General features: G+C 52.9%; 53 protein-coding genes and 4 pseudogenes (1 of these 57 running past the window's edge). 37 read left to right on the forward strand and 20 right to left on the reverse strand.

Features of this window, described 5'->3' with window-relative positions; translation table 11 throughout:
• Positions 1–279 (forward strand): IS3 family transposase (locus EAH77_RS05870; RefSeq protein WP_140470888.1); only part of this gene is annotated, 279 nt, incomplete at its 5' end.
• Positions 280–309: 30 nt separating this feature from the next.
• Here the strand turns inward: EAH77_RS05870 and EAH77_RS05875 are convergent.
• Positions 310–732 carry a GNAT family N-acetyltransferase gene (locus EAH77_RS05875; protein WP_140470889.1) on the reverse strand — a complete coding sequence of 141 codons (423 nt, stop codon included), beginning with the start codon at positions 730–732 and terminating at the stop codon, positions 310–312.
• 45 nt (positions 733–777) lie between these two features.
• On the opposite strand from EAH77_RS05875, the gene EAH77_RS25105 reads away from it, so the two are divergent.
• Entirely contained in the window at positions 778–933 is a 156-nt protein-coding gene (locus EAH77_RS25105; protein WP_161985775.1) for a hypothetical protein, read from the forward strand.
• Here EAH77_RS25105 and EAH77_RS25475 read toward each other — a convergent pair.
• Both EAH77_RS25475 and EAH77_RS05885 read right to left on the reverse strand, forming a co-directional pair.
• A complete protein-coding gene (locus tag EAH77_RS25475) occupies positions 895–1,098 on the reverse strand; it encodes a DUF6434 domain-containing protein (protein ID WP_112198305.1) in 204 nt (67 codons plus the stop codon). The two genes, EAH77_RS25105 and EAH77_RS25475, sit on opposite strands and share 39 nt — an antisense overlap.
• A gap of 82 nt (positions 1,099–1,180) precedes the next feature.
• Positions 1,181–2,280: pseudogene (locus EAH77_RS05885) on the reverse strand (IS3 family transposase).
• 379 nt (positions 2,281–2,659) lie between these two features.
• Here EAH77_RS05885 and EAH77_RS05895 point away from each other — a divergent pair.
• On the forward strand, positions 2,660–3,223 hold the full coding sequence (locus tag EAH77_RS05895; protein WP_140470891.1) for a YagU family protein: 564 nt from the start codon (positions 2,660–2,662) through the stop codon (positions 3,221–3,223).
• Positions 3,224–3,355: 132 nt separating this feature from the next.
• On the opposite strand, the gene EAH77_RS25770 is transcribed toward EAH77_RS05895, so the two are convergent.
• Positions 3,356–3,547 carry a YetF domain-containing protein gene (locus EAH77_RS25770; RefSeq protein ID WP_431306754.1) on the reverse strand — a complete coding sequence of 64 codons (192 nt, stop codon included), beginning with the start codon at positions 3,545–3,547 and terminating at the stop codon, positions 3,356–3,358.
• 23 nt (positions 3,548–3,570) lie between these two features.
• Here EAH77_RS25770 and EAH77_RS05900 point away from each other — a divergent pair, with 23 nt between their 5' ends.
• The gene (locus EAH77_RS05900) at positions 3,571–4,566 is read left to right on the forward strand and encodes a LacI family DNA-binding transcriptional regulator (RefSeq protein WP_140470892.1); all 996 of its coding nucleotides are present in this window, start codon (positions 3,571–3,573) and stop codon (positions 4,564–4,566) included.
• A 2-nt stretch (positions 4,567–4,568) separates the two neighbouring features.
• On the opposite strand, the gene EAH77_RS05905 is transcribed toward EAH77_RS05900, so the two are convergent.
• The 3 genes from EAH77_RS05905 to EAH77_RS05915 all read right to left on the reverse strand — a co-directional run bounded on the left by EAH77_RS05905 (position 4,569) and on the right by EAH77_RS05915 (position 8,349).
• Positions 4,569–6,008, reverse strand: coding sequence for a glycoside hydrolase family 32 protein (locus tag EAH77_RS05905; protein WP_140470893.1), 1,440 nt, complete (start codon positions 6,006–6,008; stop codon positions 4,569–4,571).
• On the reverse strand, positions 6,005–7,255 hold the full coding sequence (locus EAH77_RS05910) for an MFS transporter (protein WP_140470894.1): 1,251 nt from the start codon (positions 7,253–7,255) through the stop codon (positions 6,005–6,007). The genes EAH77_RS05905 and EAH77_RS05910 overlap by 4 nt, the downstream gene beginning before the upstream one ends.
• Positions 7,256–7,485: 230 nt before the next feature.
• The gene (locus EAH77_RS05915; RefSeq protein WP_140470895.1) at positions 7,486–8,349 is read right to left on the reverse strand and encodes a hypothetical protein; all 864 of its coding nucleotides are present in this window, start codon (positions 8,347–8,349) and stop codon (positions 7,486–7,488) included.
• Between the two features lie 500 nt (positions 8,350–8,849).
• Between EAH77_RS05915 and EAH77_RS05920 the strand changes: the two genes are divergently transcribed.
• The 4 genes from EAH77_RS05920 to EAH77_RS05935 all read left to right on the forward strand — a co-directional run bounded on the left by EAH77_RS05920 (position 8,850) and on the right by EAH77_RS05935 (position 14,236).
• On the forward strand, positions 8,850–9,647 hold the full coding sequence (locus tag EAH77_RS05920; protein ID WP_140470896.1) for a fimbrial protein: 798 nt from the start codon (positions 8,850–8,852) through the stop codon (positions 9,645–9,647).
• 102 nt (positions 9,648–9,749) lie between these two features.
• Complete coding sequence (locus EAH77_RS05925) at positions 9,750–10,253, forward strand: CS1 type fimbrial major subunit (RefSeq protein WP_140470897.1); 504 nt, start codon at positions 9,750–9,752, stop codon at positions 10,251–10,253.
• Between the two features lie 77 nt (positions 10,254–10,330).
• On the forward strand, positions 10,331–13,069 hold the full coding sequence (locus EAH77_RS05930) for a TcfC E-set like domain-containing protein (protein ID WP_140470898.1): 2,739 nt from the start codon (positions 10,331–10,333) through the stop codon (positions 13,067–13,069).
• A 9-nt stretch (positions 13,070–13,078) separates the two neighbouring features.
• Entirely contained in the window at positions 13,079–14,236 is a 1,158-nt protein-coding gene (locus EAH77_RS05935; protein ID WP_140470899.1) for a CfaE/CblD family pilus tip adhesin, read from the forward strand.
• A gap of 246 nt (positions 14,237–14,482) precedes the next feature.
• On the opposite strand, the pseudogene EAH77_RS05940 reads toward EAH77_RS05935, so the two are convergent.
• A pseudogene (locus EAH77_RS05940) lies at positions 14,483–14,668 on the reverse strand (cytochrome c); the annotation flags it as partial.
• A gap of 59 nt (positions 14,669–14,727) precedes the next feature.
• The gene (locus tag EAH77_RS05945) at positions 14,728–15,489 is read right to left on the reverse strand and encodes a gluconate 2-dehydrogenase subunit 3 family protein (RefSeq protein ID WP_431306755.1); all 762 of its coding nucleotides are present in this window, start codon (positions 15,487–15,489) and stop codon (positions 14,728–14,730) included.
• Positions 15,490–15,707: 218 nt separating this feature from the next.
• Here EAH77_RS05945 and EAH77_RS05950 point away from each other — a divergent pair.
• Positions 15,708–16,227, forward strand: a pseudogene (locus EAH77_RS05950) (transposase family protein); the annotation flags it as partial.
• A 150-nt stretch (positions 16,228–16,377) separates the two neighbouring features.
• On the opposite strand, the gene EAH77_RS05955 reads toward EAH77_RS05950, so the two are convergent.
• The 4 genes from EAH77_RS05955 to EAH77_RS05970 form a co-directional block, all read right to left on the reverse strand.
• Positions 16,378–16,806: a putative zinc ribbon protein gene (locus tag EAH77_RS05955; protein WP_140470901.1), complete on the reverse strand. Its 429-nt coding sequence runs from the start codon at positions 16,804–16,806 to the stop codon at positions 16,378–16,380.
• Between the two features lie 122 nt (positions 16,807–16,928).
• A complete protein-coding gene (locus EAH77_RS05960; protein WP_140470902.1) occupies positions 16,929–17,561 on the reverse strand; it encodes a hypothetical protein in 633 nt (210 codons plus the stop codon).
• Positions 17,562–17,683: 122 nt separating this feature from the next.
• The gene (locus tag EAH77_RS05965; protein ID WP_140470903.1) at positions 17,684–18,082 is read right to left on the reverse strand and encodes a putative zinc ribbon protein; all 399 of its coding nucleotides are present in this window, start codon (positions 18,080–18,082) and stop codon (positions 17,684–17,686) included.
• Between the two features lie 118 nt (positions 18,083–18,200).
• Positions 18,201–18,407 carry a helix-turn-helix transcriptional regulator gene (locus EAH77_RS05970; protein ID WP_140470904.1) on the reverse strand — a complete coding sequence of 69 codons (207 nt, stop codon included), beginning with the start codon at positions 18,405–18,407 and terminating at the stop codon, positions 18,201–18,203.
• A gap of 321 nt (positions 18,408–18,728) precedes the next feature.
• Between EAH77_RS05970 and EAH77_RS05975 the strand changes: the two genes are divergently transcribed.
• On the forward strand, positions 18,729–19,049 hold the full coding sequence (locus EAH77_RS05975; protein WP_140470905.1) for a hypothetical protein: 321 nt from the start codon (positions 18,729–18,731) through the stop codon (positions 19,047–19,049).
• A gap of 52 nt (positions 19,050–19,101) precedes the next feature.
• Here the strand turns inward: EAH77_RS05975 and EAH77_RS05980 are convergent, their stop codons facing one another.
• Entirely contained in the window at positions 19,102–19,737 is a 636-nt protein-coding gene (locus tag EAH77_RS05980; RefSeq protein WP_140470906.1) for an inovirus Gp2 family protein, read from the reverse strand.
• Between the two features lie 930 nt (positions 19,738–20,667).
• Here EAH77_RS05980 and EAH77_RS05985 point away from each other — a divergent pair.
• The 16 genes and pseudogenes from EAH77_RS05985 to EAH77_RS06070 all read left to right on the forward strand — a co-directional run bounded on the left by EAH77_RS05985 (position 20,668) and on the right by EAH77_RS06070 (position 34,936).
• Entirely contained in the window at positions 20,668–21,657 is a 990-nt protein-coding gene (locus EAH77_RS05985) for a hypothetical protein (protein ID WP_140470907.1), read from the forward strand.
• Between the two features lie 81 nt (positions 21,658–21,738).
• Positions 21,739–22,347, forward strand: a complete 609-nt coding sequence (locus EAH77_RS05990; RefSeq protein ID WP_140470908.1) for an EcsC family protein — start codon at positions 21,739–21,741, stop codon at positions 22,345–22,347.
• A 35-nt stretch (positions 22,348–22,382) separates the two neighbouring features.
• On the forward strand, positions 22,383–23,204 hold the full coding sequence (locus tag EAH77_RS05995; RefSeq protein ID WP_140470909.1) for a DUF932 domain-containing protein: 822 nt from the start codon (positions 22,383–22,385) through the stop codon (positions 23,202–23,204).
• A gap of 110 nt (positions 23,205–23,314) precedes the next feature.
• A complete protein-coding gene (locus EAH77_RS06000) occupies positions 23,315–24,052 on the forward strand; it encodes a DUF3944 domain-containing protein (RefSeq protein ID WP_140470910.1) in 738 nt (245 codons plus the stop codon).
• A 32-nt stretch (positions 24,053–24,084) separates the two neighbouring features.
• A complete protein-coding gene (locus EAH77_RS06005) occupies positions 24,085–24,774 on the forward strand; it encodes a helix-turn-helix transcriptional regulator (protein WP_161985776.1) in 690 nt (229 codons plus the stop codon).
• Between the two features lie 10 nt (positions 24,775–24,784).
• Entirely contained in the window at positions 24,785–25,231 is a 447-nt protein-coding gene (locus tag EAH77_RS06010; protein WP_140470912.1) for a hypothetical protein, read from the forward strand.
• A gap of 294 nt (positions 25,232–25,525) precedes the next feature.
• The gene (locus EAH77_RS06015) at positions 25,526–25,975 is read left to right on the forward strand and encodes a JAB domain-containing protein (RefSeq protein ID WP_140470913.1); all 450 of its coding nucleotides are present in this window, start codon (positions 25,526–25,528) and stop codon (positions 25,973–25,975) included.
• Between the two features lie 12 nt (positions 25,976–25,987).
• Positions 25,988–26,296 (forward strand): TA system toxin CbtA family protein, encoded by a 309-nt coding sequence (locus tag EAH77_RS06020; RefSeq protein WP_140470914.1) that lies wholly within the window; start codon positions 25,988–25,990, stop codon positions 26,294–26,296.
• On the forward strand, positions 26,293–26,802 hold the full coding sequence (locus EAH77_RS06025) for a hypothetical protein (protein WP_140470915.1): 510 nt from the start codon (positions 26,293–26,295) through the stop codon (positions 26,800–26,802). Before EAH77_RS06020 ends, EAH77_RS06025 begins: the two co-directional genes overlap by 4 nt.
• 288 nt (positions 26,803–27,090) lie before the next feature.
• A complete protein-coding gene (gene rfaQ / locus EAH77_RS06030) occupies positions 27,091–28,263 on the forward strand; it encodes a putative lipopolysaccharide heptosyltransferase III (RefSeq protein WP_140470916.1) in 1,173 nt (390 codons plus the stop codon).
• The gene (locus EAH77_RS06035; RefSeq protein WP_140470917.1) at positions 28,260–29,486 is read left to right on the forward strand and encodes an O-antigen ligase family protein; all 1,227 of its coding nucleotides are present in this window, start codon (positions 28,260–28,262) and stop codon (positions 29,484–29,486) included. The genes rfaQ and EAH77_RS06035 overlap by 4 nt, the downstream gene beginning before the upstream one ends.
• A 139-nt stretch (positions 29,487–29,625) precedes the next feature.
• Positions 29,626–30,466: pseudogene (locus EAH77_RS06040) on the forward strand (DUF4942 domain-containing protein).
• Between the two features lie 637 nt (positions 30,467–31,103).
• Positions 31,104–31,364, forward strand: a complete 261-nt coding sequence (locus tag EAH77_RS06050) for a helix-turn-helix domain-containing protein (protein WP_140470918.1) — start codon at positions 31,104–31,106, stop codon at positions 31,362–31,364.
• A gap of 294 nt (positions 31,365–31,658) precedes the next feature.
• Positions 31,659–32,015, forward strand: coding sequence for a type II toxin-antitoxin system HicB family antitoxin (locus EAH77_RS06060; protein WP_140470919.1), 357 nt, complete (start codon positions 31,659–31,661; stop codon positions 32,013–32,015).
• A gap of 584 nt (positions 32,016–32,599) precedes the next feature.
• Entirely contained in the window at positions 32,600–33,631 is a 1,032-nt protein-coding gene (locus EAH77_RS06065) for a methyltransferase (RefSeq protein WP_140470920.1), read from the forward strand.
• A gap of 234 nt (positions 33,632–33,865) precedes the next feature.
• Positions 33,866–34,936: a YncE family protein gene (locus EAH77_RS06070; protein ID WP_140470921.1), complete on the forward strand. Its 1,071-nt coding sequence runs from the start codon at positions 33,866–33,868 to the stop codon at positions 34,934–34,936.
• A 65-nt stretch (positions 34,937–35,001) separates the two neighbouring features.
• Here the strand turns inward: EAH77_RS06070 and EAH77_RS06075 are convergent, their stop codons facing one another.
• Positions 35,002–37,284 carry a TonB-dependent siderophore receptor gene (locus tag EAH77_RS06075; RefSeq protein WP_140470922.1) on the reverse strand — a complete coding sequence of 761 codons (2,283 nt, stop codon included), beginning with the start codon at positions 37,282–37,284 and terminating at the stop codon, positions 35,002–35,004.
• Positions 37,285–37,563: 279 nt separating this feature from the next.
• Between EAH77_RS06075 and fes the strand changes: the two genes are divergently transcribed.
• The 3 genes from fes to EAH77_RS06090 are packed head-to-tail and all read left to right on the forward strand — an operon-like array spanning position 37,564 to position 43,079.
• Positions 37,564–38,907, forward strand: a complete 1,344-nt coding sequence (gene fes, locus EAH77_RS06080; RefSeq protein WP_140470923.1) for an enterochelin esterase — start codon at positions 37,564–37,566, stop codon at positions 38,905–38,907.
• The gene (locus EAH77_RS06085; RefSeq protein WP_140470924.1) at positions 38,894–39,136 is read left to right on the forward strand and encodes an MbtH family protein; all 243 of its coding nucleotides are present in this window, start codon (positions 38,894–38,896) and stop codon (positions 39,134–39,136) included. The genes fes and EAH77_RS06085 overlap by 14 nt, the downstream gene beginning before the upstream one ends.
• Positions 39,096–43,079 (forward strand): enterobactin synthase subunit F, encoded by a 3,984-nt coding sequence (locus tag EAH77_RS06090; protein ID WP_431306750.1) that lies wholly within the window; start codon positions 39,096–39,098, stop codon positions 43,077–43,079. Before EAH77_RS06085 ends, EAH77_RS06090 begins: the two co-directional genes overlap by 41 nt.
• A 4-nt stretch (positions 43,080–43,083) precedes the next feature.
• Here the strand turns inward: EAH77_RS06090 and EAH77_RS06095 are convergent, their stop codons facing one another.
• The 3 genes from EAH77_RS06095 to fepD are packed head-to-tail and all read right to left on the reverse strand — an operon-like array spanning position 43,084 to position 45,958.
• On the reverse strand, positions 43,084–43,902 hold the full coding sequence (locus tag EAH77_RS06095; protein ID WP_140470925.1) for an ATP-binding cassette domain-containing protein: 819 nt from the start codon (positions 43,900–43,902) through the stop codon (positions 43,084–43,086).
• Positions 43,899–44,930 (reverse strand): iron-enterobactin ABC transporter permease, encoded by a 1,032-nt coding sequence (gene fepG, locus EAH77_RS06100; RefSeq protein WP_140470926.1) that lies wholly within the window; start codon positions 44,928–44,930, stop codon positions 43,899–43,901. The genes EAH77_RS06095 and fepG overlap by 4 nt, the downstream gene beginning before the upstream one ends.
• Positions 44,930–45,958: a Fe(3+)-siderophore ABC transporter permease gene (fepD, locus tag EAH77_RS06105; protein WP_277752544.1), complete on the reverse strand. Its 1,029-nt coding sequence runs from the start codon at positions 45,956–45,958 to the stop codon at positions 44,930–44,932. The genes fepG and fepD overlap by 1 nt, the downstream gene beginning before the upstream one ends.
• 177 nt (positions 45,959–46,135) lie before the next feature.
• Between fepD and entS the strand changes: the two genes are divergently transcribed.
• Positions 46,136–47,404 (forward strand): enterobactin transporter EntS, encoded by a 1,269-nt coding sequence (gene entS / locus EAH77_RS06110; protein WP_140470927.1) that lies wholly within the window; start codon positions 46,136–46,138, stop codon positions 47,402–47,404.
• Here the strand turns inward: entS and fepB are convergent.
• Positions 47,391–48,359: a Fe2+-enterobactin ABC transporter substrate-binding protein gene (gene fepB / locus EAH77_RS06115; protein ID WP_140470928.1), complete on the reverse strand. Its 969-nt coding sequence runs from the start codon at positions 48,357–48,359 to the stop codon at positions 47,391–47,393. The two genes, entS and fepB, sit on opposite strands and share 14 nt — an antisense overlap.
• Positions 48,360–48,558: 199 nt before the next feature.
• On the opposite strand from fepB, the gene EAH77_RS06120 reads away from it, so the two are divergent.
• The 5 genes from EAH77_RS06120 to EAH77_RS06140 are packed head-to-tail and all read left to right on the forward strand — an operon-like array spanning position 48,559 to position 53,775.
• Positions 48,559–49,761: an isochorismate synthase gene (locus EAH77_RS06120; RefSeq protein WP_140470929.1), complete on the forward strand. Its 1,203-nt coding sequence runs from the start codon at positions 48,559–48,561 to the stop codon at positions 49,759–49,761.
• A 14-nt stretch (positions 49,762–49,775) separates the two neighbouring features.
• Positions 49,776–51,422, forward strand: coding sequence for a (2,3-dihydroxybenzoyl)adenylate synthase (locus EAH77_RS06125; RefSeq protein ID WP_140470930.1), 1,647 nt, complete (start codon positions 49,776–49,778; stop codon positions 51,420–51,422).
• A 3-nt stretch (positions 51,423–51,425) separates the two neighbouring features.
• Positions 51,426–52,283 carry an isochorismatase gene (locus EAH77_RS06130; RefSeq protein WP_140470931.1) on the forward strand — a complete coding sequence of 286 codons (858 nt, stop codon included), beginning with the start codon at positions 51,426–51,428 and terminating at the stop codon, positions 52,281–52,283.
• Positions 52,283–53,041, forward strand: a complete 759-nt coding sequence (dhbA, locus tag EAH77_RS06135; RefSeq protein ID WP_140470932.1) for a 2,3-dihydro-2,3-dihydroxybenzoate dehydrogenase — start codon at positions 52,283–52,285, stop codon at positions 53,039–53,041. The genes EAH77_RS06130 and dhbA overlap by 1 nt, the downstream gene beginning before the upstream one ends.
• A 17-nt stretch (positions 53,042–53,058) precedes the next feature.
• Positions 53,059–53,775: a 4'-phosphopantetheinyl transferase family protein gene (locus EAH77_RS06140; RefSeq protein ID WP_140470933.1), complete on the forward strand. Its 717-nt coding sequence runs from the start codon at positions 53,059–53,061 to the stop codon at positions 53,773–53,775.
• A gap of 115 nt (positions 53,776–53,890) precedes the next feature.
• On the opposite strand, the gene EAH77_RS06145 is transcribed toward EAH77_RS06140, so the two are convergent.
• A complete protein-coding gene (locus tag EAH77_RS06145) occupies positions 53,891–56,317 on the reverse strand; it encodes a TonB-dependent receptor domain-containing protein (RefSeq protein ID WP_140470934.1) in 2,427 nt (808 codons plus the stop codon).
• A gap of 330 nt (positions 56,318–56,647) precedes the next feature.
• Between EAH77_RS06145 and EAH77_RS06150 the strand changes: the two genes are divergently transcribed.
• A complete protein-coding gene (locus EAH77_RS06150; RefSeq protein WP_140471459.1) occupies positions 56,648–57,463 on the forward strand; it encodes a siderophore-interacting protein in 816 nt (271 codons plus the stop codon).
• Positions 57,464–57,557: 94 nt separating this feature from the next.
• Positions 57,558–57,671 carry the 5' end (the start) of a hypothetical protein gene (locus EAH77_RS06155; protein WP_140470935.1) on the forward strand. The gene runs 216 nt beyond the window's last position, so only the first 114 of its 330 coding nucleotides appear in the window; it begins with the start codon at positions 57,558–57,560; its stop codon lies beyond the right edge, outside the window.

The following is a 57,671-nucleotide window of genomic DNA, read 5'->3' on the forward strand; positions in this document are numbered from 1 at the left end:
AGCGAAAGATGTCAGCATTTTATGACAGCTCACAATTTAAAAAGCAGCATGAGTCGTCGGGGTAATTGCCATGACAACGCAGTGGCAGAAAGCTTTTTCCAGTTGCTAAAACGGGAACGCATAAAGAAACGGATCTATAAAAATAGGGAAGAAGCGAAGGCGGATATCTTCGATTATGTCGAGATGTTTTATAATGCTAAACGCCGCCACAGTGCCTGTGAGGATCAACCCCCTGCAGTTTATGAAAGTGCCTGGTTCATGAGGCACGGAACAGTCTAGGAAACTAGGGTCTATTCAATGAGGAGCAAATTAAATAAGGTTCTCCTTAGTCAAATAGTGCCTCTGCATACCAACTTTTGGACAATCCTTTAATGACATCTGCAGAACATAGCCTTGCTTTTCATAAAATGGGGCAGCTTGAAAACTGAATGTATCTACAAGCGCATGATTACACCCCATTTTTACCGCTTCCTGTTCGGCTTTTTTTATCATAATCCCACCTAATCCTTTACCTCTCGCATCATCGCTGACCCAAAGATAATCAATGCATAACCACAAGCCTTTCCTACTCGCTATAAGGCCGCCGATCATAACCCCAGCATCATTTCTGCAAAAAATGCCAAGTGGTTTGCGTGATCCTGTTTCAATAAATTTTGAGTTATAGTCTCTTAGGCCAGCTAAAAGTTCTTCAGTGTCGGTGCTAGTAACTTCATGAGTTATTGTAATATCCATATTCACCTTTTCTTTTTCGGAGGGGAGATTATTTCAAGATAAATAATGTTTATACAATCTATTCTTGCCTACTTCCCATTCAGTGGTATTGACCATATCCGCTTCTGGCACACAACGGCCAAACAGGAACAGGGCACCTATGAGCGAAATGCAGACCTGCAATTACTGTCTGCGTTTCCACTCATCGACTACATCACCTAAATTTTTTGGAACATCATTACGTATCCAGGCCATAAATTCTCGATTAAATCGAAAGTCGTCCCCACACTCCTTAATCATGAAACGACGGACGTTTTGAGTGTTTTTGTAGTTTTTATCAACATTCGTAGCACGTGTAAGCAATGAGCTATGCCAATCTATTTTCAATTTACAATCCCCCTGTAATGACTCATTTTTTAGCATTCGTTTCATACCCGTGATCCCTTCCCAATATTGATGCCAGGATAAATCAGAGATCCGGGTCGGTTTGCAGGCTTCGGACAAATTCTTCCGGAGTCTGGTTATTTAATGAGGAATGTGGCCGGTACTGGTTATATTCCTGCCGCCAGTGCTCGATCTTCTCCTGAGCATCTTCCAGTGACAGGAACCAGTGCACATTCAAACACTCATCGCGCAGGCTCCCGTTGAATGACTCGACCAGAGCATTATCTGTCGGTCTGCCGGGCCGTGAGAAGTCCATTGTCACCTTATTTTCGTATGCCCATCGGTCAAGCGCTTTAGAGATAAATTCGCTGCCATTATCGGTTTTCAGCAACTGCGGTAAAGGACGCCTGAGCGCTATGCTGTTCAGCATTTCTGCCACTTCTGTTGAACGCAGATTCTGCCCCACGCATATCCCCAGGCATTCGCGGGTGTAAAGGTCGATAACCGTCAGCAGGCGCAGTCGTCGCCCGTCAAACAGCGCGTCCGAGACAAAATTCATGCCCCAGACGTGATTCGGATACAGCCCCTGAGGCTGCGGCTGCCGGCGCTGCGCGGATTTATTGCGCCGTGGACGTTTGAGACGCAGTGACAGCCCCTGTTCGCTGTAAAGCCGGGAGATGCGTTTGTGGTTATCGCGCCAGCCTTCCCGCCTGAGCATCACGTGTACCCGGCGATATCCGTAGTGAATTCGCGTTTCGGTGATCTCGCGGATGCGCAGGCGCAGCGCACTGTCATCGGCAGCAACAGAACGATACCTGAACGAGCTGCGGCTGACCCGCAGCGCAAAACAGATTTGTCTTTCGCTGGCACCGTATCGGGCCTGTAAATCCCTGACCCATTCGCGCAGGCGTGCCAGCGTCAGCTCTTTTTTGCCAGCACGTCCTACAACATGGCCTTATCGAGGCTGAGGTCTGCAACCAGCCTCTTCAGCCGCAGATTTTCCTCTTCCAGTTACCGCATATGCTTCAGCTGCGAAGGAGAAATGCCGCCGTATTTTTTACGCCACGTATAGAAAGTGGCATCCGAAATGCCCAGCTTGCGACAGACGTCCGGCACTGACGTACCCAGTTCAGCCTGCTTCAGGGCAAAAACAATCTGCTCTTCGGTGAATCGTGACTTTTTCATCGGTACATCCTCCGTTCAGGGGAGTCATTATCATGCCGGAATTCTGTTTCTGAATGGAGCAGGATTTTGGGTCAGGGTCAGTGCTTTTTAATATGCAAAATATATGGCACGTAAACACCCAAATTAACCCGTAAAGGAGCCTGGGATCTTTTGCACGTAAATGCATAGGGATGGGAATGGATGAACTCAATAATTAAGGTTGGCGCGGCCTTTTGCGCACTGGCGCTGATAGGCGATTTAGTGACAGGCGTGCCCTTTTTGAGGAGCAAGTCAGGTTACCCCTCAATTATTTACAAACATCCTAAAACCTGATCAAGATCAACTGTGACAATCTGTAAAGTTTTACTCTTTACGGAAATTTATTTGCCACTGGGGATCTATGAAAATTAAAGACTTTTTCGCTATGACAGCACCGGGACGTCGCCGTTACGGTGTGGCTTTATTTGTCGGCATTATCGCAGGTGTGATGTCCGCATTCGTGAAATGGGGTGCAGAAGTGCCTTTGCCACCGCGTACTTTCTCAGGTGGCCGCGATGAATTTAACCCGCCGTTCCTGTTCCTGAGAGATTATTTGGGTATTGATCCGACTCAGGCTATTTACCATTTCTCTGAACACATCATTAATCCTGTCCATATTACCCACATCATTTTCTCTCTGGTTTTTGCGATAGGTTATTGCCTGGTGGCTGAGGTCTTCCCGAAAGTGAAATTATGGCAGGGCGCACTGGCGGGTATTATTGCCACCGTTTGTGTTCACTGGATCAGTTTCCCGCTGCTGGGGTTGACCCCGCCGTTATCCGGGCTTCCGCTGGATGAATATGTGTCAGAATTACTGGGACACATCTTCTGGTTCTGGGCGATTGAAATGATCCGTCGTGATCTGAGAAACCGTATTACGCACGAACCCGATGCCGAAGTCCCGATGGATGCACCGTTCCGTTAATACTTGAGATTTTCGAACGCGGCCCGCCTGATCAATCCGGCGGGCCTTTTTTTTGCAATCTCGTGTCAGGAAGATGCAGACTCTCCCTGAGTTACTCTCACCGGCACGCTTTGCCGTCGGCCATGACCAGCGTCATCTGCTCTTGCCAGAATCCAGCAGGAAAATATCACTGCCATTTTTGGTGCCTGCTGCCGCGATTTTATCGTGCAACCATGCTTCATCTTTTCGAATTGCGTCCAGCCCGGAATAGCGCACTCTGCCATCTTTGATCTGACAGGAATTAGGTTTACGCAGCGGAGGTTTTTTTGTGTAGGATCGGGTAATAAAATTTGCTCAACGGGAGAGTTATGGCTTCGCTGAAAGAAGTAGCGCAATTGGCATCTGTCTCGTTAATGACGGTGTCACGCGCCATTAACGAGCCGCAAAGGCTGAAGCCGGAAACTCTGGCGCGTGTACAACAAGCCATTGACCAACTTAACTATGTGCCCGATTTCTCTGCACGTAAAATGCGCGGAAAAAGCAGCAAAGTGTCCACACTCGGTGTCCTTGCGCTGGATACAGCAACGACGCCATTCTCCGTTGAATTGCTTCTTTCTATTGAACTTACTGCGCGCGAATTTGGCTGGAGCAGTTTTCTGGTCAGCATCACCTCGCAGGAAGACAGTGAACGCGCGGTGAGCCAGCTGCTTTCACAGCGTCCGGATGGCATCATTTTTACCACTATGGGGCTGCGCGAAGTGGAGATCCCGTCGCGCCTGGTGGATAAAAATCTGGTGCTGGCGAACTGTCTCAGCCGCGAACACGTGTTGCCGGGCTATATTCCTGATGATTTTAACGGGCAGTATCAGGCGATGAAAATGCTGATCCGTAAAGGCTACCGGCATCCACTGTGCTTTTATTTACCGGAATCGATTCCCGCCGGCGTTCGCCGTCGTGCCGGTGCAGAGCAGGCATGGCAAGAGGCCGGGCTTCCGGCGGAGCAGCTTCGTCAGTTTCATATGGAACCGGGGGATGAGCATTACCGAGATGTTGTGGCGATGCTGGAAGAATTTTTTACCGGCGGCAAGCCAGATTTGGATGTGCTGGTCTGCGGCAATGATCGCATCGCGTTTTTGGCATACCAGGTATTGCTGGCGAAAGGGATAGCGATACCGCAGCAGGTCGCTGTACTCGGGTATGACAATATGGTTGGCATCGGCGATCTGTTCCTGCCGCCGCTAACCACGGTGCAACTGCCGCACAGGGAAATCGGCCGTGAAGCGGTGCTGCATCTTATTGAGCGGCGTCCTAACCACGGCCTGATAACCATCGCTTCGCCCGTTCTTGAGCGCGCGTCTTTATGATTTTAACCTGCGCTCAGTCTCCAGGTGTCTCCCTGAAGAATTGTGGCCTGGCCCTTTTCAGCAAAAAGTGAAAGGGCACGCTCGCCTGGTTGCGGATAAATTCTGCTGCTGAGTGTGGCTTCTCCCTGGTTGACGAAAACTTCCACGGAAGAACTGTCAATAAAGATCTGCAGGTGTAACACATTATTCAGCGGCAGCGCGATGCTGCGGTTACCGCTGATTCCATGTTCCGGGAAATCTCTGCGCAGAGACAGCCTTTGCGCCTGAGTGTCTACGAATACCGATACACCGTCGCCGAGTTTTACGCCGAAGCATTCTGCGTCTGAGGCGCTGAGATCCCACTGTGTCAGGATCTCCTGCGTCTGTGCGTTTTCGACTACGCGTAACACGCTGTTTTTCAGCTCACACGGTGCGAGTGGGTGATGTTCACGGCGCAGCGTGCGGACTTCGTCCACCGGCGCCATGCACACTTTTCCATCGCGCACCGTCAGTTCGCGCGGTAACGTCATGCAGCCCGCCCAGCCTTCCGCTTTTGATGGCATCACCGACTCCCACATGTCCATCCATGCGATAACCACCCGACGTCCGTCGGCAGCGGTAAATGACTGTGGCGCGTAGAAATCATGGCCGTGATCCAGTTCGGTGAAACCTTCCTGCACCTCAAAATCCTGACCCGGACGCCATGTGCCACGCAGGCAGCCGCTCTGGAACAGGTTCTGATAATCATATCCTTGCGCCTGGATGCCCTGCGGCGAACACATCAGAATATGCTGATCGCCCAGCGGGAAGAAATCCGGACATTCCCACATGTATCCCGTGAGGTCGTCAGCTTTAGCAAGTACGCGATCGAGCGTCCAGTCGCGCAAGCTGTTGCCTTTGTACAGCAACACCTGGCCGCAATCGCTGGCATCCCGCGCGCCGATCACCATCCACCAGAAGCCGTTCTCGCGCCACACTTTGGGATCGCGAAAATGCATGATGTTGTCCGGCGGCGTGAGCACTTCGCCCTGTTTAGTGAAATGAATGCCGTCTTCACTGGTGGCGAGACATTGTACCTCACGGATGGCGCTGTCATTACCTTCACCGTTTAGCCACACGTGACCGGTGTAAATCAGGCAGAGTAAGCCATTGTCATCTACGGCGCTGCCGGAGAAACAGCCGTCGCGGTCAAACGCTTCGCCCGGCGCCAGCGCCACCGGCTGATGCTGCCAGTTCACCATGTCTTTGCTGGTGGCATGTCCCCAGTGCATCGGCCCCCAGTTTTCACTGAAAGGGTGGTGCTGATAGAACGCGTGATACAGCCCCTGATGATAAATCAGCCCGTTCGGATCATTCATCCATCCAGCCGGTGGTGCGAGATGAAAGTGTGGGTAGAACGTGTTACCGCGCGTGGCAGTGGCGTCGTGTAATGCCTGTTCTGCGCGTTCCAGTCGCTGTTTCATAAAATCTCACTCTTATTAAATAATACAGAAGGGGGGGTCCGGCTTTTTTCGCCGAGAAGCAGGAAACCGGAGATCAGGGTGAGCACCAGCACCAGCATCCCCATAATCATGTAGGTGTCTGCAAAGCCGATCAGGTCATAGCCGTGACCGGCCAGCGGCGATAACACACTGGCGCAAACCTGCGTGATGAACTGAAAACCGACCAGGTACAGCGTGGCCGAAAGACGCGGATCAAAGCGGGTAGTGATGTACTTAAACATGGCAATCAGCAGAATCGGCAGTTCTACGGCATGCAGTAACTTCATGCAGGAAATTGTCACAGCATCCGCCGCCAGGCCGGAGCCAAAGACGCGCAGTGCCATGATCAGGCCACTCAGCAATAACCCGTTTTTTGCACCGATTTTATTGACCACAAAGGGCGCGAGGAACATCCCACCGGCTTCAAGAAACACCTGGAAGGAGTTGAGAAAACCATACATCTCATTGCCGTTTCTGACATCCGAGAACAGCGAAGAGAAATACACCGGGAATTGCTGATCGTAAACGTTGTAGACACTGGCACCGGTCACAAACACGATGAGCGCCCAGAAACGCGGTAAGCGGAAGAGGGCAATGGCATCGGAAAGTTTCAGGTTACCGGGCTTACCGTATTCGAGCTGGTTAAGCGCATCCGTTTTCACTTCACGCAGACGCCATAACAGCAACAGGAAAATCACTGCAGAAGATGACGCCATCCAGAAGTTAAGGTTCGGATTGATATTAAACAGCATCCCGGCGAAGAAGGTAGCGGCAGCCCAGCCCAGTGATCCCCACATTCTGGCTTTGCCAAACTCAAACCCCAGAATCCGGCTGACCCGCTCTGTGTAAGACTCCAGTGCACCAATCCCGGCAAAAAATGTGGCACCGACATACAGTCCGCCAGCAGCGGCACCCAGTAAAATATTCACCTGCAACAGCGGAGCAAAGACAAAGATAAAGAAAGGCCCGCTTGCCAGTAACAGAAAGCCAATAGCCCAGAGCAGGTTTTTACGTAACCCCAGTTTATCCTGAATAAAACCGTACAAAGGCTGAGCGCAAAGGGCCGTCAGTGCGATGGCGGAAAAGAACAATCCTGTTTCCGTGCCCTTCAGCCCGACCTTTTGACTGAGCCAAAGTGAGATAAGCGAAAAGGCGGATGACCAGGTGTAGAAGAAGCAGAAAAGCAATCCGCTTAGCAATGTGTAGTGACTTCGGTGACTGTTTTTCATGTGCGTATCCGGGCATGTATCGAAGAGGTAGAACACATTGTTAACGTTAACTTCGGGTTTTTCACAGACTGCCAAATAGGGATTTATGATGTTAATCACAAGTGTTAACGTTAACATTTCCGGGGTGTGATCTGAAGCTCAAATTTCGCTGGTCAACTTTTATGTGGCCTACTGTGCGAACTGCTGGGTGCTGTCACCTGCTGGTGACGAGATAACGTAAGACAGCTGATTCAGCTGGCGGGAAGCGGGGCAATACCTGACAAACCGCGCAATCCATGCTCGACCATCGCCATGTAGACAGCAAAATAATTCAGCACCATTTGCATGAAGGTCAGATGCAAAACGATGGTGTTGTTGAGAGAATCCAGCGTCAGCAATCCATTGACTTCAGCGGCTTTCAGACAACGCTTGATGTGAGAACGGGAAACGCCGCATTTTAGCGAGGCTTTCAGGTAGTTGTACTCGATCACGGCCGTCTGCTGCCGGATGCTTTCGATGTACAAATCCATCAAAATCATGTGTCCGGCGTCTCTGAAAATGAACGCCTTACAGTCCGGCACCATATCGAATAAATAAACCTGATTGAGGGTGATTTCCGAGTATTTTTGAAAATATTCAGCAGTGAAATCTTCCATTTTCAGACAACGGGAAACATCGAAATCCTTATTAAGCATGCCGTAGGGGATCATCATGGTATTAATGAGTGCTCTGGTTTCATCCAGCGCTTTTGATGTTACCTGATAGTTTAACTTTCGTTTATCCTGCGGATTTTTTTTCACGTCCATACGCCCGCCAACCCGGATAAAGAGCAGGAAAGAGTCGATCGTATTGTCACTGATTAAGCCCGTTTTCTTACAAAAGTCCTTAACTTCACGAAGTGTCGGATTATCAGTAGTAAAAAACAGGGCCATAATCGCCGAGCCGATAATAAAACGGTTAGCTTTAAAAATAACTTTAAAATAGAGAGGTTTAGTCAGGTAAAGTCTGAACAGAAGTTTGTAATGTTTCTGCATGACTAACTCAATATCGTTGTGTGATTTTATCTCTTCTGCGCGGTGATAAATTAACTTTGTGAGTTCTTGTTTGCTCTTCATATTGCTGCTTCGTTTGCCTGGTTCTATATTACAAATTAAAAAATAACGCCATACTTCTTATGTATTAATTAATAGTCTGTTGAGCTTTGGTTAAGGGTTCTATATGGCGACATCGGACGTTACGTGTTTGGAGTTAAACTGATGAAGAGTCTGGATTGCCCTTCTCAGGGGCATCTTAACACTAAATTGACTATTTTGCGTAAACCATGATTTTATTTTATCCGGTTAAAATACTTTCTTAAGTAATAGGCTTTTTTCTATTGTGGTTATTTTGTGTAGCTATTTCATTAAGTTAGCGTAAGTTCTTTTTTGATAAGGTTTGGGTGACATTCTCTTTAAAAAAATTAACCACAAAAATGGACAGTGACTCAACAAAGCAAGTGTGAGAATTTTCTTAGCGCCAGGATATTCCCGTGGATTCATATGCCGGGTATACAGATGACGCTTCCAGGAGGGAGAATTATCGGCATTTTTTTAATGGAATTTTAAAAGGATTTATCATGGAAGAGTCACGTCATCAGATTACGCTGCAAGGCATTTCTTTTGGTCTTTTTTGTAAAGAGAAATTCGCCGAAATATTCTTTTTATTCCTGATATTAATGGTTTTTTTCGCCATTCCGTCTGCCTGTGCCAATATGAGCGTGTATCCTATGGAAGTGACGCTAAATATCCAGGGTGCAGCGCAGGTCCAGACCTTATCGCAAAGCGGTGAGGCGCAATTCATTAAAATCAGTATCAAGAGAATAGAACGCCCTGCGACGCCATTCGAAAAGGAAATAGCGGTTGAAGACGCTGTTTCACGCTCGCTGATTGCTACGCCGGATAAATTCGCGCTGGCATCGGGGTCGCAACGCATCATTCGTCTTATTTCATTACAGGCTCCTGAGAAAGAAACCGCCTGGCGTGTTTACTTTGAGGCTGTTGGTGCCCCTGATGAGACGAAAGATAAAAGGGGTCAGGACAATAAAATTACCAATCAGGTTGGTATCAATTTAGTCTGGGGCGTACTGGTTCATATTCCGCCGAAAAACTCTGTTTTATCCCTTAGCCCATTAGCCACGGGTGATGTAAAAAATACGGGTACAGTGCGAGTACTTATTCGCGAGGCAGGCATTTGCGCGCAAAAAAATAAGAGTGACAGTTGCCAGTGGAAAAAAGAACACGCCACGATATACCCGGATGAAACGTTGCGATTCAAAGCATGGACACCTGCAGAGTTAAATTCCGCCCATGAAATAAGAATTAAATATGTTGATCAGAGTACCAGAAATATTTCTGAGTACATTCTCGAAAAATAATCAGCATATTCAAAGGGAATAACAACCTGTTTGTTATGAAGCAGTTCATTACCAACGAGAAGGTCATTAAAGACCATTACATGGATTTTCATGGAGCTAAAAATGCAAAAATTAATTAAACCACTTTTCATCGCTGCTGCATTAACGGCTGCATTTAATGCACAGGCTGTGCAGAAAGATATTACTGTGAATGCCAACGTTGATTCGACGGTGGATATGACTCAGGCGGACGGTACTGCGCTGCCAGGCACCATTAATATGCAATATGTTCCAGGCCGTGGTTTGTCTACATATTCACTGGATACCAAAATCTGGTCGAACTCTTCTACCGCGAATATTAACGTTGCGCTGGTGAGTGCTGCTCAGTTAAACGAAACCGTCAGCGGTACCACTGTACCGTTGAAAGTAACATTGGGTGCGGATTTGAAACCGATCACCACCACCGCGACATCCCTGACTTACGCTTCCCTGTTTCCAGCGGGCACTGAGAATGGTTCTTCAGTATTGCCACTGAAAATTTCTCAGGCAACCCAGGGCGCTCTGGCAACAGGCACCTATTCCGGCGTTATCAGCTTGTTAATCACACAGGCAACGACACAGAGCTAATGTGCCGGAATTGAGTGATCAATTATTTGGGGGGGCAGTTAGCCCCCCTTATTATTCTTTTTCAGCAGGACGCTGTAATGAAGGTCAATGTTCGCGTTATTTTAATAGCCTCTTTCATTACCCTGATCCCCTCTCTTTTTGCCCGTGCGGCCACGCAGGTTCCGCCTGGTTTTGAATCGCTGGTCACCGGCCAGACGCTGTGGGTCAATCTTTCTGTCTATGGGCAATCGCTCGGCCTTTTTGAAGCCTCTGTTTCACTTGATACCGTCACCTTCTTAAAACCTGAAGACGTGGCGCAGGCAGTGATGGCGCATTATAAAAAGCGTCCGCAGCAACAGCACCTGTTAGATAGCCTGGTCCGGGAACCTTTAGCGCGGCACGGTAACCTGGCTTGCAGCAGTAACGGCGGCGCGGCTGGGTGTGACTATCTGGATACAGATTCGGTCGCGCTTATCTATGATGAAAACAACGCCAACGTTGCGCTGTTTCTCGGCCCGGAATTTATCCCGCTTGCCGCTGACAAAAGTTCACCTTATTACCAGCAGACGGCAGAGACGGAAGCGGCATTTATTCATCAGCAAAATCTTAACTTCGTGACCAACCGCGGCGACCAGACGTTATCCCTGCAGGGCGCGGGCGCGCTCGGGCTGACTCAAAACAGCTATGCCGGCATCGACTGGGATTATCTTGCGCAGAAATACCGTCAGCAAAATCATCAGGAAGTACGTTTTAATAACGTCTTCCTGCGCCGTGATGTGGGTAAACGCTATTACGTTCAGGCCGGACGTATGGACTCGCGGGATATTTTCAGCAATACCGGCGGTAATATTACCTTAAGTCAGTTGCCGCTGAGCACCATTGAAGGCGTGCGCGTCGGTTCCACACTTGCATGGATGAATACTTCGCTGGCAGCGCAGGGCACGCCGGTGACGGTATTTATCACCCGCCCGTCGCGCATCGATGCCTATCGCGACCAGCAACTGCTGGGCACTTTTTACCTGAATGCAGGGACACAAAATCTCGATACCACCGCGTTTCCCAACGGCAGCTATACCGTGACGTTACACGTGTACGAAGATAATCAACTCTCGCGTACCGAACAGGTTCCTTTCAGCCGGACAGGCAATGCGACCAGTCAGGATATTGAGTGGTTTGTGCAGGGCGGTGCAATACCCGATCGCGAGGTTCAGGGTAACAGTGCTGATTCGCCAAACGGAGCCGATCGCCGCGTGATGCAGGCAGGCATCAAAGTGCCGCTGACCCGTGAAGCCGCGCTGACCGGTGGCGTCGCCATGACCAACCGCAACCATTTTGTCGAAAGTGCACTCGACTGGAGTCACGGGTTCGATAATCCGCTGCTTGATGGCATTCTCGCCACCCGGTTCAGCTACCTGAAGGGCAGCGAAGGTTCACGCGGCAATATTCAGCAACTGTCGTATAACGACGGTTTCTCACTCAGTTTCTACCGCAGCGCACTTTATGCGCAGGATTGTTACAGCAACAACGGCGGGCAGTACGGTTTCAGCGGCTGCTATCAGAGCAGCAGCCTGATGTTAAGCGTGCCGGTTAAAAGTTGGTATGTGAATGCCGGTTACAGTGCCAGCGAGAACGAAGGCCGCAATGTGATACCCGCTGAGCCGGATGATAGCCACGTTGTCCCGGTCTGGACTCGCCGCAACACGTATAGCAAAACGCAGAAGACCACATGGCAGGCTGGCATCGGACGCGGATTCAACGTCAACGGTATCAACATCAATACCAGCGCCAACCTTTTTACGCGTACCAACAGCACCGGTGTGAAGCGTGATAACGGCGGATTCCTCTCCATTTCATTTTCGCGCGTCAGCACGCCGACGATTAACGCGCGCACTAACTACAGCTCTCTGGGTATGACTTATCAGACTGACCGCAGCAATAAAGATCAGGTTGGCTATAACGTGGCGCAAAACTGGTATTTCGACGCGCAGAATCAGAAGGAAATTGGCGTGAATCTTAATGGTAACCAGGAGAATACGCTCAATGCCTCGGTCTACGGCAAAACCGGTGGTGAATACGGCAGCGGCAGTCTGGCGTTCAGCTCGGCGTCTTCCGGGGCATCCGGCCAGCGCTTAAGCAGCAGCGGCAGCTATAACTCATCGATGGCTGTGGCGAGATCCGGCCTGTACTGGGGAAAATGGGGTAACGGGTTACCCGGCGCCGCCGTCGGGCTGAACGTCGAGAGCACCGATGACAGCCGTGATACGCGCGTGGATGTGTCCGTTGATGGGGCGGGCAGCGCCAGCCTTCGCGGTACGGGCCGCACGCTGTTCAGTGTTCCGGCCTATACACAAAGCAATATCAGTATCAACGATTCCATTGAATCTGACGCAGGTATGCGCAGTGAAATAACGCAGGGTGCCGGGCGCCGCACACTGTTCATCTCGCCGGGCAGAATGGTGGTCAATAAGGTGAATATCGTCTCGCGTTACACCTACCTGGGCCGGCTGATGATTAATCGCCAGACCCCTCTGGAGGGCGTTACGCCGTTGAATGTTACCAGTTGGTCTGGCCTGGGGCAGGGAGGATTCACTGCCGAAACCGATCACCGCATGAAGAATCTGTACATTGCGCGCGGGATGCAGATGTACCGCTGCGAAATGAAGGTGAAAAGCACCCATGATGTCGTGCGCTATGTCGGAGACAGTGACTGCAAAACGATCGATCTTGCGTCAGTGCCGCCCGACGTTCAGCACCAGGCAAAAATGCTGATCGCCACCCGCCGTTCAGATGAGACACCCCTGGCACGCGCGCAGCCTTCGCAGCAGGAACAACAATAGGGATTTTGTATGAAAAGTAGATTTCTCACGGGTCTGGTGCTGGTGTGTCTGATGGCCGCCGCGCAAGCGGCATCACTCACTCCGTCAGGGCGTAATACCAGTGTAGCTATAACCTTTGACCGAATGTCAGTGCCCGCGCAGTTGCCCATCTGGACCAACGAAAACGGTGGTTACGATACCAACGATGCCCCTAAGTGGGGGCGAAACACACTGGTTTGTCAGTCACGTACCAGCAATCAGTACGGCGCCTGCCTGACGTTCCCGGTCTGGCTGGAGGCGTCCCCTGCGCCTTATCCCGTACCGGTTTTATTTACCGAAAGCACCACCAAACAGACGTTGGAGGTCAATGTCTATATGACCAAACGAAGATCGCTGAACAATATAGTGGTGGCAACCAATCTGGTTCCGATGAATGCCTTTGGCGGCGCGGTTACGCCGAGGGGCGACGGGACGGATTATTCGGCGTATGTGCCCTCGTCCGAGCTGAGTAAATTTCCCTCCGCCGGAAGCTGGAGCGGAACGCTCAAAATGTCGCTGATGCAATGGCCCGCAACCTGTACCGGGAATTCGCAGAACGTGAATGTGGGCTGTACCAACGTGACCAAGCTAGGTGACTGGATCGCCAGCATGACGTTTAAGGTGACGGATTATGGCAATCAGCAAATCTATCTGCCCGAGTTTGGCAATGCGGCGGCGAATGTGGATCTCGGGTTGAAAATCTTTCCCGGCGCACGCGCCACTACCACCGTGAGCGGCAGTCGTTCACTGGATATGTGTCTGTACGATGGCAATAACTCGGACAGTAACCGCGTGAGCCTGATCTTTCAGGATGAAGGTTCCACTGCGCCCTCCAGAGCCACCGGGTTGTTTTCGTTATATCTCAACGGTGGGAATAAAAATCTGGCACAAGATCGTCTGGATTATTCGATTGAAGTGATTAATCCGCTGACCAGGGCTCGTCAGGTGGTGCAGAACGGCACCGAGGTCATCTGGAGCGGCACCAATAAAGGTGTGTTGCGCCGCGTGGTGTTGCCGGGACAGCGAAACTCCGTGCTGTGCGTTCCGGCACCGATGGAATTAATTACGCCGTCTTTCACCTTATCGTCTAAAACGGCAGGACGATATCGCGGCACTCTCAGGATTATTTACACCCCGACGACGCAATAATCGTGGCGAAATAACGCGAGCCGCTGTGTTAAAAAGAGAGAGAAACAAGGAATGACGCGTCTCAAAGATGCAGACCCTACCCGCCCCGTGATTAATGAATTCATTTCATAGCTCCTTGCGCATTTTGCTACCTAGTTCTGAAAAACAATTAGCGGTAACGTCAGTCATCAACAATCAAACTGCTACCTGTTCCGGAGAAAGTGAGATGAACGTTACCGCAGCGACTACGCTTTCACTGTTAAGGATATAGGTATAATCCCCAATGCCGGTCTGCTTGTCAGGCGTGATATTAGTGGAATAAATAGCACCCACCGGCGTGAGCATTTTCAGCCCCCCGGCAAAATTAGCGTCCCCCGCTGCCGTGTGGCATGCCGTACAATCACCAGCCTGAGCCAGGTAATGCCCCTTACTTATCGACGCGTCGGCAGCCATTGCAGACGCAGACACCAGGCCAGCAAACAGTAAAGAAGCTAACAATCCAGAATGCTTAATCATGTTTTCTCTTCCCTGTTAAACCTGAACCAGCGGACCGGGATTGGCCAGATAATGCGTACGAATGGCATTGGCCGCAAACAGTGTTGTTGCCGCCACGATCCCAGTCGGGTTATAAGCCAGATTCTGCGGGAAGCAGCAGGCTTACCGCCGTGCATGGGATCGGCGAGGTAACCCTCCTTGGTATTTTCCAGAAGTTGTTCAAAGAACAGCTTGCCGGACAAATTATCAAAGGTCAGCTTGCCGCCATCAAGGTCGTGCAGCATCGCATCCTGCTGCTCGTGACTGAGATCCGCAAACGGCTTCTGAAACTGCTGCTGACAGTGCTGATTAATGACTTTGATGCCCTGCCGATAGGTTTCGCGCGGGACAAGGCTGGATTGGTAACCCAGCTCAGGCACTGCCTTAGCAAATGGCGGATGCATGTACCACAGGTGGCCGTAGCCGTATGGCAGCTCCATCTGTTTGTCGATAAAGACGGGTACGCCTTCGCTGACGGCGCCGGGACCATTGCTGTCAGAGGGGATCAAACGATCGCAGGCGGCGAGAATAAAGCGCCATTCATCGTTATTAAAATAGATGGGAACGTAATGAGCAGAGACGCCCTGCGACTGAGACTCAGCCGCAGGGGCTGGGAGAGCCACAATGCTGCTCCCTCCGGCTGCGGCGAGAGGGAGCAATGACAGGGTTTTCTGCAAGAAGCGTCTACGGGAAGGCACCTGTGTTTCTGTTTTTTTTCCATGACGACATTTCCAATGCAAACGTGCCGGGAGAGGGTTTCGGCACAATAGCTTCTGATGTGATAGTTTCATTGCTACTTTTATGTGTTTATAAATCAACCGCTAAGTTTGTTATTCAAAAGTGAGATTCTAGCTAAATTTGTTAATTTAAATTTCATATATGATGTATTTTATGGGGTTTACCCTGTGTTGTGGCTAAGGGCATTATGATGGCAGTCTTGATTTTCTGACTGAGGAGCCTGCCATGGACTAGAGTTCCTCTAGTCCTTAACCTTTCAGTCCCGTGGCAGGTTCAATCCCTTTCCCTTGATGAAAAATCTGGTTCAGTGACGGTGATAGTCAGCATTGTTGAACACACACAACTGACCTGTCCTAACTGTGGAAAATCTTGCCCCATACATGATCACCGACGTCGTAAATGGCGTCACCTTGATACCTGTCAGTTCACCACGGTGGTTGAGGCTGATGTACCCCGCGTTAACTGCCCCCAGCACGGTTGCCAGACACTGCCGGTTACCTGGGCGGCGCAAGGCAGCCGTTACACTTTGTTGTTCGAAACCTTTGGTCTCTCATGGCTGAAAGTCAGCACAGTGGATGCTGTCAGAAAACAGCTCAAACTCAGCTGTGGAATGCTGTGGACGGCATCATGATGCGCGCAGTCAAACGAGGCTTAGCGCAGATAAAACAGCCTTTATCTGCCACTTCATCTCTCTGCGTAGATGAAGTGGCATTAAAAAAGGACACCAGTACGTCACCGTTAACCAGAGAGATTGTTGAAAAGATAATCGTTTTGATAGATCGATATTCTGATATCGATCGTTATCATCGATCGATGTACTGCAGCTAATGATAGTCACTGGTTGCGTGATATATCCCAGTCACTTTTCTGAGTGGATGTTTGAACCTGAGTTACTTTGCAAACTTTTCAGACAAGGTCAGCGTATTTCTGTTTTTCACTTCAGTGCAGTACAGGGTGTAACCGCAGCAGGGACAGTGTTTTAGTCCGAAGAATTCGTAATCACACATCACGCAGATAAAGTGCTTAGGTTGAGGATTTCCCAAATGAAAGGATTCTTGCAGGGCTGTTTCCCGAGCAACTGTGGAGAGTGGCGCGGGTCTGTGGGGTAAAAGCAAATAGGGGCATTCTTCTAAACGGTTGATGTCGCTATTTTCAAGGTCGTGTTCGAAAAATCGCCCTTCCGCATGCGTCATTCGAAAATGCAGGGGGTTTAAGCATCCCTCGCAGTAACAACGCAGCGATGCTGGGAGAGGATATAACTCTGCTTTGACCCACCTGCCATTATGGGTAACGCCACGCTTTATTTTCTTAAATTGCATAGATGCGCCTCTTGCCGCGCCCGGCGGTAGTCATTGGGCGGTTTTTCCGATGAATAAGAAGATTGCAATACGATTGGAAGTGTTAGGGCTCAGGCCACCCAGGATAGTGGGGAAGGGGGCACTCAAGGCGGGGTCTGACCCCACAAGTTGTAAAATGCGAAGAACACATATTCCTCAATCAGGTTATGCAGATTCGGTGTTTTCGCCAGGTGTGCGTTCAGTAGCAACACCCGGTGATTTACTTGTTCAACAGTGTGAAGAGAAGCCTCATGCTGCACTGGTGCCAGCAGAGCAAGGTATTCCGGATCGTTCGCCAGCAAGCCGTAAAAGTAAGCGAGCGCAAACCTCTCCAGATACCAGGGTTCATCGTAAAAATGTGAACTTCGCGCCAGCAAGTCATCGCTGAGCTCTGACCATCCCAGCCTTTGACATTCTGCTCGCAGCAATGAGAAGTAGAATTGCGGGCTCTGTATGAAATGTTCAGGCCGCTGGTGTCTAGCCGCTGCATCGTGCGAGACCAGATTATCTGACTTCTGCGTCTGTCTAAGAGTGAGCAGGTGAGCGATGAAAACCGGTGCGATAATCTGACAGGTGTGACGTCGCTGTTCAGTAAAACCACACTGATACACCCCAAGCCTGAGATAGGGCCTTAAGGCCTGCACCGGTTGTCCCGTTACGGCATCGACCACGCGATAGCTATCAAGTATGTGTTGATAGCACTTCTTTAAAGCCGTAATTGCATGAGCATTAGGCATCGTGATTTCTCTTTATTTTTTTGCTGAAAGAGGAGTTGGGTGACTTGAGCTTTTGATGGCCTGAGTAATGAATTTGCGTCAGGCCAGCGCAGTGAGAGCTACTGAAATACAGATAACTCATTTCAAGTGGCGGAGGCAGTTTCAATGCTGTAGATGCCTGTCTGGCAATGCGTACAGTATTTCTCTGCATGGTAGTCACTTCTGCATTTTGTGCAGTACCAGTCGCCTTTCTGGACCACGGGCTGTGCTTCTGGAACGAAGCGGCGTAAAGCGCTGACTCGGGCCATCTCTTCTGCATCGGCAGTGAGGTAGGGGCAGTCATGGAGTTTGTGAACTAATGTCGTCCGTGTCGTTTGTTGGATGTGTTCAAACCAAGGATTCTTTCCGTTCTCTGGCGTGTGGAGTTTCATGAGAGCCCTACACAGATGGCAACGGTATTGGTCGTTAGGGGCTAATTGCGCCTTTGTTGCAGCCATAAGCTGCCCATTGCTGTTGAAGGCAATAAATGATTTTGCGTGCATGTTTCTACTCCGGTGCGCCAACTTGCAGACGTGCGAAGTCCGTCCCTGTATGGGCAGATATCAGTGCGGCTGCAGTCGGCGGGATTAACTCAGGAAGGGAAGCTGAAGGGTCTCGTGCTTACGAGCGGGACTGGGAAATGCACTGCTGTACCCATTGTTCTACTTCGCTTTTTAGCCAGCGGGAGCTGCGGCCCAGTTTGATGGGCTTAGGGAATTTATCTTGCTGGATGAGTTTATAAAGCCATTTGTCGGTCATGCCGGTGTAGGTGGTAATCGCAGCCATGCTAATCATCGGATCATCGAACAGTTCAGTCGTGGTAGTCATGATGTTTTTCCTCTTCGGTGGGCTGTAGTGAAGAGCATGCGGGAACGCAATGTGTAGTAACCGGCATCTCTACATATAATGTCCATCCGGGTAAAAATTTACATTTGATACACAGGCCTGCTGTAAAACCTGCTGGTGTTAACTTAGATGCTTAGCTAATCGCTGCTGGGGGAGTCAGAGAGGGTTATAAAAATTAACAATGTGCATTCAAAGACATTCAAAATGAGAAGTTTGTCGTTTTTTTTGCCATTCTGGTGAGTTGAAATACCAAGCTGCGCCACCATGACATGCTCACACAGTAAACGACATGGAAATCCAGCAATGCATATTGATCTTCTCATTACCCGACTGAAGGCTGCCCTACCTAGCATTACTAATGAAGCGATGGCCCAGGAGTTCCTCAACAGCCTTTCTGAGTTCGACCAACTGGCGATTTTCTCAGCGTACAAAATCGGAAACGCCCATATCAGTTATCACCGTTTGATGCCTGAATATGAAAATGTAACCCGAAGCCTAGAGGGTTACATTCCTGTGGCGAACTTTGCCAAAATGCTCTACGAAAAGCGCCTTGTGATGAAAAACAGCATGGAAACGTTTATCCGCTGCACTGATGGCTCAGGCTTCAACCGCGACAATTTCTAAATCAAAAGCCGCCAATAGCGGCTTTACTATCTGTTCTCAGTCCTATCCCTTTTTAACGTCGTTGACTGCAGCCGAATGAACGTTCGACTCTGCTGTAGACTTTACTTCTTTCTTTGGCAAAGTATCTGAGTCGACACATTAGGCTGTTATGCACTTTCTCGAAGTCTGATGCGTTTATGTTTAGGTAATACAATGGGTTTTGAGGGAAATGGACGAGTGTGTGGTATTCAGATGCAGATTGCATTGCCAAGGCACTGCACCATGCTTCCTGGATCAGCGAGCCGAGGTTATCGCCTTCACGGGTAAAGTGTCCCAGGCTTGCAAACGTATCGTTATTGACGAACAGAACTGCATGGTAATGCGGTTTGCTATCTTGGCTTAGTTCTCGTACCCATGCGTAATGGAGACTTGATGAGTGAACTCGCAGGCCCTGCTTCTCTTTCCTTGTTTTGAGTGCCTGTATTTTTGCTTTAAGCGACTCAATGAAGCGAGACATCAGGCCCTGCTCAATATTAGGTAAACATTGCAGCGTATCGCCAATATCACGGTATTCTGGCAGGCGTAGTATTAGAGTAACGGCCATGGTTCGGCGATGTCTTTCTAGTGCTAGATGCGTAACGTCCGTAAGTTTGGAGAGATAGGTTTGATTGTAAGGGGGGTGACTATCGTTGGTGGCGTTATAATTCATGTGTGTTGCTCATTAAAATAGCTCATTTAAGATGAGTCAAGCATACCCAATAGCGGATGCTGCAGCAGTGTATGGGGAATACGCTTGATGTCTTTTTGTGGTGTGACGTTAATCTCTGAATGTATTTGCGTCACTCATTTCACACGATATTCGCAGGAAGTAAAAATCAACTCACACATATAGGGAAACCAAAGGCTCTCGTTACAATCCATCGCAGTGCTTTTGTATTTACATGGTTGGTGGCTAACTGAAAAAAGATGCTGAGTGTATTGCATTGAGTGTATATTACAAATCAGACAATTTAACGATTGAAAGTGCATATGAATTCTGATGATTTAAAGCGTTTTATTACATTTATTTACTCTGAAGTTATCAGTTTAACCATGGGTTCAGGGTCGCGTTATAATTACTTTAACAGTAATAACATATTGCTTTTACACAAGTATGATAGTCTTGACGTGCTTACTGAAAAGTTCATTGAGCCCGTTATCCATATCCATTATAAGGAATGCACCGCTAGCCTGACCACCAAGAAGGATTACTCATGAGAATGCGTTTCAGAAATACTTGGCAGTAAGGTGATCTTGTATTGATGATATTCTACTGAACTCAATAAATAGGGCTATCATGTGAAATATTACGTACATTAGTCGATGCCACATATAAAATTGAAGCAGGCCGATGAGCACTGTTTAATCATGAGCGGAGTTCTAGCAGATAACTACGCTATCGTTATTCCCTGGCCATATGAGGCATCATTTATAGCAATAAAGTTATAGGCACTTCTATTAATACGGTACTGTAAGCAATGATGGGGTCGTGTTTTGGTGAGGGTAAGGGAATGTTCACGCCTTGACCATAAATCACTTGATTTTCTGGCGGCCGGTGGGTACTTTGTACAACAACTTACATCTAATTTGTACGGTTTATATGAAAATAAAATTATATAAAAATGACTTTGAGTTTATTACAACAGACAAGTCAATGTCATCTAATTTAGTAAATATAAATAAATGTCTTGATAAAATATCAGTTTTGAAAACAAAATATAATCTTTATTTTTATAATAAAGATATTCTTGAAATGCATGATGCCTTATCAGAAATCAAAACGGGATTATTGTTATTAGATGAGTTTTCCACCGATAAAAATCATGATGACTACCTAAAAGAAATTACTCGCTTGCGGGGTATTTTATGGCCACTTATTGAGCAAAAAGAAAATATTTATAACTCCTTGTTATTACATTTTTTAAAATTAAAAGCAAAGCACAAAACCATCACGGCACTTAGATACTCTTTTTCATTAAAAGGAAATGATACGTTCATTACATCTTCAATAACACCCAGTTACATCACAAATACGGCTTTGAGTCTTAGTGGAATACTAAAGAATTTTCTTAACCGCTCAAGAAACAGAGTGGTGCAAAATAAAATTTGTGGTTATTTTTGGATGTGGATGAGAATGCCTAATGGATTACCTTACTTACATGTTAACTTTTATGTAAAGGAGCGAGGGTTTAATGCCAGGCTTCCGAATGATATTATCCAGCTTTGGTTGGAATGCTCACGTGCAAAGGGGGAAGGTATTTATTTTTCCATTAGCCATGATTTTGGCAATTCAGAAGTACATGCGGGTAAAACAATCTCAATTCAATCAAGGAGCCTTACGGGGCACAAAAACGGCCCTGCCGATATTATTGCCTGTGATTATAACTCCACAATAATGTCATCGATTCATAGTCAATATAAATTCGCAGCAGATCCAAGTGATGCTACGCAATTTCAAAAATACCTCGATGTGGTTTCTCGAGAAAATTATGCACTTAATCTCATTCCATCAATTGCTCTTCCTGTGCAATCTGGAAAAACGGGTAAGTTGCAAAAAATACATAGCTACGGTCTTTCCCAACTTAAATAAAAAAACTATAAACCTATATCACCTTCTCGAACCCAGCCACGGTAGATCACCGTGGCTTTTTTATTCGTGACAAGGTGATTTATGCATGATGATGACATTCCATTTAGTACCCTTTTCAGTTGGCTCGATAGCTTATACCTCCAGGCGATTAAAGGTGGGTTAGGCACTGATTCCGCAAAAGTACTGGCACACCACTATCTGACCGTGTTTACCGATACCCAACATGCTGCAGAAAACCTGGTCATTTGGGAATCTAGCAAAGCCGCAACCAGTGGATTCATTACCGGTCTGGGTGGTGTGGTGGCCTTACCCGTGTCGCTGCCCGTCGGCCTGACAGGTCTGCTCTTTATTCAGTTCCGCATGATTGCTGCTATCGCCATCCTTGGTGGTCATTCACCGGATGATATCCGCACACGTCATCTTATTTATCTATGCCTTGGTGGCAGCGTAGCAAAAGAGTTGCTGCATAACGCTGGTCTTCATCTTTTGAGACAGCTTTCGTCGGCAGCGCTGGAGACTGTGACTGAAAAGGCGGTCACGACATTGATGACGCGGATCACAACTGGCGTTGCTGCTGGCTCCGTTGCCCGTCTGCTTCCTTTGGTCGCGGGCATAATGAGTGGTGGCATGGACTGGGTGCTGGTTCGTTCATCAGGTGCACTAGCTTGCGAAGTTTTCCTCTCTGAATAACACCCCATCCTCTAAAACTCATACAAGGATAAACCATGACACGTCTCGCATCCCGCTTTGGGCGGGTGAATTCCGTTCGCCGTGACCGCCCGTTAACCCATGATGAACTGGCACAGTATGTGCCCAGCGTCTTCAGTGATAGCAAACATGAGTCCCGCAGCGAAAGGTATACCTGCATTCCGACCATATCCCTGCTGGAAAATCTGCAGTGTGAAGGTTTTCAGCCTTTTTATGCCTGCCAGACTCGTGTTCGTGACCCGGACAAACGCGAACATACCAAGCATCTACTCAGGCTCCGTCGGGAAGGCCAGATCACTGGTCAGCAGGTGCCGGAAATCATTTTGCTCAACAGCCATGACGGCTCGAGCAGTTACCAAATGCTGCCAGGGCTGTTTCGTGCAGTTTGCGCCAACGGACTGATTTGTGGAGATACCTTTGGTGAAGTGCGCGTGCCACATAAAGGTGACGTTGTTGGCCGGGTGATAGAGGGAGCGTATGAAGTTTTGAACGTGTTTCAACGCGTTGAAGAGCAACGCGAAGCCATGCAGTGCCTGAATCTGTCCGCACCGGCCCGTCAGGCCTTTGCTCATGCGGCTCTGAACTATCGCTACGGCGAAGAACACCATCCTGTCACCGAGTCTCAGCTCCTGACCGCCCGCCGCTGGGAAGACAGGCAGGATGACCTATGGACGACCTACCAGCGTGTACAGGAAAACCTGATAAAAGGTGGTTTGACAGGGATTTCCGCAAAAGGTAAGCGGGCACATACGCGAGCGGTAAAGGGTATCGATGGCGATATTAAGCTCAACCGTGCGTTATGGGTGATGGCCGAGCAGATGTTGCAACTCTCCTCATAACGCCTCCTTTTTGGCATTTTTTCAAAAAAATAAATCGACCGGCGGACATCACCTGTCCACCCGCTTCGTTACGTTACTCGGGCTAACTATCTGGCAACATGGAGAACGTAATGGCGATTTATCGCGCAGATCCTGATTTGTTTTTTCTCGCACAGTGTCATAACGATGACCTGGAACTTCTGGTTTCCTTGATGACGCACGACCCGAAAGATGGCTCGCTGCGTTGGTCAGAAACCTTAACCGGTTCGGATGACTACAAGCGCTATTACCCCAACCACCAGCAGTACTGGCAGGGCATTGTGGCGGAGGTACAGACCTTCGGTGCGAACAGCCTTGCCAGTGTACTGCGTCGGGGTAAAGGCGTGGCGTACCGCGAAGTCCTGTGCGATGCCTGCGATAAAATGAAGGTGAACTACAGCAAAAATGCCAGCACGGAAAATATCGAACTCAATATGCTGCTAAAAGTTCTGGAGAAAAGCTTGTCTGATATGTCACCTGATGAACTGAAAGAGTTTGCCAGCGGCATGGAGATTGAACTCACTAATCCGACGCCTGAACTTATCCTGATGGCAATACAGACAGCCATCAGGGCATCAGGCTTTGCCGCTTACAAAATGACAGTCGTTATTGTAAGCACTGTAGCGAAAGCACTGCTGGGGCGAGGGTTGCAGTTTGGTACCTACGTGCTGCTAACCCGCTCTATTAGCGTGTTAGCGGGGCCGGTCGGATGGGCGTTGAGCTCACTCTGGCTAGCCACCGATTTAGCTGGACCTGCTTATCGGGTCACCATTCCCGCCTGTTTGCTTATCGCTTACATGCGGCAGAAGGCGCTTTATCTCCCGGCATGACGCCTCTATTGAGCAACCAAGGAACGATGCTTATGTCTGAAGACAGCGTGTCCCACGACAGTTTGGCTGTCCGACTGACTCTGATTATCAGTCGGTTATTAATGGGAGAGTCGCTTTCCATTAGTGTTTTAGCAAAAGAGTTTAATGTCTCTACGCGCACACTGAGGAGGGATTTTAATCAGCGGTTAATCTATCTCGATATTGAACATCGGGAAGGTATTTACCGACTGGCGCAGTCTCTGCCTGGGCACCGAACGGACGGTGACATTATTCACTTTGCCAGAGTGACGCACATGGCGCAGTTTTTCCCTGGATTGGACAGCAAGCTATTGTCTATCTTGTTGAATAAAAATGAGGGGTCACCTTATGTAGTCTACCATGCACCGCCTAAAAATATGCCCACGCTCTTTGGCGGTTTTTATCGGATCACTCAAGCCATTATGGACAGTGTCATAATTAGTCTGAATGTACAGGGGGTTCAGTACCATCAGCTTGCGCCTTACCGACTTATTTATTACGAAGGATATTGGTATCTCGTTGGGGAATATAACCTCACCATTCAGGTTTTCTTATTATTCCACATTACCGATGTCACATTAAGTAGAAAGCGTTTCGTTAAGAAACCTACAATCACGGAACTAACAATGGAAGTGGATTTTATTATGTCTCTTCCTCACTTTCAATTTGTACGCAACTTGCTTTTTAATTTAAATAAAAAATAAGGAACCAAATATGAAGCGTTTAATTATCGCTGCCGTTATATGTGCAACTTCAGCCTCAGCATTTGCTTTTGGTAGTCGCGATCACTGGACTACGTCATATGAGCAAGGTACAGATCAGTATGTTATTACGGGTACCGGCAATTCCCGGCTCTATATCTCCTGCACCACTGAAGATAATATGTTTGTTCAATACACCGATGCAGCAGGCCGTCAGTTAAGTACCCTAGACCCAGGCGGTAAGTTGTACGGTGTCGTTGACAGAGACAACCTGATGACTATCAATGACTCAGCCTCTCCCCTCGGTGCTGCACAACTCAAACTCTTCTGGAAACGCCTGAGAGAAGGTCAACAGGTCACCATCAGTTCTGCGGGTATGCTGACAGGGAAATTTACTCTGAAGGATGCAGATAAGGTCTTGCCTGAGATAGCTAAGTCTAATTGTCATACAGGACTTTAATTAAGGGTATAAAGCAGATTGAATATCTGCTTTGTTGAATCATTGAAAACCCTAAAGGGAATATTAATACTTCGTATTAATAGCCATCATAAAACCTCCCTTCCTAAAGGTTTCCCTCCTTACGGATTGTTTACCATAGTATATGTCTCACCGAAGTAAATAAATACCGCATAACAACATGACTGACGCCCCTGCATGTAGGGGCGTCAGTCTTATGCCGTTTTTTAAAAACCCTTTTATCCCAACAAGCCGCCATCTCACGGGATAGCGGCTTTTCATTTATTGGAGTTAGCCATGCAATATCAAACCCACCAGCGCGTGATCCAGATGGCGCTGACCCTGCTTGAAAAACAGATGAAGCAGAAGCCCCTTGGTTTCAATTCAAGCGCGGAGACGTTGCAGTATCTGCGTTTGCAACTGGAGCAGCTCGAACGTGAGGTATTTATGGTGCTGTATCTGGATAACCAGCACCGGCTTATCACCAGTGAAATCAGCTCACAGGGCACCATCAATGCCACTTCGGTTTATCCGCGAGAAATTATTAAGGCCGCACTTTCTCATAATGCGGCTGCAGTGATACTGGCACACAACCATCCGTCTGGCATGGCTGAACCCAGTAATGCGGACCGGGCGGTGACAGAGCGCTTGATCGCAGCACTATCTCTGGTGGATATCAGGGTGCTGGATCATGTCGTCATCGGACACGGTGAATCCATATCTTTCGCCGAACGTGGCTGGCTATAAGGAAAGGAAAAGATGAATTCAGAACTTAACCCAGTGCCACCGGTAATAGCCTGGCAAACCTTGCTGACTTATCTGTTCCAGCAACATTATGGCCTGACGTTAAACGATACCCCGTTTTGTGAAAGTCGGGTCATCCAGGAGCATATCGATGCGGGGATATCGCTTGCGGATGCGGTGAATTTTCAGGTTGAGCGCTATGCGTTGATACGAACAGACCGCAGCGGTTTCTCATGGGAACAACCCTATCTGAACAGTGTTGATATTCTGCGTGCCCGACGAGCTACTGGCATATTTCTTCAAGCGAAGGAGGAAAGATCATGATCGACAATATTGTTGCCAGCTCTGGCGTTTATCATATCCAACAACTGCAGGAAGCCGAACCGGAGGTGTGGCTCGATTTATGTCGTGCTGCGACACAAGCTCAGCGGCAGATACGGATGGAGTCGCAGACTACCGGGCATTCTTGTCTGACTATCTGTGAACATTCAGGTAATACGCCGCTGCGTTTCGACGACAGTTTGATTGGACTGGGCGTCATTTCCTTCAACGGATGTCGCGCCCGTCAGCAGGCTGGGGATGCCTTTATTCTGACCCGTGGTATGCGGCAGATAACGGAGTATTGCTGTAATACCGATAACCAACCTTACAGCTTCCTGGTCAGGGTGATGCTGCTGCTGGCTAACCACTATTGTCCCGGTACGTGGCAGTTCATCACGGATATCCTGGAGTCTGACTGGATACACAGTGCTGGCTGGATCACTCAATATCTGAACATTACCCTCTCGCCGCTTAATCCCCCTTCCCAGATATACCCCTTCAGTGAGTAATGAATTGATCGTTTTAACCGATCGGTCTGATCTCATTGATCTGTACAACCAATTATCTTTTTGTTTCACCTGCCGATAAGATCGCCACGGGTTATTGAGTATCGCAAGTGCTTGTCTCGTCGACATTTTGCACTGGCTTACATCCCGCCGACACCAGGCAATATCACAGGGGAGGTCAGGTCAACCTGGCTTTCGCTGTTCACTTCAACGTCATGCAAATGACGTAAATCCTCATTATTTCGATTCCTGTCGGAAGGACTTTCTTTGCACATTTTTTGAGATGACGGAATGAATACCGAAAAGAAAATCAGCTACGAAATAACGTTTAATCACAACCTGCCAAACCGTGACCAGCCGATACGTATCCTGGTGATAAAACTCCGTCACTTTGGCGACGTATTACTGACCACGCCGCTAATCAATACGTTAATGGCCAATTATCCACACGCCCTGATTGACGTGCTGGTCTATGACGGCACCGAGGTGATGCTGGCAGGTAACAAAGGCGTCTATCTCACCTATACGGTCGACCGGTCGCTGAAAAAGCAGGGGCTAAAGAAACAGCTCCGTGGCGAGAAAGCACTGCTAAACAGTCTGGGGACCGGGCATTACGATCTGATACTCAATATGTCGGACCAATGGCGTGCGGCATTTTACTGCTACAAGCTCAAACCTACATTCAGCATTGGCTTTCGTTATCCCAGGCGTAATAACCGTTTATGGCTGTTCTGCCACTCGGCGCTGGTTGATACTGACCTGCAGCCATCGCGGCATACTGTGATCAACAACCTCAGTATTCTTGAGCCGCTCGCGTTACCCGTCATATGCAGTGACGTCACGATGTCATACCGACAAATGGATATTGATCACCTTGAATTACTCTGCCGAAAAATACCACTGACCGACTATATCGTTATCCAGCCAACGGCTCGGTGGGCTTTTAAAAACTGGTCGCTAACCTCTTATAGCCAACTGATTGACCACCTGATGCAGCGCGGGGAAAGGGTTGTGATAACGGGCGGACGTTCTGAGGAGGAAATCAGTAGCATCCGGCAAATTCTCAACGGATGTCTCTACCCTGAGGAGATTATCAATCTGGCGGGTAAGCTGGATATGCCTGAGCTGGCGGTGTTGATTGACCGTGCCAAACTGTTTATCGGCGTGGACTCTGCACCGATGCACATGGCTGCCGCGCTGCAAACGCCTTCTGTTGTACTGTTTGGCCCCAGCAATCTCAAACAGTGGCACCCCTGGCAGGCTCCTCACACCCTGATATGGGCGGGGAATTATCGTCCTCTGCCTTCCCCCGATGACATTAATACCGATACGCCCGAACGCTATCTCGATGCGATCCCGGTTGCCGATGTCATTACTGCCGTTGTGCGGCGTCTGGGTGCGGTTCAACACCCAGCTATAGCGAACAAATCTCACCACTTTTCATCTGAAATGAGTCAATCATGACCCTACCTGTACCCATTCTTGAATCTCAATCTGGACACTACCGCGTCGGCAGACTGTTTGGTTTGACGGCATTTTTATTGGGCGTGTCGTTACCGGTTTCGAACCCTCTGATGAATCTTGCCCTTGGGTTGGTTCTGCTTTGTGTTTTATGGCAGTGGGATCTACGAAACATGAAGGCGCTAATCAAGCACCCGCTGGTGTGGTTGCCAGCGCTGATGTTTACGCTGCTGGCATTCTCACTCTTTATACAGCCTCATGCCTATGGCGCTGAGATGGTGGGTAAGTACAAAAAGCTGCTATTTGTGCTGCCGCTGGCGCTGTTCTTCCTGCAGGTGCCAGCAACGATAAACAGATTCGTGAGCGGATTTCTACTGGCCAATGTGGTGATATTGCTGGTTAGCCTTGCTGTGGGTCTTTTCCATCTACCGATAGGCCATTTAAATCCTCTGAATCCCACCGTTTTTAAGCTGCACATCACCCAAAATTTCTTCATGGCGCTGGCAGCGCTGCTTTGGTTGTCGCGGGCTTTTTCTCATCGAGGAATGAAACGCTGGGGTTATGCTGCACTGGTCGGCGTTGCCAGCTATGTCGTCCTATTTTTGGTGCTGGGTAGAACCGGTTATGTCGCGCTGGTCGTCGGACTGGGCGTATGGCTACTCTTATCTTTGGGTCTACGCCAGCGTCTGGCCGTGATGGCTTTGGGGCTGGGAGTGATTTGCGTGCTGGCTTTCGTCCCTAACCGGGCGACGGAACGAGTCGCACTGGGGGTGGCAGAAATACATGACTGTCTGGTGGTAGCTGATGGTGATGCTTACGATTCCTGCAAAACATCGATGGGACAGCGTACGGCTTTCGTAGGGGAATCACTAAGGCTGATTAAGCACGCGCCGTGGTTGGGTAATGGGGCGGGGAGTTTTTGGTACGGTAATCCCGAAACAGGTTACCACGTCAACAATCCACACAATCAGTACCTGTTGGAGACGGTGCAGTCAGGCCTGGTGGGGCTTGCTCTGTTCTTACTCTGGATGCTGTATTGCTATCGCGAATCCTGGCGGCAGCCGGTACCGGTTCGCAATCTGATGGTCGCGATACTGAGTGCCTATATGGCCTGTCACTTATTCAACTCCTTCTTACTGGACTCCGCCGAAGGCCATCTGTTTATGGTGATTGCCGCCATGCTGGCTTCTAAATCCATAGGAGCAAAGGCGAATAATTACCCGTAAATATTGAAGAAAAATAAATCCATTTCATCGATCGAGGGGCTTCACGGCCTCTCGCTTTTTTATTGGTTGTCCTAAACGAACTCCATCCGGGCTGTCACCTTGGATTAGCTCGTTTGCTTACAGATACGGAAAACACATTATGCAGACAGAACCCGAAGTATTAACTGATCATGCTGAGCTCATCTGTTCGACCAATATTGAGCGCATCATTTCCGGGCGTAACGCAGCGCTGGCACAGACTGAAGCCCTTATCTGCCAGCTTGAAGGCATCTCGGCAGTCACCAGCAGCATTGGCGGTGGTGTTGCAAGAGACTGGGCCATGCGACAAGACTTCCGCTGCGGCTGCTGGCTGATGGAGAAAGCAGAAACGGCAATGAAAGTGATCACCCAAAATCTTGATCGCAGTATATGGCGAGATTTAATGCTGAAATCAGGGATGCTTAGCTTGATGGACGCCCAGGCCCGGGAGCAGTGGAACAAAAACCTTGAGGGGGATAATATTCCTGCCATCAGTGAAGCCAACATACTTAGTACCTTTGAGCAACTACATCACAGTAAACTGGAGGTATTTGAGCGGAGTATTATCAATGTTTTTAAAGGGCTGTCATGGGATTACAAAACTAACAGTCCGTGCAGTTTTGGAAAGAAGATCATCATCAACAATCTGGTGACTCACAATCGTTGGGGGCTACAGTCTGAACTGGGGCTGGCGTCGTGACCAACTGACGGATCTAGAGCGGATGCTCTTCCTGCTGGATGGCAAACCTATTCCTGACAACCGGGGGGGGGGTGTCACTACCCGACTGATGGATCATGTCAGTTTACAGAAAGCATCGCATATCTACGAGGACGACTACTTTAGTATTCGTTACTTTCATAAAGGCACGGGGCATATCACCTTTAAAAGACCGGACTTGGTTGATAAGATGAACTACATCGGGGCGAAACATTTCCCTTCCATACTGCCTTCTCGCACCTAAGTTCGAATCTCTGATTTGCTATGAAATGAGATTGAGGGTACAAATGAGGGTATAAAATTTATCAAATATAAATTAATTTATATTTATCATGTAAATAACACAATACATCGATTCCGGTAGTCGCACCATCTTCAATAAGATTCACCACTTACACTTCTGCCTTATTCCACTTTTTGATAGTTAAATTTCCCCTTTAAAAGCCTTAAACCCTGGTTTTTAGGATCTTCAAACCTTCCTGGAACCCATCTCGCAACTTCAACGACTTACTTGGTTAGTCCCTGAGATTTCCGATATAATCGGCACTGCTGCGGCCCAATCCGCAGCCGGGTTTCGCAGCCTGACTCTTTTAGGAGATACACCCTTTCGCCAGTGGCGTGGGGCGTGTCAAAGCCTTTGCTCACCTATGTAAAAGTAGCCTCAAGCTATATTTACATATCAATGGTGGCTCAGGCGGGGCAGCCTTCGGGCTGGCCGGTGTCCTAGAAGGCCGGTACTGCGAACTCCGTCTGGGCTACCACCAAAGAGTTTCGCAGCTCCCGTGGTAGTGGTAATGCTTACTTCTAGGAACGCGAAAAATGAAAACCTCTCACAATCCCACTTTCTTACCGTTCTGCCACTCCGTTACCGGAGGTGCGAAATGAAAACCAAACCCGACTGGCATCAGGCCGACATTATTGCGGCGTTACGCAAAAAGGGCACCACGCTGGCGGCAGTTTCCCGCACTGCCGGGCTGAGTTCTTCGACGCTGGCGAACGCGCTTTCACGCCCCTGGCCGAAAGGTGAAACTATTATTTGTCTGGCTATCGGCGTTGAGCCGCAAAAGGTCTGGCCGAGCCGCTATTATGACTCGCAGGGAAATTTGATCCCCCGCCCGCAGCGTGCACCGAATAAAGGCTAAATAAGATATTCAGGCGACGGAGAAGAACTCTGCCGCCTGTGAATTCCTTACATAAAGAGATCTTTTAGATTCAAATGAATACTGTGACGTCATGCATTGACGTCTGGGAATGGATGCCAATATTAGTTAAAAATCTGAACAGCAGGAATAAGAAAGCGCTCGCGGATATCTTTCATATGCCAGTTAAGTCGGACATTGACTGGAACGATGTGGAAAGATTGGTCAAGGCGCTTGGCGGGATAAAGGTGCTGTAGCAGATCTTCGTGAATGGTTAGATAAAATAGGGGTAAATCCATGAAAGCTAAAAACGCGAATACCATGACCATCGATGGCCATGAAGCGGTGATCACTTATCAGGCTGAAGGTCGCGCATTTCGTGGTAAGTTTTTAGGGTTCACCGGGCATTGCGATTTTGTTTCAACCAGTATTGATGGGCTGGAGAAAGAAGGGCGCATCTCACTGGCTGAATATATTGAAACGTGTCGGGAAGAAGGGATTGAACCGTTCGAAAAAGAAGAGAAAACGCGTTCTTTTACTCTTCGTTATCCTGAGTCGCTTGAGCCTGCGTTGAAAAGTGCCGCCGAGGCCCGTGAAGTGTCCCGCAACCAACTGATTGTTGATTTACTCCAGCAGGAATTACATCGCGCATAATATACAATCGCCCGCCACAACGGCGGGTTATTGAATACCCTCATTATCTTGCTTCTTCAATTAACTTAAAATTCACGCATTACTCTGTTAATTATATAAACCCCCCTTCATATATCCTTCTTAAAAAAATAGCCCACCAGACGACTTGATAGTGGTGAAGGTTTTTATCACTGCCCTAACTCTTATTTTTAGTCGTAAAATATGCACAATGTAAAATTAACAGTACAAAAAATAATTGGAAAGCCATTTCAAAACAGGTTCTTTTTAGATTTCATGATCATAGCCTGCATAACTGTGCTGGTCATTATTTAACGTTATTGCGGATTAATGGTATGTGCATTTTTGAACTAATTTTAGTTATAGGCTAATCAATGAGATGAAATAAAAAGACTGGCGTCTCTATTATTTCATGGAAAGAAATGATGACGGTAGTTTATCCAGTGTGTCGCTTAAGGCTATTTGATATTAGTAGGATCCCTAACCATTCTTCGGGAGGCAATAATTCAATCGAAACAGTTTGGATTATCTGTTTGACCATTACGGCTATCTATCTACTTGAATATTCATCTTGAGGTATAATTAGCATGGAAAGTAATATGTCTTTAATGTCAGAAAATGAAAAAGGTGCACTTTATTTAATAGAGCAGGCAATGGGATATTCTTATCAGGCGGCGCTGCGTGCGGCGGCGGTGTTAGGGGTTGCCGACCATCTGATAAAAGGGCCGAAAACGATCCAGGAACTTGCGAAGGATCTTGGCGTGGACTGGAAGCAGCTCAATCGCGTGATGCGGTTGCTGGCGACGCGCAATATTTTCCTCGAACTTGACGACGGGCGTTTTAGCCTTAACCCACCAGCCGAATATCTCTGTACCTCTAACCGCTATTCTCTGCGTTCGGCGGTGCTGATGCTGACCGATGAAACCTTCTGGCGTCCGCTGGGGAATCTGGCGGAATGCGTTCGCGGTCACTCTGCCTTCAAACAGCTGTTCGATATGTCTTTCTTCGAATACTGGTCACAGCGGGCGTCGCACGATCAGGGTTATGACTTCCATTCCGGCATGTCTTCCATGTCTGAAGTGGAAAATATGTTCCTGGTCAGAAGTTATGATTTCCCGAAAAACGCGACGGTGGTGGATGTGGCCGGGGGAATGGGCGGCTTGCTGCTCCAGGTTTTGCGCGCTAACCCCACGCTTCACGGCATATTATTCGATCAGCCGCACGTATTAAACCGCAACCGTCTGGCGGAGCTGGGTGATGATTCCCGCTGGGAATTGCAGGGCGGAAGCTTCTTTGAAGCGTGCCCGGAAGGCGATATTTACCTGCTTAAATACATTACTCATGACTGGTCAGACGAAAACTCCGCCAAGATATTGAGCAACTGCCGTAAGGCGATGCGTCCTGGCGGTAAGATACTCATCATGGATCCGGTTATCCCGGAAGGCAGCGTGCGTCACTCCGGCAAGGAAATGGATCTTCTGCTGATGGCGAGCTTCGACGGCGGCCGCGAACGCACCGAGTCTGAACTGAAGGAATTAGTGGATAACGCCGGTCTGAAAATTAACCGCATCATCGACAGTGGCTTCTTTGTCTCCATTATTGAAACCGTGGCGAAATAGCGACCGTCTGATACTCAATAACGGGTAATACTCTAAAAACACTGCGTGGGTGCAGTGTTTTTTATGTTTCCTCTCCATCCCAATTCCGCCTGATTTTCTCATTCATCATGGTCTTATGGATAACATTGAATTAGAATGATAACCATTATCATTATTGTTTGTGATTTATCCTGGTCACGGGCTAAGTAAAAACGCCTGCGGCTGCTGTTTTATTACCCCTGTCTGAGAGGATCTATGACACCTTTTACTTCCCCTTTAATCAAGAAGCGCATCCTGCCGCTGGCGTTGTTCATTTCCCTGGTGACCTCAGGTTCTGCCTGGGCGGAAAGCACCTTTACGGTTGACCGCAAGCCGGTCAGCAAAGGCGCTTATGAACTGGTGTATGACTCGCCGCAGGCGCTGTATGTGGCGACTTCGGGTAGCCGCAAGCTCGATAAGGGCGGCGTTCTGTATCGTCTGGATCCGGCCACGCTGAACATCACCCAGACCATTAAAAATGAGCTGAAACCCTTTGGTCTGGCGATGAATAAAAAAACCGGCACGCTATTCCTCGGCAACACCGTCAACAGCGCGATTACTGCCGTGGATGCGAAAAGCGGGAAAGAGAAGGGCTCACTGGTGCTGGATAAACGCCCGCGCACGGAAACCGAGCGCCCTCTGGCACCGCGTGAACTGGCGGTCGATGAGCGCACCAATACGGTCTACATGGGCGGACTGGGCGAGCAAAGCGTGGTGTGGGTGATTGATGGCGCAACGCTGCAACTGCGTAAAACCATCGAAGGTCTGGGAAAATATGCCACCGGGCTGGCGCTCGACAGCGCCGCGTCGCGTCTGTATGTCACCAACGCGGATAACGAATTTATCACCATCGATACCAAAACCGATGCGGTGCTTTCCCGCGTGAAACTGGATGCCGATGCTGATCACTTTTACCTGAACATCGCACTGGACCCGGCCACCCACCGCGCCTTTGTGACGGATTCCAAATCGCCGCAGTTACTGGTGGTGGATACCGCAAAGGGCAAAGTGCTGCAAAAAATTGACCTGCCGGTTTCGCTGGCGGTGCTGTTTAACCCAACCCGTCACGAAATTTACGTGACCCATCGTGAAGCGGGTAAAGTCAGCGTGATTGATGCCAAAACCTACAACGTTCTGCACACCATCGACACCCCGGTTCACCCGAACAGCCTGGCGCTGTCAGACGACGGCCAGTCGCTGTTTGTCAGCGTGAAGCAGGCCTCTTCGAAGAAGCAGGAAGCTTCAGCACCCGATGATGTGGTGCGTATCAAGTTCGTTAATCAGTAAATCAATGCAATAAAAAAGCCGCTGCGAAGTGATCCGCAGCGGCTTTTTTTGTCGCTTAACGCCGCTTAGAAGTGCGTATTCAGACTCATATAATAGGTGCGGCCCGGTTCGTTGTAGGTCGCGGCACCGGCGCCATACATATAGGCGTTGGTGACGGCGTTACCCACGGTCTGGGCGTTGCCTTCGCGGAACTGGCGTTTATCGAACAGGTTGTCGATACCGGTGGTCACGCTGACGTATTTATTCACCGCATAGGTGCCGCTCAGGCCGAACACTGCGTAAGGGCTGACTTCCTGTTTTTCGCTGCCGGTGATCGGTTCACCCTTGTAGTTGTATTTCTTCGGTTTCTGACGGCCATACCAGGTCATGGTGGATTGCAGGGAGAGGTCTTCCGTGGTCTGCCAGCTCAGCGTGGAGTTGATGGTGAACTTCGGAATTATCGACAAATAATCGCCGGTCTCTTTATTCTTGCTCTCAATCATGTAAGTGCCGTTGTTATTCCACGCGATGGTGTCAGTCACCGGCACATTCAGCGTGCCTTCCAGCCCCTGAACCACGGCTTTTGGTACGTTCTCCCATTTGTAAACATCAGACTTACCGTTGGTTGACGTCCCGCTCGGCAGATAACCGGCCTCAATTTTGTCGCGGTAATCGTTACGGAAGTAAGTCAGGCCCGCCAGATAGCCGCTGCGGTGGAACTCCAGCCCGATCTCTTTATTGATGCTGGTCTCGGCTTTCAGGTCATCGTTACCCAACAGATAACAGCCCCCGGCGCTGGCGGCGCAGCCCTGACCTTTACTGTACAGCACGTAGTTCGGGTTGGTCTGGTAGAGGCTTGGCGCTTTGTAGGCGCGGGCGATACCCATTTTCAGCGTGAAGTCGTCACCCAGTTCCTGAGACAGATTCAGGGACGGACTCCAGTTATCACCGACGATCGAGTGATGATCAAAACGCAGGCCCGGTGTCAGCATGGTGCTGTCGGTCAGCTCGATATTATCTTCACTAAACAGAGAGAAAATCTCCGCTGAAGAGTACGGGCTGCGGTTGGCGCTGTTGATACCGGTAATATTCCCGCCCAACATGGTTTGGGTATTGGAGGACGGATCCTTCATTTTCTGCTGATTCCACTCGGTGCCGAGGGTGGCGGTTTGCGGCACCAGCAACTCGAACGGCACACTCATCTCACTGTGCAACAGCACGTCATTGAGAGTCGTGGTGTTGAAGCCGGTATCCGCGAAAATCCCTTCGGTACCGCCCGCCAGCCCTTCATTCAGGCGCGTATTCTTGGTTTTTTCATACTGCACATAATGGGTGGTGCTGACGCCGTTGTCCCAGGCACCGCGATAGGTCATTGCATAGGCCTGGCGGTAAATGCGGTTGGTCTCGTCGCCGTACTGGCTTTTCACCAGATCACTGGTGTTGGTGTTTTGCGTATCACCGGCATACAGATTGCCCTGACGGCCACTGGAAGCTTCAAACTCCAGCGACTGCATCGGCGCGAACTCCCAGCGCAGCAGGCCATCGATATTTTTATCAATCACCCCTTCACGGCCTGCAGGCAAGGTATCGGCGTAGGTACCGGTGCGTAAAGACTGATGCCCCTGATTGATGTCCTGCGCGTCAGCCTGGGTTTTGCTGTAGCCACCAAACAGGCGGAAGCTGAACTGATCGCTAAGCGGGCCGGACAGACTGAAGTCAGTGCGTTTGGTGGAACCCTCCTGGTCATGCTGCGGCATGTTCATGTAGGTATTCCATGAGCCGTGCAGCTCTTTGCTGTCGCGTTTGGTGATGATGTTCACCACGCCACCCGCCGCGCCGTTGCCGTAACGGGCAGCGGCCGGGCCACGGATCACCTCGATGCGCTCGATCATTTCCGGCGGTACCCAGGCGGTGTCGCCACGGGTATCGCGTTCGCCGCGCCAGCCCTGACGCACCGAGTTGCGGCTGCTGACCGGCATACCATCAATCAGCACCAGCGTGTTTTCTGGTCCCATGCCGCGAATATCAATCTGGCGGTTGTTACCGCGCTGGCCGCTGGTGGAGTTGCCGGTCAGGTTAACGCCGGGCATGGTACGGATGAGTTCATTGATATCACGGGCCGGAGGCCGTTTTTTGATCTCGTCAGCCGTAATGGTCGAAACGCCCGGTGCCTGCAGGTTCTGCTGGGCGGCGGTGACCATGATGGTATCGCCATCGGGGGCTTTGGTTTCACTGCCGTCTGCCTGGTTTGAAGAGGATTCAGCCGACGTGTTGAGGGTAGCTGCACTGAGTGGTGTTGAGAATGCGGTGGCCCCGAGGCCCAATCCTAAAAGCGTCGCTAAAGAGTAGCGGGACAATGTGTTGTTCATTTTCGTTCCTGGTCCGGTTTCCATCCCTGAACCGCTGGTCTGCATAGGCAGCATAAAGAGAGAGCAACGCCAGCAGCGGGATGGCCGGTTGTCATATGGTGTGTAGTCGAAACCTGCCCAACCCTATGGGCAGACACACACTATTGCAAATGAAAACAATTATCAATACCATTCTCCTTATCGTCTGTCGCAATTTTAAAAAATAACCTGATGATGTAACTCGTTATAAATAATGAGGTTATTTTTTTGTTAAATAAAGCAACCACAGAGTGAGTAGGGATGTTGAAAATGGAACCAGAGTCAGAAAGTGGCACACTGCTGTCCAGCAAACATGCAGGCAGTAATGACTGGTGGCTGAATATCGCCAGACGTGGAACGCCATGGATTGAACCCTCAGGGCAGGGAAACTGGAAGGTCACTTTCTTCTGGCGTGACCCGCAAGGCAGCGAATTTACCTCGGTATATCAACGTGTGTGGATCAACATTACGGGTAAAACCGACCACCATCAGCCCCGTCCTCCACAGAGCCTGCAACGCCTTAGCGGCACCGATGTCTGGTTCTGGCAGACCGAAATGGAAGCGGGTTGGCGCGGCAGTTACAGCTTTATGCCCGCCAGCGAAAATCGGCCTTTTGCGCCGCCGTCAGACGACTCCCACGCCAATATGCTGGCGCTGCGCCGCTGGTGGGCTGAGCGTTTTTCCGCCTCGACTCACGACATTCTCAATGCCCACCGCAGCTGGTCCGGCGGGCGCGGGCACCGCGTGTGCGGTGTACATATGCCGGACGCACCGCCGCAACCGGCCTGGCAGGATTTCGACACCTTCGCCACCGGCTGTGGGCGCTGTATGCCTGCGCCACCCACCAGGCTGCAAAAACACCTTTGGCACAGCCCACGCCTGGGGAATAGCCGCACGGTCTGGGTGTACACCACCGGCGAAGATGACCCGGCTTCGCGCCCGCTGGCGATTTTGCTCGACGGCCAGTTCTGGTCGCAGCAGATGCCGGTCTGGGAACCGCTGCATCAGCTGACGGAGCAGGGAAAACTGCCCGAAGCGGTCTATTTGCTGATTGACGTGATCGACACTGAACACCGCAGCCGTGAACTGACCTGCAACGCCGACTTCTGGCTGGCGGTGCAGGAAGAACTGCTGCCGCAGCTGCGCAGCTGGGCGCCTTTCCATGATGCGCCTGACACCACCGTGGTCGCCGGGCAAAGTTTCGGTGGTCTTTCCTCGCTCTACGCCTGCCTGCACTGGCCGCAAACCTTTGGCTGCGCGCTCAGCCAGTCGGGTTCCTTCTGGTGGCCACAGCGCGGGCAGTCTGAGCAGGATTCCGGCTGGCTGCTGCGCCAGATTGAGCAGGGCGTCGGGCAGGCTTCGCCGCTGAAGATCTATCTGGAAGCGGGCGTGCATGAACGCTTGATCCACCGGGTGAATGGCGAACTGCGGGATCTGTTACGGGCGTCGCCGCATCAGGTGCATTACCGCGCGGTGGCCGGTGGGCACGATGCCCTGTGCTGGCGCGGCGGGCTGATGGACGGGCTGGAAATGCTGTGGTCGCCACACTTTGTTGCCACCACGCCGGTACGTGAAGCTGAAGGAGTTTGCGATGGAAAGTCTTAACCCGTTTGATGACGAAAACGCGGTCTGCTGCGTACTGATTAACGACGAACAGCAGTACAGCCTGTGGCCGGAAGCCCTCACCGCTCCGGCAGGCTGGCGTGTGGTTTTTGGTCCGTCAGCCCACCGTGATTGTAACCACTGGCTGGAAGAACACTGGCGCGATATGCGCCCGCACTCCCTGCGCCTGCATGATGCAGCCTCATTCGAACAGGAGTCTACCGGTGTCTGAAACCTCTTTTTTACCCGCTGCGACGCAGACCACTTCAGCCCTCGCGCTGGTGGCCGCGCAGCCTGGCATCTGGATGGCGGACCAGCTTTCGCCGCACGGCAATGCCTACACCGTCGCCCACTATATTGAGATTAACGACCCGCTGGATGCAGCACATATGGCGCAGGCCATTATTCAGGGGCTGAGCGAAGCCGACACGGTATCGATGCGCTTTGAAGAGCGCGACGGCATCGCCCTGCAAACGCCGTGCGCATTAGCGCCAGACTTTCAGCCAGAGTGTGTGGATCTGCGCCAGTCGGCCGATCCAGAGCAGGCGGCGCTCGCCATCATGCGTCAGGATTTGGCGGCGGAACTGCGCATTCTTAGCGGCAAAACCCTGCACCGCCACGTGCTGATCCGCGTCAGTGACGCGCGCTGGTTCTGGTATCAGCGTTATCACCATATTCAGGTCGATGGCTTCAGCTTCACGGCCATTGCCCGCCGGATTGCCACGCTGTACACCGCGCTGTGCCAGCAGAAAGCGCCGGAGCCCTCGCCGTTTGTGCCATTTTGCGAGGTGGTTGAGGAAGTTGAAAACTACCAGCAGGGTGCGGCTTTTGCGCGTGACGCCCAATTCTGGCGTGAAAAGGCCGCCACATTGCCAGCTCCGGCGACGATCTGCCCGCAGCCGCTGGCCGGACAGGTACCGTCCGTGCCTCTTCACCGGCTGTCATGCGCCTGCGATGCCACTCAGATCAACACACTGATTGCTGCGCATGAACACCCGCTGACCGCCAGCGATATCGCCATCGCGCTGGTGGCACTGTGGGTATCACGGCTGAGCGGCCAGACTGATTTTTGTGGCGGTTTCATTTTCATGCGCCGCATGGGATCTGCCGCCCTGTGTGCCACGGGGCCAGTGATCAACGTTCTGCCAGTAGCGATGAATGTCAATCCTGCCGCCACCCTGGCAGAGCTGGCCGTGCGCCTGCGCGACGAGCTGAAAAAAGTCCGTCGCCATCAGCGTTACGACGCTGAGCAGATCACCCGTGATCTGGGCATGGCGGGGGACGCCCAGCCGCTGTATGGCACGGTATTCAACTTCAAAATGTTCGACTACCAGATTGATTTCAACGGCGTGGCGGGCATCACGCACGATCTGGCCTCCGGGCCGGTGCGGGATCTGGAGATCGCCTTGCATATCGGCGAATCTGGTGCGCTGACGATCGATCTTCAGGCCAATGCCGAACGCTATGACCGCGATGAACTGGATGCGCATTTACAGCGCCTGCCGCTGTTGTTGCGTCAGTTTGCCGCGAATGCCCGGCTGCCGGTCGGTGCCGCTAATCTTCTTAGCGCAGCGGATTGTGAATTACTCGAACGGGTCAACAACACCGCCCATCCGGTGGTGAAAAGCACCCTCAGCCAGCAACTGGCGCAGCAGGCCGAACGCACACCGCACGCGCCTGCGCTGGCCGATCAGCAGCATCAGTTCAGCTACGCACAGACCCGCCAACAGGTCGCGGCACTGGCGCAGCAGCTGACAAAGCAGGGCGTGAAGCGTGGCGATATCGTGGCCGTGGCGCTGCCGCGTTCAGTATTTCTGTCGCTGGCGCTGATGGCGATTGTCGAGGTCGGCGCGGCCTATCTGCCGCTCGATACCGGCTACCCCGATGAGCGCCTGCGTATGATGCTGGAAGACGCCAGCCCGCGGCTGATCGTGACCCATCCCGACCAGCTTGCGCGCTTTGCCGGGCAGGGCCGCGTGCTGTTGGTGGATAAACCCTTCAGTGCGGTTACGGCGGCAGAAATTCCGCTGAATGCCCCCACGCCTGAACACGCCGCGTACCTGATCTTCACCTCCGGTTCCACCGGTCGGCCGAAAGGCGTGGTGGTCGGGCATCAGGCCATCGTCAACCGGTTGCTGTGGATGCAGGATCACTACCCGATCGGCAGTCAGGATGTGGTGTTGCAGAAAACGCCGTGCAGTTTTGACGTCTCGGTCTGGGAGTTTTTTTGGCCGCTGATGGTGGGTGCCCGCTTAGTGATGGCACCGCCGGAAGCACACCGCGACCCGGAGCAGTTACTGAATCTGATTGAACAACATCAGGTGACCACGCTGCACTTTGTGCCGTCGATGCTGGCGGCGTTTGTCAGCGCGCTGGATACCCCGCAGGCCATCGAAAAATGCGCTTCGCTCAAACAGGTATTTTGCAGCGGCGAAGCGCTGCCCGCCGAGCTTTGCCGCCTGTGGCAGCGCAAAACCGGCGTGCCGCTGCACAATCTGTACGGGCCGACGGAAGCGGCGGTGGACGTCAGTTGGCACCCCGCCTGGGGCGATGCGCTGGCGGCGGTGAAAGGGGCGAATGTGCCGATTGGCCTGCCGGTCTGGAACACCGGCCTGCGCATTCTCGACGCCCGCTTGCAGCCGGTGCCGCCGGGCGTGGCGGGGGATCTCTACCTGACCGGCGACCAGCTGGCGCAGGGCTATTTAGGCCGCCCGGATCTCACCGCCAGCCGCTTTGTGGCGGATCCGTTCGGGCAGGGCGGGCGTATGTACCGCACTGGTGACGTGGCGCGCTGGCTGCCTGACGGCGCGGTGGAATACCTCGGGCGCAGTGACGATCAACTGAAAATCCGTGGTCAGCGTATCGAGCTGAGTGAAATTGACCATGCGCTGCTCTCCCTGCCCGGTGTACAGCAGGCGGTAACCAACGCCATGACATTAGGCGCAGTCAGCAGCGACGCGACCGGCGGTGACGCACGCCAGCTGGTGGGTTATCTGGTGGCGCAGCCCGGCGTCACGCTGGACACCGAAAATCTGCGGTCGGCGCTGGCCGAACGCCTGCCTGCGCATATGGTGCCGGTGGTGCTGGTGACGCTCGACGCACTGCCGCTCAGCGCCAACGGTAAGCTCGACAGAAAAGCCTTACCGCAGCCGCAAAGCGGGACGCAAATGCAGGGGCGTGAGCCGCTGCCGGGGCTGGAGAGCACCATTGCCGCGCTGTTTGGCCGCTTATTGCAGTGCGAACAGGTGTTTGCCGACGACGATTTCTTCGCGCTTGGCGGCCATTCGCTGCTGGCGATGCGTCTGGCGGCGGAGCTGCGGCGTGAACTCGGCAAGCCGGTGTCGGTCGGGCAGGTGATGGTGGCCTCGCGCGTGGAACAGCTGGCGCAACTGTTGGCCGAAGACCGCACGCAGGAGGAGGCGGATCGCAGCGGTTTTGATGCTGTGCTGCCGCTGCGCACCGGCAGCGGGCCGACCCTGTTCTGCCTGCATCCCGCTTCGGGTTTTGCCTGGCAGTTCAGCGTGTTGCCGCGTTATATCGACGAGCACTGGTCGCTGGTCGGCATTCAGTCGCCGCACCCTGACGGCCCGCTGGCGCTCAGCCAGAATATGGAGCAGGTGTGTGACGCCCACCTGCAAACCGTGCTCGCGGTACAGCCGCACGGCCCTTACCATTTCATCGGCTATTCGCTTGGCGGCACGCTGGCGCAGGGTATTGCGGCCCGCTTACAGGCCAGAGGGGAAGCGGTGGCATTTCTCGGGCTGCTGGATACCTACCCGCCGGAAACTCAGAGCTGGGACGTGATGCTCGACGACAACGTTTTGCAGGAGATCCAGCGCGAACGTCAGCAGTTCCGCGCCGCCTCTGAACAGACGCTGGAGGGTGAACAGAGCGAAGCCCGCCAGGCCCTGTTCGACCATATCGAAGCCAACTATGCGGACTCGGTGCGGTTGTTGTCGGCCACCAAAACCGCGCGTTTCCACGGGCAGGCCACGCTGTTTGTTGCCCGCCAGACGTTGCAGGCCGGGATGGATGTGCAGCAGACCTGGGCGGAATATGTCGATGCTTTGCAGGTTCACGAGCTGGATTGCGCGCATGTGGATATTGTCTCCCCGGCGTCGTTCAAAGTGCTGGGACCGCTGCTCAACCGTGTGTTGCGGACCTTAGCCGTTTAGCGATTCAGGCCGCTGGCGAAGGTGCTCTTCCCAGCGGCACCACCAGTGGCGTATGCGAAACCGGATCGTCGATGATCATACAGCGCAGGCTAAATACCTCTTCGATCAGCGCCGTCGTGACAATCTCTGCCGGTGGGCCTTCGGCGACAATTTTGCCGTCACGCATGGCAATCAGGTGCGTGGCGTAGCGGCAGGCGTGGTTGAGGTCATGCAGCACCACCACCAGCGTGCGGCCCAGATTACGGTTCAGATCCTGCATGAGTTCCAGCAAATCAATCTGATGGGTGATATCCAGCCAGGTGGTCGGCTCATCGAGCAGCAGCAGCGGCGTTTGTTGCGCCAGCACCATGGCAATCCACACCCGCTGGCGCTGCCCGCCGGAAAGCGTATCCACGGCGCGATCCGCCAGTTCGCTGATGCCGGTGGCCTGCATGGCCTCGCTCACCGCCAGCCGGTCGGCGTCACGCCAGCGGCTGAACAGGCGCTGGTGCGGATACCGGCCACGGCCAACTAAATCCTCGACCAGAATGTCGCCGGGGGCGATGGAGCTTTGCGGCAGCAGGCCGAGTTCGCGCGCCACCTCTTTGGTGGCGTACTCGCTGATCTGCCGGCCGTTGAGCAGCACGCTGCCGGACTGCGGCGAAATCAGGCGGCTGAGCGTGCGTAACAGCGTGGATTTTCCGCAGGCGTTCGGGCCGATAATCACCGTCAGCTCGCCGTGCGGAATGGCCAGATTCAGCCCCTCAATCACCACTTTTTTGTCATAGCTCAGGGTCAGGTTTTCCCCCTGCAACGGGGCGGTATGGCGGGTAGGTGTCATCATTTTCTGCGCGACTCACGAAGTAATAATCCAATCAGGTAAATGCCGCCGAGACAGACGGTCAGCACCCCCACCGGCAATTGATAGGGCAGGAACAGGCGCTGTGTGGCGACGTCGGCCCCCAGCAGCAGCAGTGCACCGGTAAGCCCGGCAATCAGCAGCGGCTGCGACTGATTGGCGCACAACCGGCGGGCAATCTGCGGCGCCACCAGCGCGATAAAGGAGATGGGACCGGCCACGGCGGTGGCGGCCGCCGTCAGCGCGACACCCGCCAGCATCAGCAGCAGCCGCGAACGTTCGACCGGCACGCCCAGCGCGCGGGCCATATCGTCACCCATCTCCAGCAAATGCATCCGCCGCGAGAGCAGCAGCGCCAGCCCCCACGCCAGAATAATCAGGCCAACCACCGGCAGGCTTTTGGCCCAGGTGATGCCGTTCAGCGAACCCGCGCTCCACAGCCCGGCGGTCAGTGCCGACTCCAGCGAGGCCGAAATCACCAGCCAGGTATTGCCCGCCACCAGCAGCGCACGCACGGCGATACCAACAATGATCAGGCGGAAGGTTTCGACGCCGTTGCGCCACGCCAGCAGATAGACCACCACGGCAGTCAGCAATCCGCCCGTCATCGCGCCAAAAGTCATGCCGAGGATCGAGCTGTTAAACAGCACGATCGCCACCAGTACGCCGCTGTAAGCACCGGTATTGAAGCCAATCACGTCCGGGCTGCCGAGCGGGTTGCGCATCAGCGACTGGAAAATCGCCCCGCTGGCCGCCAGTGCAGCGCCTAAAATCAGCGCCATCGCCACGCGCGGCAGCCGCCACTGGGTGACGATCACCGTCAGGTTATGGGGTCCTTCGCCGCGCAGGGCGTCGATCACCTGCATCGGGCTAAGCGAGAGCGTGCCGCTGCCCAGCCCGTAAATTGCCAGCAGGGTGCAGAGGAGGAGGAGAGTGAAAAGGGTCAGCTTCTGCCGTGAAAACAGCACTATCTTGCGTGAACGTGGAGTCACGGAAGTGATTGTGGTCATCATCAGCTCCGCTTCATCAGGGCGCGGTTACGCACCAGAATAATCAGCACCGGTGCGCCAATAAACGCCGTCACGATGGAAACGCGCAGCTCACCCGGCACCAGCAGCCGCCCGGCGATGTCAGCGGTCAGCAGCAAAATCGGCGTCAGGACCAGCGTCCAGGGCAGCATCCAGCGCGGGTCCGAGCCGGCCAGATGGCGGGCGATGTGCGGCATAATCAGCCCGACAAAGGCAATCGGCCCCACCGCCGCCGTGGCGCTGCCGCACAACAAGGTCACGGCCAGCAGGCCGCAAAGTTGGGTCGGGACAATACGGGTGCCGAGCGCGGTGGCGAGATCACTTCCCATGCTGAGAGTGTTCAGGGCACGGGTCATCAGCAGCGTGAGAACAGCACCGCCGACGATCGGCAGCGTCACCACGCGGATCACCGCCATACTGCGGATATCCAGCGTACCGGCCTGCCAGAAACGCAGTTGATCCAGCACCAGCGGGTTTAGCAGTGAAATACCGGAAGAAAACCCCTCCAGCACCGCACCGAGTGCCACACCGGCCAGCGTCAGGCGGACCGGACTGACCTTGCCGCCGCCCATCGCACCGATCAACGCCACCATCAGCGTCGCCACCAGCGCACCGGCGAAGGCGAACCACAGATACTGGCTGACCTCGGCTGCGCCAAAAAAGGTGATACCGAGCACCACGGCAAAACCGGCACCGGCGTTAACGCCCAGAATGCCGGGGTCAGCCAGCGGGTTGCGGGTGAGGATTTGCATCAGTGCGCCGGAAAGCCCCAGCGCCACGCCCGCCAGCAGCCCGGCCAGCGTGCGCGGTAAACGCGCATCGCGCACGATCACGCAGTCGGACAGGGCGCACTGGCCCTGTAAAGCGGCGGTCACGGTGTGCAGCGGGATCGGTTTTGCGCCCACGGAGAGGCTCAGAAAAATAACCAGCGCCAGCACGGTGACCGCCAGCAACATGCAGAGTGCGCGGCTCAGCCATGCCCGCGAGGGGGCTCGTTGCAGCGGCTTTTCCATAGTGGAAAGCGTGGGGGATGGTTGCGTAAGAGGCCGTGACATAAGGGATAAATATACCAAAGTTAATCTTAATGATATTTATTATCATTATCTATTGCGTTTAGCTATGGTAGCATGAGTTATCTTGCTATAGCACTACTTTGACTGTGCCTTTTACCCATATGTGACACATTGATAATGAATAAACCCTCGATTTTGCTCGACTTTTCCCTGCTGAAAACCCACGCCACCTTCCGTGCGGTTTTTTGCGCCCGCTTTATTTCTATTCTGGCGCTCGGCCTGCTGGGCATTGCGGTGCCGGTGCAGATTCAGTCCATGACCGGCTCAACGCTGCTGGTGGGGCTGTCAGTCACGCTGGCGGGCAGCGGCATGTTTATCGGTCTGCTGATGGGCGGCGTGATGGCGGACCGCTACGAGCGCCGCCGCCTGATCCTGTTTGCGCGCAGCACCTGCGGACTGGGGTTTATCGGCTTGTGCATCAACGCGGCGTTACCTGCCCCCTCGCTGACGCTGATCTACCTGCTGGCGGTGTGGGACGGTTTCTTTGGCGCGGTGGGGGTCACGGCGCTGCTGGCGGCAACACCGGCGATTGTCGGACGCGAAAATCTGGTGCAGGCCGGGGCCATCAGCATGTTGACCGTGCGGTTCGGGTCGATTCTCTCACCGGCCATCGGCGGGCTGGTGATCGCCAGCGGTGGCGTGGTGTGGAACTACGCTTTGGCCGCACTCGGCACCGGCCTGACGCTGATCCCGCTGCTGAAGTTGCCGCAGCTCGCGCCGCCGGTGCAAAAGCGTGAACATCCGCTGCGGGCACTGATCTCCGGTTTCGCCTTCCTGTTGCAGAACCGGGTGATAGGTATGGTGGCGCTGGTGGGGGCGCTGCTGACCATGGCGAGCGCGGTGCGCGTGCTTTACCCGGCGCTGTCGGGCATCTGGCAGGTCAGCGCCTCTGAACTGGGGTTGATGTACGCCGCCGTGCCGCTGGGTGCTGCGGTCGGCGCGCTGACCAGCGGACGGGTGGCGAACGTGGCGCGCCCGGGCTGGGTGCTGCTGCTGACCGCCATCGGCGCGTTTGTCGCCATCGGCCTGTTCAGCCTGATGCCGTGGTTTGGACTTGGTTTAGCCTTCCTGGTGATCTTCGGCTATCTCAGCGCCATCAATGCGTTGCTGCAATATGCGCTGATTCAGAACCTGACGCCGGATGATTTCCTCGGCAGGATCAACGGCCTGTGGACGGCGCAGAACGTGACGGGAGACGCCATCGGCGCGCTGCTGCTCGGTGCCATGGGTTCGGTGATGTTACCGGCGATGACCTCGGCGAGCTTCGGCTTCACGGCGGCAATTCTTGGCGTGGTGCTGGCGTTTGCGATGCGGGCGTTACGGCATACCGTTACCGGGGGGCAACAGGCTCAGCCTGTGCCCGCCCGCGCGGTCAGTGAGAAATAAACAGCGTTTCCAGCCGCGTCAGCAGGTTGCTGGCGCTGTAGTAATCCAGGCGGAAGGTGTCATTGCCGAGTGAATAAACCTGCTTATCCTGCACCGCCGCAAGGTGGGTCAGAAAGCGGTTGTCCATCAGCCGCTGGCTGTCGCTGTCATCGCCGGAAAACAGCAGAAGCGTTTTGCCATTCAGCCCTTCGGCCATGTTTTCACCGCTCAGTTGCACAATGTCTTTGCGCACGCCCTGGCTCTGGCTGCCATGCACACTGTCCGGCGCGGCAGCAAGCCGGAAGCCGAGTTCGTGCAGCAGTTGTCCCTGCGGTGAGGCGGTAGTCCACAGATTAGCCGCCTGACCATCAGGGCGGTAGACCAGCGCGGAGACCGGTTGTGCGGGTAGCTTCAGCTCACTTTTAAGCTTTTTCACCCGCTCATCAAACTGCTGCACGGCGGCATTCGCCTGCGCTTCATGGCCAGTAGCGACACCTAACTGCAACGCCAGATCCTGCCAGCTTTTATCGTCATAGTTGACCACCAGTACCGGCGCAATGGTCGAAAGCTGGTCATAAAGTTTGATTGCAGAATCCCCGCCGGTGGCCGAGATGATGATCAGGTCCGGTGCGGCCCCGGCGATGGCTTCGGCATTGGGTTCACCGATGTACAACCGCTGCACTTTGCGCGCTGCGGCAATCTTACCCCACTGGCGGAAATAGCCCTGCGCATCGGCAATCCGGCTGTTGGGGCTGGTGGCACCGCTGGCGATCACCGGTGCGTCAATCGCCAGCAGGGTGCCGGTAACGGTCACGCTGGTGGAGACAATCCGCTCTGGCGGGTGAGCCAGCGTAATGCTGCCGTGGGCGCCTGGGATCTCACGTGGCCAGCCGGTAACCGCGGCCAGACTGGCGTGAGTCAGCAGGACGAAAATCCCGCCCGCGAGGGCCAGACGGTGGAGCAGAGTGTTGTTCATTAAATACAATCCTTCACGATAGCGTGCTGAAAATTCTCACTTTATCAGTGAGTTTGAACCTTCTGTTTTGCTGAAAAAAGCACAAGGCTTCGGTTTACGTTTATTGACACACGTAAAATCGTCGAGTAGTTTACCGCCATCAGATGTAAATGATAATCGTTATTATATTCATTATCATTTTATTGACAGGAGTAGACTGATGGATACGCTAGTGAGCGGAGCAGGGCAGACGGATAAGCAGGTTAAAAACCGTGTTGAGAACGTGGCGGAGATATCGCCCACCAACGGTTTTTTCTTCACTTCTCCTTTTCGAAGTTTGGCCACGCAGGGTTGTTTCACCAGGCTCACCCTGCCCGCGGCGGGCGGCGAGGTGCTCAGCGGCCAATTCCAGCAGGCGGTGCAGCAGGCGTTCAGCCAGGCCCGCGACGCGGGTATTGCCCACCCGATTCTCTGTGGTGCCATTCCCTTCGATGCGCAGCAACCCTCGGCGCTTTTTGTTCCCAAAGACGTAAAGTGGTTTGACCGGCAGGCGTTTCTCGATAATGCGCAGCTCGCGCAGGGCGAGTTACCGGAAATAACCCGCAAAGCCGAACACCCCGCGCAGCCTGAATTTATGCAGATGGTCTCTTCCGCAGTTGAAGCTACTTCGAGGGGGGCGTTGCGCAAAGTGGTGCTGTCACGTTTGCTGGAAATCGAAACCTGCCAGCCGGTGGATAACGCGGCGCTGATGGCGCGCATGATTGAGCAGAACCCCCACGGTTTTCATTTTCACGTTCCGCTGAAAGAGGGGGCGCTGCTGGGTGCCAGCCCGGAGCTTCTGTTGCGTAAACTCGGCAACCATTTTCACTCCAATCCGTTGGCCGGTTCCGCCCGGCGCAGCAGCGACCAGGTGCAGGATGATGCCGCCAAAAGCGCCCTGCGGGTTTCAGCCAAAGATGCTTACGAACATCACATTGTCACCGACGGCATGCGCGAAGTGCTTGCCCCGCGCTGCTCCCATCTGCATATCCCGTCACAGCCTGAACTGCTCAGTACGCCGACCTTGTGGCATCTCGCTTCGCCCATCGACGGCGACGTAGCAGACAGCGCTGAAAACGCGCTCTCACTGGCCTGTCTGTTACACCCGACCCCGGCGTTATGCGGTTCACCGACTGCCTCTGCGCGTGACTTGATTGCGCAACTCGAACCTTTCGATCGCGGCCTGTTTGGCGGGATTGTCGGCTGGTGTGACGCCGAGGGTAACGGTGAATGGGTGGTGACGATCCGCTGCGGCACGGTGAAAGCCAATCATGTGACGTTGTTTGCCGGTGCAGGCATCGTACCGGACTCTTCGCCTGAGTCGGAATGGGCGGAAACCGGCACAAAACTCAGCACCATGATGCTGGCGTTTGGTTTGAAGTAATCAAGGATATTGCTATGACTATTGCATTCACCCGCTGGCCGGATGACCTGGCCCAGCGCTACCGCGAGCGCGGTTACTGGCTGGATCTGCCGCTGACCGATATTTTGCAGCGTCAGGCCCGCAGCGACGCCGTGGCATTAACCGACACCAATGCTGCCCTCAGCTACCGCCAGATGGCGCAGCGCTCTGACCGTCTGGCCGCCGCGCTGCAACGACGCGGGCTGAGCGCCGGTGACACGGCACTGGTACAGCTTGGCAACGTGACCGAATTTTATGTGGTGTTTTTCGCGCTGCTGAAAATCGGCGTGGTGCCGGTCAATGCATTATTCAGCCATCAGCGCAGCGAACTGAACGCCTATGCGGCGCAGATTAAACCCGCACTGCTGATTGCTGACGCCCATCACGCGCTGTTTGCGGACAACGCGTTGCTGGACGCCTTTGTTGAGCAACACCCTTCGCTGCGGGTGATGGCGCTGCGCAACGCGCCCGATGAAGAACATTCGCTGGCAGCCTGGATGGAAGAAGATGCCGGAGATTTCAGCGCCGCGCCGACCCCGGCGGACGAAGTGGCTTTCTTCCAGCTCTCTGGTGGCAGCACCGGCACGCCGAAGCTGATCCCCCGCACTCATAACGACTATTACTACAGCATCCGGCGCAGCGTCGAAATCTGCCATTTTGACCGCCACACCCGCTATCTGTGCGCCTTGCCGATTGCCCATAACTACCCGATGAGCTCCCCCGGCGCGCTCGGCGTGTTCTTCGGCGGCGGCCAGGTGATTCTGGCGAGCGATCCCAGCGCGCAGGTCTGTTTTCCGCTGATTGAGCAGCACGCTATTACGGTCACGGCGCTGGTGCCTCCGGCGGTGACGCTGTGGTTGCAGGCCATGGATGAGTGGGAAGGGCATCCGTCCCTCGACAGTTTGCAACTGTTGCAGGTCGGTGGCGCAAAACTGGGGGAGACGCTGGCGGCGCGCATTCCGGCGGAGATCGGCTGTCAGTTACAGCAGGTGTTTGGCATGGCCGAAGGGCTGGTGAACTACACCCTGCTGGACGACGACGACCGGCACATTCTCACCACTCAGGGCACGCCGATGTCCCCGGATGATGAACTCTGGGTAGCCGACGAACAGGGCAATCCGCTGCCCGTGGGCGAAACCGGCCGCCTGATGACGCGCGGCCCTTATACCTTCCGTGGCTACTATCTCAGCCCGGAACACAACGCCAGCGCCTTCGACGAACAGGGGTTTTACTGCTCCGGTGACCTGATTTCCCTGACCGAAGACGGTTACGTGCAGGTGCAGGGGCGGCTGAAGGATCAGATTAACCGCGGTGGCGAGAAGATCGCAGCGGAAGAGATTGAGAACCTGCTGTTGCGCCACGACAGCGTGATTAATGCTGCGCTGGTGTCGATGCCCGACAGCTTAATGGGCGAGAAAAGCTGCGCCTTTGTGATCACTCACAGCGCCTTCAAGCCAGTCCAGCTGCGCCGCCATCTGCGCGAGCTCGGCGTGGCGGAGTTCAAACTGCCCGACCGCTTTGTGCGGGTGGATCTGCTGCCGCTGACGCCGGTCGGCAAAGTCGATAAGAAGCTTTTACGCGAACAGCTCATTTTACAAGAACAGTTAAATTCACAAGAACAGCCTGAGTCTCAGGGAGAATAATTCATGGCCATTCCAAAACTCGAATCCTACGCGCTGCCTGCGGTGAGTGAACTGCCCGCCAATAAAGTCAGCTGGACGGTTGAGCCGCAGCGCGCGGCGTTGCTGATCCACGATATGCAGAAATACTTCCTTAACTTCTGGGGCGAGGACAGCCCGCTGATTCAGCAGGTGGTGGAGAACATCGCCGCGCTGCGCCGTTACTGTAAATCAGTCGGCATTCCGGTGTTTTATACCGCGCAGCCGAATAACCAGAGTGATGAAGATCGCGCACTGCTCAACGACATGTGGGGGCCTGGCCTGAACAAACACCCTGACCAGCAGGCGGTGGTGGATGCGCTGGCGCCGGATGCCGACGATCAGGTGCTGGTAAAGTGGCGCTACAGCGCGTTTCACCGCTCGCCGTTGCAGGACATTTTGCAGGAAACTGGCCGCGACCAGCTGATCATCTGCGGGGTGTACGCGCACATCGGTTGCCTGACTACCGCCATCGACGCGTTTATGCGCAATATTCAGCCCTTTATGGTGGCCGACGGTTTGGCTGACTTCTCCCGCGACGAGCACCTGATGGCGCTGCGCTATACCGCCGGGCGCTGCGGGCGGGTGGTGACGACGGCAGAACTGCTGCCTCAGGGGATCGCCAGTAAAGCGGATCTTCGTGCGCTGATTCTGCCGCTGCTGGATGAAGAGAGCGACGATATGGCCGACGATGAGAACCTGATCGACTACGGTCTGGACTCGGTGCGTATCATGGCGCTGGCCACCCGCTGGCGGAAAATCCGCGCCGATATCGATTTTGTCGCGCTGGCAAAAACGCCGACCATTAACGGCTGGTGGACGCTGCTGTCCGGGGAAAAAGCCTGATGAGTACGATATGGGATTTCAGCGATAAACAGGTGTGGGTCACCGGTGCCGGGCAGGGGATTGGCCTGCACACCGCGCTGGCGTTTCAGCAAGCGGGCGCGACGGTGATCGGCTTCGATAAAACCTTCAGCAGCGAATCTTACCCGTTTCGCACCGAAGTGATGGATATCACCGACAGCCAGGCGGTGGCGGCGGTCTGTCAGCGCCTGCTGGCCGAACAACCGGTGCTGGATGTGTTGGTCAATGGCGCAGGTATTTTGCGCATGGGGGCCACTGACGACATCAGCGATGACGACTGGCAAAGCTGTCTGGCGGTGAATGCGGGCGGGGCGTTTAACCTGTTTCGCCATACGCTGCCGGTGTTTCGCCGCCAGCAACGCGGCGCGATTGTCAGCATTGCCTCGAACGCCGCCCATGTGCCGCGCGTGGGCATGTCGGCCTATTGCGCGTCGAAAGCGGCGCTGCGCAGTTTGTGTCTGACCGTCGGGCTGGAGATGGCCCCGTTTGGCGTGCGCTGTAATCTGGTGTCGCCGGGTTCCACCAATACGCCGATGCAGCAGGCCATGTGGCAGACGCCGGATGCCGAACAGCGCACCATTGCCGGTTTCCCCGAGCAGTTTAAGCTCGGCATTCCGCTGGGTAAAATTGCTCTGCCGCAGGAAGTGGCCGACGCGGTGCTGTTTCTGGCGTCCGACAGCGCCACGCACATCACCATGCAGGATGTTGTCATCGACGGTGGTGCGACCTTGGGCGCTTAAGTAAAAAAGAGGCCGGGATGCCAGATCACTTTATCACTGCCGTCAGCTGGCTGAATTTGCCGCAGGCGGCTGGGTTTACAGGGAAGATCGCGCGCTGCCAGTTTGCGCTAAGCGCCTATCACGACGGTCTGTTTGCTGAGCTGGGCGTGGTTTTCCCGTCATCCTTAACGCGTGCCGTACCCAAACGGCGGGCGGAATTCCTGGCCGGGCGCTATCTGGCGTCGGTGGTTTTACCCTCCCTGGGTTACCCGCAATTTACTGTCGACATCGGTGACGATCGTGCGCCGCGCTGGCCGGAGCAGGTGCGTGGGGCGATCAGCCACAATGCCAATACCGTGCTCTGTGCTGCGCAGATTTGCGGCACTTTGCCGTTTACCGGCGGCGTAGGTATTGATGTTGAAACCCTGATGGACGGGCAGCAGGCGCTGGAGCTGTTGCCGATGATCGTTAACGGCGCGGAGTACGAGTTGCTGCGCTGTCACCCCAATCTCTCCCTTTCTGCGTTGCTGACCTTAACGTTCTCGGCCAAAGAGAGTCTGTTCAAAATGCTCTATCCGCAGGTGGGCAGGCTGTTTGGTTTTTTGGATGCGCAGCTGGTGGCGCTCGATGAGCAGGCGGGCCGATTTACACTGGAATTAACCACCGGGCTTGGTGCAGAACTTCGCGCCGGAATGCGCTTTGAGGGTGTTTACCGGCTGAGCCGTCAGGACGTTATTACCTTTCTTTATTGCTAAACCCTGCGCAATAAAAAAGGCGCCACCCGCACTGCGTGACGCCATCGTATTCTCTATTTCAGTTCCGCTATTTCAGTTCCGCTATTTCCGTTTCGCTTTCAGTTAGCCTTTCGGTTTAGAAATCGACATTCACCCCGAGCTGGACATTACGCCCTGGCATCACGGCCAGCGCCTGATTGTACGCATCCTGTTTGGTGGTCTGCGTCAACTGGCGGCTGCTCAGGTAGTCCCAGTATTTACGGTCGGTGAGGTTATATACGCCGCCGTTGAGCCTGACGTGTTTCGTTGCCTGCCAGTACGCGGTCATATCCACCATGCCGTAACCCGGCACGCGCATATAATCGGTGGAAGCATCAGTCAGCGCCGAGCCGTTGTTGGTGTAGCTCTGGCGGTTGGTCGCGGTGGCTTTTTTGCCTTTGACGAAGGTGGCGGTGAGCGCCGTACCGTAAAGACCTGACGGATCATCCCACGCCATACCGACAATGGCTTTCATCGGCGGAACGCTGTCGAGATCCACGTATTTGTCGCCGTCATAAGCGGACTTAGATTTCCCTTCGCTATAACCCAACGCCAGCGTGGTGCTCAGGCCATTGACGCGGTTAAACCAACTGCCATAGTTGAGTTTGGTGCTGACTTCGCCGCCGTAGATATAGGCTTCGTCGCGGTTTTCGGCCTGATAAATCGTATAGATATTGGACGGCACTCGGGTGAACATCGCCGGGTTAGCCGAGCGGGTATAACGGGTATTGGCGATAAAGTTTTTGTAGGTGTTGTAGAACATTGACGTTTTGAACGTGACGCCTTCGGTGGCTTCGCCCTTCATGCCCCATTCGAAATTATTGCTGGTTTCGGTTTTCAGATCCGTGTTGCCAATCAGCGCGTACTGCTGGCGGCCTGCATACGAGGAACCCAGATTCCAGGAGCCGTATAACTGGCTGGCGTCCGGGAATTGCGCGCCGCGTTTGTATTGCAGGTAGGTCATCAGTTTCGGTGTGATGTCGTACATGAAGCTGAGGGATGGCAGCACCTGGGTGTCGGTATTTGGCTGGCTGTAGAGCGTGCTGACTTCAGCATCATCAAGCACCGCGCTGCCAGTGGTCAGCTCCGATAGATTACGCGGTTTGGTCTTTTGATAGGCCACGCGCACCGCCGGGACGACGGAGAAGTCATGGCCGTCGAGATCAAACTTGATGTTGTCCTGCACAAAACCGCCCAGCGCATAACTGCGGCTGTCGGATTCCGGCTTCATGATCGAACTGTTGGTGGTGTCGCCCTCTTCCTGACGGAACGGGCGCGAGGTTTCGGAGACGCGGGCATTCAGCCCGGCGCTGAGCGCATGACGCCCCAGCGTTTTCAGCCAGCTGGTTTCGCCGCCGTAGGTATCCACATCATAGTCGGAATAGACCGTTTCCATGGTGGTGGCATCGGCGGGCATGACGGTGAGGTCATGTGCCTGCGCCTGCTGGTAATAGACTTTGCTGACCACCGCATCCACGTAATTGTTGAACGGTGTCCATTCGTCTTTCAGGCTCAGCCCCCAGCGGCGGGTATTACTCTGTTGTTGGGCCGTGCCTAAAATGGCGTTGCCTGCGTTATCCCAGCTGTCGTAATGGGTGTGATTGACCTTTTCGTAATAATCGACTGTGCCGGTAAATTTATGTGCGTCGTTGGGCTGCCAGATCCCGGACGTCATCACCGCCGTCGAGTGCCAGTTGGCGGGGTAGGCGTCAATCGTGCCGCTGTTATTGCGGGTCTCTTGGCCGTCGCGGCGGCTGATAGCGAGCACACCGCGCAGGGTTTCATCACCAGCCGCGGCCGTTATGCCGTTGTGCCAGCTGCGGTCGGAAGAGTCGTAATCTGACTGATAGCCGAAGTAGGTGGTTTTGTCGGGTGTAAGGTAGTCATCCGCCGATTTTGGCTGGAAGGAGACGGCACCGCCGATTGAGGTGTTGGCGCGCTCCGCCGACGTGGCACCGGATTCAATCTCCACCTGGCCGTACATGTACGGGTCGATATAATCGCGCCCAATGCCGGATGTCCCAAGCCCTGCGCGGCTGGCGTAGCTGCGGCCAGTGGCGTTGGGCTGCGGGATGCCGTCGACGTCGATGCCGACGCGGTTACTTTCCAGACCACGAATGTTGTAGCCGGTATAGCCGCCGCGATCGAAGCCGCTTTTGCCCGCTGATGAGCCACCGCTGGAACCGGTCGCGCTGATCAGCGGTTCATAGCGCATGATGGTGCCAAAATCATTGCCGCCTTTTTTCTGCATATCGGCGGCCGTGATGGTAGTTTTCGAGCCAGGTTTTTTATCTTCGGCCACGGCGGTGACGGTCATCACGTCTTCACTGTTCTGCGCCAGATCCTGCGCTGAACGGACCACCGGTTTCTTTTTCACTGTGGCCGACGTCTGGGTTTTCCCAGCGTCAGTTTGATTACTGTCTTTAACCGTTTCCGCTGCGTTGGCATATAAAGTCGAACTGAGGATTGTCCCCAGGAAAATAACGTTTTTAACGATTCCCTGCGCTTTAAAAGGTTTGAGCATTTTAGTTTTATTCCACACTAATTATTAGAATCTGCTCATCATTTGCTGCCTTTTACCCAGCCTCTGTTACAAAAAAAGTTGAGTAAAAATTAATCAGAAACGTCTTATCTGTAAAATATCTCAGTCCTGAGAAAGCCATTTATCCTTATAAAATATGAGTTTATTTTCGCGATGTCTCATTTGTGGCTTATTGAGGATGATAATCGTTATCAATAAAATGTTAAACAAAAATGTTATCCTTAACGAAATCTTTGCAAAAAACTGCATCATCAACACCCTTTGCAAGGGGATAATGTTTTTTCAGCGTAACGCTATTGAAGAGAGAAAATGATGGAACAGAATCACGCAACACAGCCACTTTCCAACCTGCCCGTCAGAGTAAAAAACGAACTGGCGTTTCGCCGCATTATCGTGAAGCAGGTTGAGACGGTTGCGGGATGTTTTAAGCGTATCGTTCTGCAAGGGGAACAGCTTCAGGGCTTCTCTTCACGGGGTTTTGACGACCACACCAAACTGTTTTTCCCGGTAACGGCGGGTGATGAGGTCACACCACCGACGGTCAGTGATGACGGTATCGTCTGGCCGGACGGCCCGCGCCCGCAGAGCCGTGATTACACGCCGCTCAGTTTTGACGCGCAAACGCAGGAGCTGACCCTCGATTTCTACCTGCACGACGGCGGTGTCGCAAGCCAGTGGGCTGAAAACGCTCAACCCGGTGACCCGCTGGTCATTGGTGGCCCACGCGGATCGCTTATCGTTCCCACAACGTATGCCTGGCAGCTCTATGTGTGCGACGAGACCGGCTTACCGGCCGTGAAACGTCGCCTGGCTGACCTGCACCAGAGCGGGGTGAATCCGCACATCACGCTGGTGGTAAGAGCGCAAAGCGCGCAGTGTGTTGATTACCTGAACCTGGGCCCGGAAATCAATGTCGAGTGGATCATCACCACCGGACAAAGCGCCGCCGAGGCTGATACTGCCGTAATGAATAAGCTGAAAAGCCTGACCTTACCGGACGCAGATTATTTCGTCTGGCTGACCGGCGAAGGACAGTTTGTCAAAACCATGAATGACCATTTCACGCTGACTCGTGGTCTGGATCCGGCCTTTGTGCGTTCTGTGGCCTACTGGCATCACAAATCGTAACCCTGCGCGTCCTGACAGTGGCCTGGCCGAAAAACTAATGCTTAGGCCATTTCAGCCGATACCCTTATAACCGCCCCTTTTTTCAGAGTTCAGCATGAAATTCATTTGCGTTTTGGTTGTGGCCGTCAGCGTTCTGGCAGGCTGTTCAAGCATTGATAAACCGGTTGGTGATGTCGCCTATCGTCCCCTCAACGCCAGCGGGATTAAG

The organism is Ewingella americana, assembly GCF_006438725.1.
Classification (GTDB): domain Bacteria; phylum Pseudomonadota; class Gammaproteobacteria; order Enterobacterales; family Enterobacteriaceae; genus Ewingella; species Ewingella americana_A.

Bases quoted from the DNA above. Each gene is read 5' to 3' on its own strand.
- EAH77_RS05875 (WP_140470889.1), bottom strand. From the start codon at position 732: ATGGATATTACAATAACTCATGAAGTTACTAGCACCGACACTGAAGAA.
- EAH77_RS25105 (WP_161985775.1), top strand. From the start codon at position 778: ATGTTTATACAATCTATTCTTGCCTACTTCCCATTCAGTGGTATTGAC.
- EAH77_RS05895 (WP_140470891.1), top strand. From the start codon at position 2,660: ATGAAAATTAAAGACTTTTTCGCTATGACAGCACCGGGACGTCGCCGT.
- EAH77_RS05900 (WP_140470892.1), top strand. From the start codon at position 3,571: ATGGCTTCGCTGAAAGAAGTAGCGCAATTGGCATCTGTCTCGTTAATG.
- EAH77_RS05905 (WP_140470893.1), bottom strand. From the start codon at position 6,008: ATGAAACAGCGACTGGAACGCGCAGAACAGGCATTACACGACGCCACT.
- EAH77_RS05910 (WP_140470894.1), bottom strand. From the start codon at position 7,255: ATGAAAAACAGTCACCGAAGTCACTACACATTGCTAAGCGGATTGCTT.
- EAH77_RS05915 (WP_140470895.1), bottom strand. From the start codon at position 8,349: ATGAAGAGCAAACAAGAACTCACAAAGTTAATTTATCACCGCGCAGAA.
- EAH77_RS05920 (WP_140470896.1), top strand. From the start codon at position 8,850: ATGGAAGAGTCACGTCATCAGATTACGCTGCAAGGCATTTCTTTTGGT.
- EAH77_RS05925 (WP_140470897.1), top strand. From the start codon at position 9,750: ATGCAAAAATTAATTAAACCACTTTTCATCGCTGCTGCATTAACGGCT.
- EAH77_RS05930 (WP_140470898.1), top strand. From the start codon at position 10,331: ATGAAGGTCAATGTTCGCGTTATTTTAATAGCCTCTTTCATTACCCTG.
- EAH77_RS05935 (WP_140470899.1), top strand. From the start codon at position 13,079: ATGAAAAGTAGATTTCTCACGGGTCTGGTGCTGGTGTGTCTGATGGCC.
- EAH77_RS05955 (WP_140470901.1), bottom strand. From the start codon at position 16,806: ATGCAATTTAAGAAAATAAAGCGTGGCGTTACCCATAATGGCAGGTGG.
- EAH77_RS05960 (WP_140470902.1), bottom strand. From the start codon at position 17,561: ATGCCTAATGCTCATGCAATTACGGCTTTAAAGAAGTGCTATCAACAC.
- EAH77_RS05965 (WP_140470903.1), bottom strand. From the start codon at position 18,082: ATGCACGCAAAATCATTTATTGCCTTCAACAGCAATGGGCAGCTTATG.
- EAH77_RS05970 (WP_140470904.1), bottom strand. From the start codon at position 18,407: ATGACTACCACGACTGAACTGTTCGATGATCCGATGATTAGCATGGCT.
- EAH77_RS05975 (WP_140470905.1), top strand. From the start codon at position 18,729: ATGCATATTGATCTTCTCATTACCCGACTGAAGGCTGCCCTACCTAGC.
- EAH77_RS05980 (WP_140470906.1), bottom strand. From the start codon at position 19,737: ATGAATTATAACGCCACCAACGATAGTCACCCCCCTTACAATCAAACC.
- EAH77_RS05985 (WP_140470907.1), top strand. From the start codon at position 20,668: ATGAAAATAAAATTATATAAAAATGACTTTGAGTTTATTACAACAGAC.
- EAH77_RS05990 (WP_140470908.1), top strand. From the start codon at position 21,739: ATGCATGATGATGACATTCCATTTAGTACCCTTTTCAGTTGGCTCGAT.
- EAH77_RS05995 (WP_140470909.1), top strand. From the start codon at position 22,383: ATGACACGTCTCGCATCCCGCTTTGGGCGGGTGAATTCCGTTCGCCGT.
- EAH77_RS06000 (WP_140470910.1), top strand. From the start codon at position 23,315: ATGGCGATTTATCGCGCAGATCCTGATTTGTTTTTTCTCGCACAGTGT.
- EAH77_RS06005 (WP_161985776.1), top strand. From the start codon at position 24,085: ATGTCTGAAGACAGCGTGTCCCACGACAGTTTGGCTGTCCGACTGACT.
- EAH77_RS06010 (WP_140470912.1), top strand. From the start codon at position 24,785: ATGAAGCGTTTAATTATCGCTGCCGTTATATGTGCAACTTCAGCCTCA.
- EAH77_RS06015 (WP_140470913.1), top strand. From the start codon at position 25,526: ATGCAATATCAAACCCACCAGCGCGTGATCCAGATGGCGCTGACCCTG.
- EAH77_RS06020 (WP_140470914.1), top strand. From the start codon at position 25,988: ATGAATTCAGAACTTAACCCAGTGCCACCGGTAATAGCCTGGCAAACC.
- EAH77_RS06025 (WP_140470915.1), top strand. From the start codon at position 26,293: ATGATCGACAATATTGTTGCCAGCTCTGGCGTTTATCATATCCAACAA.
- rfaQ (WP_140470916.1), top strand. From the start codon at position 27,091: ATGAATACCGAAAAGAAAATCAGCTACGAAATAACGTTTAATCACAAC.
- EAH77_RS06035 (WP_140470917.1), top strand. From the start codon at position 28,260: ATGACCCTACCTGTACCCATTCTTGAATCTCAATCTGGACACTACCGC.
- EAH77_RS06050 (WP_140470918.1), top strand. From the start codon at position 31,104: ATGAAAACCAAACCCGACTGGCATCAGGCCGACATTATTGCGGCGTTA.
- EAH77_RS06060 (WP_140470919.1), top strand. From the start codon at position 31,659: ATGAAAGCTAAAAACGCGAATACCATGACCATCGATGGCCATGAAGCG.
- EAH77_RS06065 (WP_140470920.1), top strand. From the start codon at position 32,600: ATGGAAAGTAATATGTCTTTAATGTCAGAAAATGAAAAAGGTGCACTT.
- EAH77_RS06070 (WP_140470921.1), top strand. From the start codon at position 33,866: ATGACACCTTTTACTTCCCCTTTAATCAAGAAGCGCATCCTGCCGCTG.
- EAH77_RS06075 (WP_140470922.1), bottom strand. From the start codon at position 37,284: ATGAACAACACATTGTCCCGCTACTCTTTAGCGACGCTTTTAGGATTG.
- fes (WP_140470923.1), top strand. From the start codon at position 37,564: ATGTTGAAAATGGAACCAGAGTCAGAAAGTGGCACACTGCTGTCCAGC.
- EAH77_RS06085 (WP_140470924.1), top strand. From the start codon at position 38,894: ATGGAAAGTCTTAACCCGTTTGATGACGAAAACGCGGTCTGCTGCGTA.
- EAH77_RS06090 (WP_431306750.1), top strand. From the start codon at position 39,096: ATGATGCAGCCTCATTCGAACAGGAGTCTACCGGTGTCTGAAACCTCT.
- EAH77_RS06095 (WP_140470925.1), bottom strand. From the start codon at position 43,902: ATGATGACACCTACCCGCCATACCGCCCCGTTGCAGGGGGAAAACCTG.
- fepG (WP_140470926.1), bottom strand. From the start codon at position 44,930: ATGATGACCACAATCACTTCCGTGACTCCACGTTCACGCAAGATAGTG.
- fepD (WP_277752544.1), bottom strand. From the start codon at position 45,958: ATGGAAAAGCCGCTGCAACGAGCCCCCTCGCGGGCATGGCTGAGCCGC.
- entS (WP_140470927.1), top strand. From the start codon at position 46,136: ATGAATAAACCCTCGATTTTGCTCGACTTTTCCCTGCTGAAAACCCAC.
- fepB (WP_140470928.1), bottom strand. From the start codon at position 48,359: ATGAACAACACTCTGCTCCACCGTCTGGCCCTCGCGGGCGGGATTTTC.
- EAH77_RS06120 (WP_140470929.1), top strand. From the start codon at position 48,559: ATGGATACGCTAGTGAGCGGAGCAGGGCAGACGGATAAGCAGGTTAAA.
- EAH77_RS06125 (WP_140470930.1), top strand. From the start codon at position 49,776: ATGACTATTGCATTCACCCGCTGGCCGGATGACCTGGCCCAGCGCTAC.
- EAH77_RS06130 (WP_140470931.1), top strand. From the start codon at position 51,426: ATGGCCATTCCAAAACTCGAATCCTACGCGCTGCCTGCGGTGAGTGAA.
- dhbA (WP_140470932.1), top strand. From the start codon at position 52,283: ATGAGTACGATATGGGATTTCAGCGATAAACAGGTGTGGGTCACCGGT.
- EAH77_RS06140 (WP_140470933.1), top strand. From the start codon at position 53,059: ATGCCAGATCACTTTATCACTGCCGTCAGCTGGCTGAATTTGCCGCAG.
- EAH77_RS06145 (WP_140470934.1), bottom strand. From the start codon at position 56,317: ATGCTCAAACCTTTTAAAGCGCAGGGAATCGTTAAAAACGTTATTTTC.
- EAH77_RS06150 (WP_140471459.1), top strand. From the start codon at position 56,648: ATGGAACAGAATCACGCAACACAGCCACTTTCCAACCTGCCCGTCAGA.